Here is a 47994-nt window from a genome sequence, read left to right as displayed (position 1 = left end):
TGCTCGGACTGGGCAAATGCCAGGCAAGAAACTTCACGGCACAGATCGCAAGCGTAACTCTCACCATCATACAATACAATATATTGTGTTATGCAAAGCGTTTTGATTCCTATGAAACTATAGGCGGACTCTTTGGAGAGGTAACAACAGGTACCGCCGAAATGACGATTGTGGACAAGATCTGGAATCTTATAGTTGAGGTAGTCACAGAAATTGCGGAGTAGGTTTCTGCGGACTATATGGAGTTAATGCATGCAGCCATTTCTGGGAACTCACATCTCCATCACATGTTCGTGCATGAATATGCGAAATTAGAAATACAAAAATTCACTTGCGAAAGTTGAGTTATTTCCATTAGGGCGTTAGAAGATAGGATAAGATATGAATTAAGTATTTTTAGTACGTATGTGCACAATTGGCCGTTGTGGGAATGCCGGTTAGTTCGTACCTTTGCAGCGGAAACCCACCCGAAGGCGGTCCACTGTTCTGCACGAAAATTCGTCCCTCAACGAGCGCTCATTTCTGAGGTGTCCTTACGAAAGCTAACAGCCCGTTTTCCTGAATCGGCGGATGTGGCAATGCTGCACGAATCTGGCTATATGACGTGCCTGCACGATTCTGATGTCCCTGTACGATCCCTCATTGCCCATCTGTCGAGGGCTTCCTTCTTCATATAGCGTTTGCCGTCGGATCATGATGAATCATGTCCCTACATATTCCCCATCTTCCTTGCGTGGCCGCAATAGGACGACACCTACAAAGGATCAATGTCCGTGAAAATCCGTGTCATCCGTTGCCCAAAAAATAATATCGTCCGATGCCCCGTGAACGCGCAGCCGGTTTTTATTTTGTTTTTTTGGTTTTCGTTAAAAAACAAGCCGCCACGGTGCAAACAATGATGTTTTTGTTTGCCCGTGGCGGTTTCGGAACATCAAGGATTATCGTATGAAGAGGAGCTCACGGTATTTCGGGAGCGTCCAGAGTTCATCGCTGACGATCATTTCGAGGTGGTCCACCTGATAGCGGATCTCCTCCATCTTTGTGGCGACGGTGTCGTGGTAGGCCACGGCCTTTGCGCGGGCATCGGCAATCTTGTTGGCGACCTTACGGGCGTTGACGAGTTCCTCGACACCCGTCTCGATCTTCTGCGTGCGCTCGGCGATCTCACGGATGAGCTTCTGGTTGCGGGACGTCAGTTCCTTACCCTCCTCACGGCCGAAGATGTCGATCATGGCCTCCACGTTCTTCGCCAACTGGCTCTGATAGTGTGTGGCAACAGGGATGATATGGTTCATGCTCAGATCTCCCATCACACGGGCCTCGATCTGGATTTTCTTCGTATACGTCTCCCATTTCACCTCGTTGCGGGCGGCGAGCTCGTTCTCCTTCATCACGCCCTCGCTCTCGAACATCTTGATACTGTCCTTGTCGAGATAACGGTCGAAGCAGACGGGGCAGCTGGCCTCACAGTCGAGGCCGCGGCGGGCCGCCTCTGCCTTCCACTCATCACTGTAGCCGTTGCCGTCGAAATGGATCGGCGCGGAGGTCTTGATATCCTCACGGATGATGTCGAGGATAGCACTGTTCTTCTCCTCACCCTTGGCGATAAGGGCGTCAACACGCTGTTTGAAGCTCGTCAGGGCCTCGGCGACGGCGGTGTTGAGCACGATCATGGCACTGGCGCAGTTGGCCTCAGAGCCGACGGCGCGGAACTCAAAGCGGTTGCCCGTGAAGGCGAAGGGGGACGTGCGGTTACGGTCGGTATTATCGATCATCAGTTCGGGGATCTCGGGGATATCGAGTTCCATGCCCTTCTTACCCTCGAGCTTGAAGAGGTCTTTCTTGTCGGCTTTCTCGATATGGTCGAGGAGATCGCTGAGCTGTTTGCCGAGGAAGGAGGAGATGATGGCGGGGGGAGCCTCGTTGGCACCGAGACGGTGGTCGTTGGTGGCACTCATCACGGAGGCTTTCAGCAGTCCGTTGTGCTTATAGACGGCCATGAGCGTCTCGACGATGAAGACGACGAAGCGGAGGTTGTCCTGCGGCGTCTTGCCACTCTTATAGAGGAGGATACCGTTGTCGGTACTCAGGCTCCAGTTGTTGTGCTTACCGGAGCCGTTGATGCCGTCGAAGGGCTTCTCATGGAGGAGGACGCGGAAGCCGTGCTTATGGGCGACTTTCTTCATCAGGCTCATCAGCAGCATGTTATGGTCTACGGCGAGGTTGCACTCCTCAAAGATCGGGGCAAGTTCGAACTGGCCCGGTGCCACCTCGTTGTGGCGCGTCTTACAAGGGATGCCGAGCTCGAGGGCCTGGATCTCGAGATCCTTCATGAAGGCCTGGACACGCTCGGGGATGGTACCGAAGTAGTGGTCGTCCATCTGCTGGTTCTTCGCGCTGCTGTGGCCCATGAGGGTACGGCCGGTGAGCACGAGGTCGGGGCGTGCGAAATAGAGGTCCTCATCGACGAGGAAATATTCCTGTTCCCAGCCGAGGTTGGCATGGACGCTCTGTACCTCGGGGTTGAAATAATGGCAGACATCGGTGGCGGCGACATTCACGGCATGGAGGGCACGGAGCAGCGGTGCCTTGTAGTCGAGGGCCTCACCGGTATAGGAGATGAAAATCGTGGGGATGCAGAGCGTGTCATCCATGATGAACACGGGGGAGGTGGGATCCCAGGCACTGTAGCCGCGGGCCTCGAAGGTGTTACGGATACCTCCGGAGGGGAAGGAGGAGGCGTCAGGCTCCTGCTGCATGAGGAGTTTTCCGCTGAATTCCTCGATCATGCCACCCTTGCCGTCATGCTCGACGAAGGCGTCGTGCTTCTCTGCCGTGCCTTCGGTCAGCGGCTGGAACCAGTGGGTATAGTGGGTCACGCCGTGTTCCATGGCCCACTGTTTCATGCCGTCGGCGACGGCATTGGCGATGGAACGGTCGAGACGGGCTCCGTGGTCGATGACCTCGATGAGCTGCTCATAGACATCGGCGGGAAGATACTTGTACATCTTCCGGCGGTTGAACACATACTTGGCGAAATACTCCGAAGGACGCTCCACGGGGGCGATCACTTCGAGGGGACGCTTCCTGGAAGCGGCCACAACACCATCAAATCTTAAGTTTCCCATAACGATTTCTTTTATCGGTTGTATTCTGCTTGCAAAAGTACAACAAAAAATGGAAATACGTTACAAATAGTTGATTTTTTTATCAAGATAAGATGATATTTGTTTCTTCCCTCATGTAGGGACATAATTTATTATGTTCCACCCCCCGCGATTCAACAAAAACCGTTGCGGTGTGGTCTGATAAAAACATGAAAAACAAAAATAAAACCGTAGCTATCGTTTTTTTGAAGAAAACCTTTTCGGGATATTTTTTTTGAAGAAAACAGAAAAAACAAGATAAAAACCGGCTGCGCATTCACGTGGCATCAGACGATATTGTTTCTTGGCAACGGAAGACACGGATTATCACGGACATTGATCCACCGTTAGGACGGCCACGAGGGCCGCCCTAACGGTGGGAAAAATGGTTTTATCTCATTTCATAATTAGATGCTTTTGAGCTAATTTTACGAGCTTGTATCTGATTGCCATTCGGATGAAATCTTCAGACTCACTCGCATCCAAGTTCTCTATGTTCAACCCACCAATGATTGGGGTTGATTGGTAGGTTATAGTGATACCGGCATGAGAAAGGATGGTTTCCGAACTTTTGTCTAATACGTCATATACTGTATCTGCATATGATAAAGAACGTATTTCTCCTACATTTAATAAGGCATAACCTACAGCAGTCCTATTTTTCCTATTAGGAATACGGCACATTTCCTCTTGCCAAGAAGAAATAGAAGTTCGTAAAACCGACAGATAGTCCTCATGGATTTGAATTCTAAGTTCAAAAGCCGCAGGTAAGAGTTTACCTTTATAGATCATTTTGGGAGAGAAAATGATCCTTGCAACATTCTCTTGATTGCCGATATACATTCTATTTCCGATTGATTTGTCTAATAATCTTCAGTAATGCCGGGACAGTGAATTTGATATGGTTTTGGCCGAGGATTTGTCCGTGATCATCATGGAAATATGAAAATTCCTTTTCAGCAAGATTGATCTGAGCATCTTTCTTCTCATTTTCAATCATGAGAGTTCCGTTAACCTCCGGAAAGATATTCCAGTCCGACAAGTCTTCCTCCGCACTCTTTCCAAGGAGTTGTATAAAGTTCTTTGATACCTTTTGAGACAGTGGACATGCTTCTGCATTGTCCCAACCCTTCTTGTAGCTCTGGAAAGTTGAGAGATCTTTTAAGAGTCTGACTGCCGTAGGAGATATGGCAGGAGATTGTTTTTTGGTCAATATGGCATCCTTGACCCCCTTTAAAGACAGAATCACCTTCTTTAAGCTTGGGACAAGTGCCTTATTATCTATTTGTATTACAAGTTCCGTCATATTTCGTTTTTACTGCAAATATACGTTTTCTTTTTCAAGATAACAAATTTTCCTTGGAATTTTTTTCTTGGTTTTCTTTTTCAAAGAGAGTATAAAAAAGACAGAGTAACAGATATAGCATATATGTGTATGATCTGTTACTCTGTCTTTCATTGACATATCATATTCTGTCTTTTTACCAGAACTTATTCTGTTCGGGGTTATATTCGAAACCGGCCGTGGCGAGCTTGTCCTCGAGCTGCTTGCGGTCTACCTGCATGTCATCGCAGAGTTCATCCAAATTCTTGTAATCGTCGCGCAACAGCATGTTGACGGCGCTGAAGAGGATCATCGGATCCTTGGGGAGTTTTTCCATAATTGCAATCTTTTTACTTGTCGGCTGCAAAGTTACGAAATTTCCACGAATCAATATAATAATAGGTGGAATTTAACAATCCGGCGGAGCATGATGAATCATGTCCCTACGGTGGGGAAAATACAAATAGGTGAAAATAGTGTTAGTATTCAGCAAAAAAAAGTCAATTGAATTGATTTAAATCAACTAATTTTGCAACCAAATAATACAACTAATAATTATCTATAAAACTAAAACTGTATGAATAAGTTATTTACACTAGCAGTCAGTGCACTGATGGTCATGAGCGCAATGACGGCCAACGCAAAGGAAGAGGTGACCCTGGGCGCTTGGTCTCCTTGGGACGCAACGACGTGTGCTGTCAGTGGCAATACCATCACGGCTTCTGCCGCCTGGGCCGGTGCCGGCAACAGGCTGGCCAATGGCGCGGAGGGTGTCGACTGGAGCGATGGCGACTATCTTGAGCTTGATCTCTCCAATGTGACCGGATCTTTCAACATCTCTGTGGATTATACCGATGGAAAGTTGGGTACGGACGGTAATCCGGTGAAAATTGACGGACAGTCTTCCAACGGCGCTTGTGGAGAGGGTGACGAGGTCGCCTTCGTCAAACTGAACCCGGATTATTATGACCAGGTGATCAACCTCTGGGTGCAGGCCCAGGCAGCCAACACCTCCATGACCGTCGACAAGGCCTATCTCGTTACCGAAGAGGAATACCAGGCCTATATCGCCAACAAGGCCGCCGGCGAACAGACCGCTTGGGAGGGTAGTCTGGATTTCGGTACAAGCTGGGGCGCCTCCACGCAGGTCGCCGCATCGAAATTTGCTACGGCACAGAGTGGTGCTGAGTTCACCTTCTATTATACGTGTAATGCCGATGCCGGTTATTCCCAGATTAAGATCATGGATTCCAGCTGGAACGCACTGAGCAGTGTCAAGGGCGTCAATCAGTGGGGCTGTGTGGATATCGCCGGCACGACCTCTTTCCATACCGTGCTGAGTGATGCCGACCTGGCTTCCGTACAGGCTGGCGGCATGGTCCTCTCCGGCTTCAATGCCACCCTGACGAAGATTACCGTGAAGAACGGCAGTACCACGGCCATACGCTCTATGAAGGCTGACCGGACGGCTAAGGGCGCCATGTATAATCTCGCCGGACAGCGCGTAGGCAAGGACTATAAGGGTATTGTCATCGTCAATGGCAAGAAACTGATGCGATAAATCACAATCAACAATAAACCAATCAATTTCAACAGACAAATGAAAAAGTTGACCACTTTATTCCTGCTGTTGTTCGCGACACTCACCATCACGGCGCAGACGACCCTCAAGGGTACCGTCGTCGATGGTGATGCCGGCAATGAGCCCATCATTGGAGCAACAGTACAGATACCCGGAGCAGGAACGGGATCGGTGACAGACCTCGATGGTAACTTCACCGTCAGCCTCCCTGCCGGGAAAACAAAAATCGTAGTCTCTTATGTAGGCTATAAGACGCAGACCATCGATGTACGGGGACGTTCGCAGATTAAGATCGTTATGCATACCGATGCCAAGACGATGGATGAAGTCGTCGTCGTCGGTTATGGTACGATGAAGAAGCGTGACCTCTCCGGCGCTATGGCACAGTTGAAAGGTGACGACCTGATGAAAGGCGGCGCCATTGACCTCGCCCATGGCATGCAGGGAAAGGTGGCCGGCGTCAACATCCAGCAGAGTGATGGTGCTCCGGGTGGCGGTATGAGTATCGTCGTCCGTGGTACCAACTCTTTCTCTACCTCCTCTCAGCCTCTGTACATCGTTGACGGCGTACCTTTCGAGACGGGCTCTACCCCGTCGAATGGTGGTACGACGAACGAGCAGACGAGTAACCCGCTGTCCATGATCAACCCGCATGACATCGAGAACATCGAAGTCCTCAAGGATGCTTCCGCTACGGCTATCTATGGTTCCCGTGGTGCCAACGGTGTCGTCATCATCACAACGAAGAAGGGTAAGACGGGCAAGCCGACCGTGAACCTCACGGCAACGATGGGCTTCTCGAAGATCGCGAAGAAAATCGACATGCTCGACCCCGTCACCTATGCTTATTATCAGAATGAGGAGTATGACAACGACCGCAAATACAGTGGTTCAAAGGTCACTACCGTGCCCTATCCAGGCACATGGGGCTATCAGTATTATAATGATGGCCATATCAACTACAACTCCGGTAAGTATACCGGTTCTCCTGAAGACTATGCTCATCCCGGTTGGTACTATGATGAGTATGGCAACGCCACCGAGCTCGGTGTCGCCGACTGGCAGGACGAGATCTTCCAGACCGCTTTCCAGCAGGACTACAACCTGAGTGTCAGCGGTGGTGACGACAAAGGCTACTATTCTTATTCCGGCAACTATACCAAGCAGGACGGTACCATCAAGAACTCCGGTTATGAGCGCTACTCCCTCCGTGCCAATATCTCCCGCCATATCTATAACTGGTTGGAGATCGGAACGAACCAGAGTTTCACCAACTCCACGACGAACTTTGCCAACACGCTGAGCTACAACACCGGTGTCGTACGCTCCGCGCTTATCTTCCCGCCGACCTATGGCCCGAACATGGATACCACGCAGGCCGACGATCTCAACTGGCTGGCTGCCAATCCTGCCGCTTATGTCAACAGCGCCAAGGATGAGCTCAACGCCATCAACTATTTCAGCAGCTCCTTCATGGAGGTCAAGCTCACCCCGTGGCTGAAGTTCCGTCAGAACCTCGGTCTGAGCTACAACGACTCCCACCGTGCTTCCTACTACGACCGCCACACCCAGGAGGGTAAGGCACCCGTCAACGGTAAGGCTTCTCATGCCTCCAATATCTGGAAGAGCCTCACGGCAGAGTCCCTCCTCACCTTCGACAAGAAATTCGGCCAGGCTCACGCCGTCAATGCCGTCCTCGGTTTCACCATTGAGGACTCCCACTGGATCAACAACAGTGAGACGGCCCAGAACTTCCCCGATGACCTGACGAAAGACAACGATATGAGCCGTGCCCTCGACAAGGCCGTCCTGGCCAGCGACAAGGGAACACAGCGCCTCGCCTCTTTCCTCGGACGTGTCAACTACACGCTCCTCGACAAATACCTCTTCACCGCCAGCCTCCGTTCGGATGGCTCCTCGAAGTTCACCGACAAGAACAAGTGGGCAACCTTCCTCTCCGGTGCCTTCGCCTGGCGTGCCAGTGAGGAGAAGTTCATCAAGGATCTCAATATCTTCAGCAACCTGAAGTTCCGTATGAGTTATGGTGAGACAGGTAACCAGGGTATCGGCAGCTACCGTACGCTGCCCCAGATGTCCGTGGCCAACTATCCGTTCAACGGCTCCATCAACTCCGGTGTCGCCATGGTCAACTGGCGTGGCCCCGTCGATGAGAATATCAAATGGGAGACCACGGCACAGTGGAATGCCGGTATCGACTTCGGCTGGTGGGACAACCGCCTGACGCTCACCGTCGACTACTATCACAAGAAGACCCGCGACCTGTTGCAGGAGGTGAAGATCGCCTCTTCCAACGGTTTCAGCAACAAGCTCACCAACAGTGGTAACGTCACCAATGAAGGTGTCGAGATCTCCCTTGGCGCGAATATCATCAATCAGAAAGACTGGAAGTGGAACCTCAATGGTAACATCTCCTGGAACAAGAATACCATCGGCGGTCTCAACGGCGACCAGTATGCCAACACGCTGTGGTATGGTGCCGACAATGTCTTCATCCAGCGCAACGGCTGCCCGATCGGCGCCATCTACGGTTATGTCGAGGATGGCTTCTACGATAACGAGGCAGAGGTTCGTGCTGATCCGCAGTATACCTACGCCACCGACGCTGTCGTGAAGTCTAAAATCGGTGAGATCAAGTATGCCGACCTCAACCACGATGGTAAGATCACCGAGGCCGACCGTACGATCATCGGTGATACGAACCCCGACTACACCTGGGGTCTGACGAACAATATCTCCTGGAAGAACCTCACGCTGAGCTTCCTCCTCCAAGGCTCACAGGGCAATGATGTCTTCAACGGTAACCTCATGGACATCAAGCTCGGTAATATCGGTAACATCACGCGTGATGCCTATGACCACCGCTGGACAGAGGACAACTACATGAATGCCCAGTGGCCGAAGGCTGCTTCCGGCTATGAGCGTAACTTCCTCGTCAGCAACCGCTATGTGGAGGATGGCAGCTATATCAAACTGAAGAATATCAGTCTGACCTACGACTGGAACCATCCGTTCCATATCTCCGGTCTCGACAAGCTGCAGTTCACCTTCACGGCCACGAATGTCTTCACCATTACCAACTACAGCTGGTATGATCCCGATGTCAACGCCTTCGGCTCTGACTCCAGCCGCCGTGGCGTCGATATCTACTCCTATCCTTCCAGCCGCACCTTCACGCTGAGCATCAATGCCATCTTCTAAGGTGTGGGGAAATAAGTTATCTATCAAACAGAAAAGACAATGAAATTCTATCATTATATCATTCCGGTACTCATCGCCGCAGGCACGCTCACGACGACCTCCTGCAACGACTGGCTTGAGGAGAAGCCGGAGAGTATGATCCAGCCGAAGAACGTGCCCGACACGGAGGATGGTGCCAACCAGCTCGTCACGGGTGTCTATAGTAACTGGCTCGACGATATGTTCCGCTGGAGTGAGTTCCCGCGTGTCCTCGAGCTCGACGCCGATTATATCTCCGGTCCCGACTGGCTCTTCGGTAATATGGGTTCCGGCAACTTCCAGGCTGAGCAGGCCCTCGACAAAATGTGGAAGGGCCCTTATAACCTCATCAACGACGCCAACCTCGCCGTACGTACCATCCAGGGCATGAGCATCGACGAGGCAGCGAAGAACAATGCCATCGGCGAGTGCTATTTCCAGGAGGCTTTTGCTTACTTCCTCCTCGTCCGCGCCTATGGCCCGATCCCTTATATGGCTACTGATGTCAGTGCCAGTGGTGAGTTCCATCACGCCCGCCGTCCTGTCGCCGAGATCTACGACCATATCATCGACCTGCTGACCAAAGCCTCGGAGATGATGTACAAGCGCAGTGACAAGAACTACAAGGCCGGACATGTCAGTGCCGGCTCCGCCGCCGGTCTGCTGGCCAAGGTCTATGCCACGATGGCCTCCGCTGCCATGCCGGCAGGAACGGAGATCACCGTCCGCACCGGTGAGCCTTACCGTACGGCTACTGATGTCAACGGCAATGAGGTGAAGCTCTACCGCACAGCCTCTGCTGAGGTATTCAAGAAGCAGGCGGTCGCCGGTTATGAGAACATGGACTCCAAGGCACTCTATGAGAAGGCTGCCGAATGGGCCAAGAAGGTCATCGACGGTGAGTATGGCGCTTATGAGCTCTCTTCCTATGCCAACCTCTGGAGCCGCCAGCACCGCACGGACTCCGAGATGATGTGGGGCGTGGAGTCCACGTCGGGTGATGCCACCTATCAGACCGCAGTTCACACCTACTATTCCGGCTACAAGAAGGCACAGGGCAGTCAGTTCCTGAATTCCGGTGGTTGGATCGGATGCAGCAACAACTGGTATCAGCTCTTCGACGACCAGGATCTGCGTATCGTCAAGGGTGTACGCCATGTATGGCGCTACTACTATCAGGAGGACTACAATGGTGCCTTCTACTATCCGCAGTCGTGGAGCGGCAAGGTGACCGGTAAGGATGCCCTCGGCAACGACTATCCCGGCGGACAGGACAAGGTCTATAAGGATATGGGTTACAACTTCCAGTATAACACCTCTTCCGAGTGCCTCGCCTTCACGACGAAATATGATGATGTCAGCAATGATGCCATCACCAATCCCGACAGCTACTGGCCGTTCCTGCGTTATGCTGACGTGCTGCTGATCTACGCTGAGGCAGAGAACGAGCTCGGCAACCAGAGTGAGGCTATGACCTATCTCAATATGGTCCGCAAGCGCAGCAATGCCACCCTGATGACCACACCGGCCAGCCAGACGAGCATGCGCAGCATCATCCTCGAGGAGCGTGCCAAGGAGTTCGCCTGTGAGGGTGACCGTCGCTGGGACCTCATCCGCTGGGGTATCTATCTCCAGGCCATGAATGCCATCGGCGGACGTGACGACTCGAATATCAACAAGAGCCGTACGGAGCGTAACCTCCTCTATCCGATTCCGGTGGATGAGATCAATACCAATGACTCCATCAACAGCAACAACCCCGGTTGGAACTAAGTATATTCTGATTCTCCCTCTCCCCGGAGAGGGGAATCTCAACGATCAAACTATTCATCATCATGATTAAGAATAAACTGAAATATATGGCGCTCGCTGCCGCCCTCGTCCTCACGGCCAGCTGCAGCGATGTCGTCGACTACAGTCTCCCCGACCGTTACAGCAACAACGGCGCACCGGAGATCAGCGGCATCTATGACATCAGTGATTCCGGTTATGTGAATCCCCTGAATAAGGGTGTCCTCAACGAGATGATCCGTATCAAAGGAGCTAATCTCGCCAATGCCAAGCATGTCACCTTCAATGGTCTTGAGGTGAAGCCTTCACAGATCTATGCCGAGAGTGGTGTCAGCTATCTCCGTATACCCCGTGCGATCCCCGAGAAGGTCACCGATACCCTCGTCTATGAGACCAATGAAGGTGTGGCCAAATACTATTTCCCCGTGGATATCCCCGAGCTGAAGCTCGACGGCCTGGCTAATGAGTTCGCCTATCCCGGCAGTCGTGTACAGTTGGAGGGTGACTATTTCGACCTCTTCGGCTTCAATGACACCACAGCCACAAGTACGGCTTCCATCGTGATCCGTAACGCAGAGGCCGGCTATGAGAAGACGATCCACTGCGACAGCTGTTCGGAGGCCTACACGAGTATCACGATTCCGAAAGACTGTCCCGACAACTCCCTCATCACCTTCTCTTGGCAGATGATGGGTCAGACAAAGACGAAGACCATCGCCTACCGTATGACGAAAGACCTGCTCTTCGACTTCTCCGGCGATGTGGGCTGGTGGAACGACTGGGGTAAGGGCCTCGTACAGGATGGCTCCGACAAGACGGGACCGCAGTCCCTCGGCTATAAGTTCCTGCGGATCACCGGTACTTATGATGCCTGGAGCTGGAACTCCACGGGATTTGGCTGCAACTGGTCGAACGATGATGCTGCCGCACATCCCGAGAACTATGTCCTGAAGTTCGAGATCTGGTCCAACACAAAGCACCCGTTCTATGACGAGGGTGACAATGGTCCCCTCGGCGCCAATAAGAATGGTGGTTATCTGATCACGTTCAACGGTGCTTCCAGCCGTCATCAGTTCGATCCCTACGGACAGTATAATATTCGCAATACCAATGGCGAGTGGCGTACGGTCAGTATCCCGCTGAAGGATGTTCTCAATGGTTTCACACCGAGCGGATGGGTGGCTCTGGAGCTCGTCTTGCAGCCGAATACCTCTGATGCCTGGGATGTGGACCATGCCTTCGGACAGTTCCGTGTAGAGCCCGCTAATTATTAATTCTCAACAGTAATGACAATGAAAAAGATCATGATAGCATCCCTGGCGCTGGCGGCCCTCTCCCTCGCTGCCTGCTCCAGTGATGACAACGACTACCGGGAAGCCCGCCATTTCGATGACACGATAGTGCCGTCTGTCGTGTCGGTATCCCCGGAGGACAACAGCACCGATATCGACACCATCGAGAATGTCGTCATCACCTACAGTAAGCCGGTGACCCTGACGCCCCATCGTACCGTGCGTATCTATACCAACGACAGTACCTATTATTATGCTGCCGACAGTACGGTGACCTGTGAGGGCAACCAGGTCACGATCAATGTGAACGCTCAGCCGGCACAGTATTATAAGATCGAGGTGATGAAGCCGACGGTCCGTGACAGCAGTTACAACTTCGCCGAGGACTACTCCTTCTCTTTCCAGACGAAGGTATACAACATGTTTGACGCGACGAAGTTCAATATCACGCCTGACCTCGTCAACGCCAATGCCACGGCAGAGACGAAGGCCCTCTACAGCTACCTCGTCAGCCAGTTCGGCAAGACGGTCCTCTCCGCGGCTACGGCTAACAATGCCGGTATGAACCACGACATGGCCGACTATATCTACCAGGCCAGTGGCAAGTATCCTGCCATCAACACCTACGACTTCATCCAGTTTATCCACAGCAAGCCGCTGAATCCAACCAATTGGATGGACTATACGAACACGCAGGAGGAAGAGGACTGGCACAACGCCGGTGGTATCGTCTCCTTCATGTGGCACTGGGTCGTTCCGAAGACGAAGGCACAGGAGAGTGATTACGATAAGGGCTATACCTTCAAGGCTGACGAGACCGACTGGGATGCCAAGCAGGCAACCCGTACGGGTACGTGGCAGCATACCCATGCCATGCGTGACATTGATATCATCGCCGACTATCTCCTCGCCCTGCAGCAGAAGGGTATCGCCGTTATCTGGCGTCCGCTTCATGAGGCTTCCGGTAACATCTACAACTACGACAATGGTCAGCCCTGGTTCTGGTGGGGCAAAGGTGGTGCCGCCAACTTCAAGAAACTCTGGAGAATGGTCTTCAATGAGTTCAAGGCCAAGGGCGTGAACAACGTCATCTGGGTATGGACTTCTGAGGGCAATGATAAGAACTTCTATCCCGGTGATAACTATGTGGATATCATCGCCTATGACTATTACGAGAATAACAAGAGCCTCTATCATTCCTCTGCCGCCGATAAGTTCGAGGCATTACGCGAGATGACGGGAGGAAAGAAGATCATCACCATGGCAGAGTGCGGTGCCATGCCGTCTGTCAAGAGTATGATGGAGAAGGGCACTGTATGGAGCTGGGTCATGCCTTGGTATGGTGACTATACCACGGGTGGAGATATCAACTCCAAGGAGTTCTTCAACAGTTGGATGAACTCCAAGTTTGTTGTCACTCGTGATCAAGTGAACTATTAATTTTTGCTCATCGATTTACCCCAAAGGCCGTAAGTAGTGATACTTGCGGCCTTTTTTTGTCCCTTAGATGCTTTTTCTCAACTTTTTTGCTTAACTTTGCGGCAAAATAGCTAACATATACCTATGGAACGAAAAGTATTACACGAGATCCCTCCTGTGCAGGATGGTGTCTTTCTCTATATTGCTGACCGTCATAAGTCTGCTTTCGATTATCCTATTCACAATCATGAGATCTTCGAACTCAACTTCGTGGAGAATGCCAAAGGCGTGAATCGCATTGTCGGAGACAGTACGGAGACCATCGGCGATTATGACCTCGTACTCATCACCGCCCCTAACCTCGAACATTGTTGGGAGCAGGGCGATTGTACGTCGAAGGATATCCGTGAGATCACCATTCAGTTCTATCTCAACTTCAATTCCAATGACGGGCTCCTTCAGAGCCATTCTTTCGAGACGATCCGGAAAATGTTCGACCGGGCACGCTGTGGTCTCGCCTTTCCTCTTCATGCTATCATGAAAGTTTATAACAAACTTGATACGATCTCACAGATAGAGGACCGGTTCTATGCCGCCCAGCAGTTCTTCGACATTCTCTATGTGCTCTCCCGTTGTGACGGAGCCCGTGAGCTGTCATCTTCTTCTTTCGCCCGTACCGTCGCAGAGAGTGACAGCCGCAGGATCTTGAAGGTCAAACAGTATATTGATGAGCATTATGCTGACGATATCCGTTTGGAGCAACTTGCTGAAATGGTGAACATGACACCAACGGCTTTCAGCCGCTATTTCAAGAAGCGTACGGCAAAGACCTTGCGGGAGTACATCATTGATATTCGTCTCGGCTTCGCTATCCGTAAACTCGTCGACTCCACGGATGCCGTCAGTGAGATTTGCTATGACTGTGGCTTTAACACCCTGAGCAATTTCAACCGTCTCTTCAAGGAGCGGAAAGGCTGCAATCCTACGGAATTCCGGGATAAATTCCAAAAGCGCCGTGTTATTTTTTAAGATATAGCTTATCTTTATAGAATTAAGGTAATCTTTAGCAAAAAAAAGTCAGTATCTCTTGCGGTTTTCATGTAACTTTGCAAACAATAAAACCAAAACCGCAAGATATACTGACTAATGAATTCAATAAGGACCATACTCACTTCGTCCCTCTTGCTCCTTACGGCGACCACCGTGAGCGCATGGTCGGGGCAGATCAAAGTGTCGACGCCACATATGGCGATGTATCTTCATGCCCATGAGGGTGAGGATCTCCGCCTCGATTATATGGGTGCCACTAGTGCCTCCTCTCTGGAGTTGGAGGAGAGTGGTGATGCTCTGCAGGCTGCTGCCATACCCGCTTTCGGCACTGCAGACATGACATGGTTGCCGGCACTGCAGGTAGAGCATGCCAACGGCGACCTGAATCTTGAGCTCGTCGTCGACAAGGTCAGTACGTCTTCCGACGCAAACAGCAAGACGACTATTATTACGATGAAGGACAAACTTCAGCCCTTCACACTCCGAATCTTCTATAAAGCTTTTCAGAACGCAGATGTCATCGAGACATGGACCGAGATCTCCCATCATGAGAAGGGAGCCGTCCGTCTGCGCCGCTATGACTCCGGTCATATCGTTATTCCACAAGGCGACGTATGGCTGACCCATCTCCATGGCACTTGGTCGGCAGAGATGATGCCCGTCAACGAGCGCCTCGCCCCGGGTATCACGGAGATCAAGAATACCGATGGTACCCGTAATGCCCATCTCGATGCTCCCGAGATCATGCTCTCCCTTGACGGCGAGCCCAACGAACATACCGGTCGTGCCATCGGCGCTGCCCTCTGCTGGGGTGGCAACTACGATATCCGTGTCTCCACCATGGAGAATAAAATGCATCATCTCTATGCCGGCATCGATCCACAGTCCTCACAGTATGTCCTCGATCCCGGAAAGACTTTTACGACACCACCATTGGCATTGACCTATTCTGAAGAAGGAATGGGCGGTGTGAGTCGTAACTTCCACCGGTGGGCGCGTCATGACGGGATGGTTCATGATGGTACGGGCGTGCGCCCGATTCTCCTGAACTCTTGGGAGGGTATCTATTTCGACATCACTGAGGAACGGATTCTGAAGATGATGGACGATATCAAGTCCATGGGCGGTGAGCTCTTCGTGATGGATGACGGCTGGTTCGGCCGGAAATATGAGCGCAACACCGATAATGCTGCCCTCGGTGACTGGGTCGTCGATACGAAGAAACTGCCGCACGGCCTGAAGGCTCTCACCGACGGTGCCCGTGAGCGTGGCATCAAGTTCGGCATCTGGCTCGAGCCGGAGATGACGAACACGAAGAGTGAGCTCTTCGAGCAACATCCCGACTGGGCCTTGCAGGTCAAGGGACGGGAACTGAAGAAAGGCCGTGGAGGCACGCAGCTCGTCCTTGACCTCACGAATCCGAAAGTACAAGACTTTGTATACCGCACCATCGACAACCTCCTTACGGCAAATCCCGATATCGCCTATATCAAGTGGGACGCCAATGCGCCGATACAGAACTATGGATCCACCTATGAGCCTGCCGACCGCCAGGACAATATCTATGTAGACTATCATCTTGGTCTGCAGAAAGTACTGCAGCGCATCCGTAAGAAATATCCTAAGCTGATCATGCAGGACTGTGCCAGTGGTGGCGGCCGTGCCAACTACGGTATCCTGCCTTATTTCGACGAGATGTGGGTCAGTGACAACAACGACCCGCTCCAGCGTGTCTTCATCCAGTGGGGCACAAGCTATTTCTTCCCGGCCAATGTGATGGCACAGCATATCGCTACTTCACCTTATTATAATACAGGGCGTGTCACGCCGATCAAGTTCCGCTGTGATGTGGCGATGAGCGGCCGCCTCGGTATGGAGCTGCAGCCGAGCAAGATGACGGAGGAAGAACGGCGCCAGGCCACCACGGCCATCAACGACTATAAGGCGCTCAGACAGACCGTTCAGCAGGGTAACCGCTATCGTCTCGTCGATCCCTATACTCATCCGGTAGCCGTTCTGATGGATGTCGATGACTCCCGGAGTCATGCCGTCCTCTTTGCCTATCGCGTGCGCTATCTCTATAATGATGTCGTTCCGCGTGTCCGTCTTCAGGGCCTTGACCCTGCTGCCTCCTATACGCTTCATGAGCGTGACGTGAAGGATGGCGAGAAATCCTGCAGCCTTGACGGCAAGACCTTCTCCGGCCGCTTCCTCATGGACGTGGGCCTCGACATCCCTCTTCAGAAGGATTACGCTTCCCGCGTCTTCGAGCTCACCCGCTGAGAACAATCGTTTGGCTCTTCTCCTTTCCCTGCGTGGCCGCAACAGGGCGGCCACCTACTATTGCGAGCTATAGAAGTCTATTGTGAGCTATCGCTATCTATTGTGATCAATAAAAAACTAAAGAAATAACAAGTTATGACCGATTTTGAATTACGTGTAAACCGCCTCCGCAACCATCATGAGGCTCTCCTCCGTTGCCCTAACATCCCCGAGGAATTTGGCAACGGTATCTATACCCGTTACCAGTATCCTATCCTCACCGCCGAGCATACGCCCCTGGAATGGCGCTATGACTTCGACGAGAAGGATAATCCCTATCTCATGCAGCGCATCATGATGAATGCCACGTTGAACAGTGGCGCCATCAAATGGCATGACAAATATGTCCTCGTCGTCCGTGTCGAGGGTGCTGACCGCAAGAGCTTCTTCGCTGTTGCCGAGTCGCCCAATGGTATCGACAACTTCCGTTTCTGGCCCGAGCCCATCACCATGCCCGAGGATACCATCCCCGCCACGAATATCTACGATATGCGCCTCACGGCCCATGAGGATGGTTGGATCTACGGCATCTTCTGTGCTGAGCGTCATGATGACAGTCAGCCCGGCGATCTCTCCGCAGCAACGGCCACAGCCGCTATCGCCCGTACGAAAGATCTCATCCATTGGGACCGTCTGCCCGACCTGAAGAGCAAGAGCCAGCAGCGTAACGTCGTCCTCCATCCGGAGTTCGTCGATGGTAAGTATGCCCTCTATACCCGTCCGCAGGATGGCTTCATCGATGCCGGCAGTGGTGGTGGCATCGGCTGGGCTCTCGTCGATGATATCACGCATGCTGAGGTAAAAGAGGAGAAGATCATCAACCTCCGCCATTATCACACCATCATGGAGGTGAAGAACGGCGAAGGTCCTCATCCGATCAAGACCCCGAAAGGCTGGCTGCATCTCGCCCACGGCGTACGCGGCTGTGCCAGTGGTCTGCGCTATGTATTATATATGTATATGACGGCCCTCGACGATCCTACCCGTGTCATCGCCCAGCCCGGCGGTTACTTCCTCGTTCCTCAGGGTGGCGAGTATATCGGTGATGTGATGAATGTCGTCTTCGCCAATGGCTGGATCGCTGATCCCGATGGTAAGGTATTCATCTATTATGCTTCTTCCGATACACGCATGCATGTCGCTACGAGTACGATTGATAAGCTCGTGGACTACTGCATGAACACGCCGGCCGACGGGTATGCCACCGGTAAGAGCGTGGAGACGATCAACAAGCTCATTGAGAAAAACCGTAAGACGCTGAATAAGTAATTGACCATGTGGGTGCGTGGCTGCAACAGGATGGCTGCGCACCCATATTAGAATAGGATATAACATGTCAAAAATCAAATTATCTGAGAAGATTGGCTATGCTCTGGGTGATGCCGCCGCCGGTGGTATCACATGGAAGATCATGTCCATCGCCTTTCCGTTGTTCTTTACCAATGTCTTCGGACTGACCTTCTACGATGCCGCCGTGCTGATGCTCGTGGCACGTCTCATTGACGTATTCATCGATCCCATTATCGGTGTCATCGCTGACCGTACGCAGAGCCGCTGGGGAACCTACCGGCCGTGGGTGATCTTCGGCTCCATCCCTCTGGGTGTCATCTTCGCCTTACTCCTCTATACCCCTGATCTCGGGCCGGTGGCGAAGCGTGTCTATGCCTATTTCTTCTATATCCTGATGATGCTCGTCTACTCCCTCGTCAATGTGCCTTTCGGTTCCCTCCTGGGCGTGATGACGGATGATGACAATGAGAAGAACCAGTTTTCTGCCTTCCGTATGGTAGGTGCCTATGCCATGGGGTTCATCACCCTGCTGTCCTTCCCTTATCTGCAGAAATTCGTCGGTGGCAGTGACCAACATCAGTATGCCGTCCTCGGTGTCTTCTTCGGCGCCCTCGCCACAGCGGGAACGCTCGCTTGCGGATTGTTGACGAAAGAACGTCTGAAACCCGTCCGTGCGGAGAAGTTCTCGGGCATGCAGTTTGTCGACCTCGTGAAGAACAAGCCGTGGATCATGATGACCCTTACGGCGGTGTGTACGAACTTCTTCAATGGTTTCCGTTATGCTGTCGCCGGATATATGTTCTCCTATTGTATGGGTGGAGATATCACGGTAGGCAAGCTCATCATCAACTATACGGTCTTTATGGCCTTCGGTGAGGTGACGTGTATGCTCTTCGGTGGTCTGTCGCCGATCTGTACGAAATGGCTCGGCTCGAAGCGTAAGACCTTTATCTTTGCCGCCTTCATCTGCTTCGTCACCTCTATTCTCTTCTTCTTCATTCCGATGAAGCCGGCATATATCTGGGTGATGATCGGTGTGACGATCCTGACGTCTGCTGGTGTGGGTATCTATTCGCCGCTGTTGTGGTCCATGTATGCTGATGTCGCCGATTATGCTACGAAGAAGAATGGTACGTCCTCTACAGGTCTGATCTTCTCCTCCGGCACAATGGCACAGAAGTTCGGTACCGCCATCTCCGGTTCCCTCATCGCCATGTTCCTCGGTCTTGCCGGCGCTCACATGATCACCGATCAGTTTGGTAACCCGACGATAGATCCGGCATCCATTACCAGTTCTGTGCTGACGATGGTATGGGCACTGTTCTCCCTCTTCCCGGCTTTCTTCGCCCTGATCATGATGTTGTTGTGCTATCTTTATCCGATTAAGAAATAATGGTGGAACATGATGAATCATGTCCCTACAAAATAATAAAAACCTATGAGCAATCTCCAACAAATGAAAGCAGAAGTGAAGGATGTGTTGGAAAACAACATCCTTCGCTATTGGATCGACAAAGTCACCGACCATGAGAATGGTGGCTTCTATGGTCGTGTTGACGGCCATGATCAGGTCCATCCCTCGGCAGAGAAGGGAGCTATCCTCAACGCCCGTATTCTCTGGGCCTTCTCCGCCGCTTATCGTGTCCTCCGCAAGGCAGAGTATCTGGAGGCTGCCACCCGCGCCCGTGACTATATCCTTGACCATTTCATAGACAAAGAAGAGGGCGGTGTGTACTGGAGCCTCGACTACAAGGGTAATCCTTTGGATACGAAGAAGCAGACGTATGCCATCGGTTTTACTATCTACGGTCTCTCCGAATATGCGCGGGCCACAGTCGACAAGCATGCTCTTCATGCTGCCATCGGTCTCTATCATGACATTGAGGACCATGCTTTCGATGCCGGGCATAACGGTTATATTGAGGCCCTTACACGTGACTGGCAGCCCATTGCCGACATGCGCCTGAGTGATAAGGATGAAAATGGCTCCCGAACGATGAATACGCATCTGCATATCATCGAGCCTTATACGAACCTCTATCGCGTTTGGCCTAATGAGGAGCTGAAGGCCGATATCCTCAACCTCCTTGATATCTTCACCGGTCCGCTTCATAATCCGAAGACGAATCATCTTGATCTATTCTTCAATGACAATTGGCAGGGCAAACGGAATATTCAGAGTTATGGTCATGACATTGAGGCCGTATGGCTCCTCCATGAGGCAGCCCTCGTCCTCGGCGACAAGGACGTGCTTCATGACATTGAGGAGTTTATCCGACCCCTCGCCGCTGCCGCCGATGAGGGGCTGCAGCCTGATGGCAGCATGATCTACGAGCGGTGGACGGATACAGAGCGCGTGGATCGCCAGCGCCAGTGGTGGGTGCAGTGTGAGAGTGTCATCGGACATCTCGATCTCTATCAGTATTTCGGCGATGAACAGGCTCTGGAGCGTTCCCTGCGTTGTTGGGAATATACGAAAGAGCATCTCATCGACCATCAGAACGGGGAGTGGCACTGGGCAGTCCTCGGTGATGGATCGCTGAATCTTGAGGACGACAAGGCCGGCTTCTGGAAATGTCCGTATCACAACAGCCGCATGTGCCTGGAAGTGATGGAACGATAAAAATCTAAATCAATGCAGAAAATTACTTTACTTTTGGCTGCCCTGACTTTAGGGACAGCCGCACAGGCGAAGATCGTATTGCCCGATCTCGTCAGTGACAATATGGTGTTGCAACAGCAGACGGACGCCCGCCTGTGGGGTAAGGCGACACCGAAGGCAACGATAGAGGTCTCTGACTCCTGGAGTGGTGGCAAGGCGCAGGTCACGGTCGCCAAGGACTCCACATGGCTTTTGACGGTGAAGACACCGAAGGGTACTTTTGATCCGCAGACCCTCACCGTCACCGAAAAGGATGCCGAGGGTACTGTCACGGATACGAAGACGCTCAGCAACGTCCTCATCGGTGAGGTGTGGTATGCCGGCGGACAGAGTAATATGGAGATGCCACTGAATGGCTTCTGGAACTGCCCCATCAAGGACTCCAACGAGGAGATCGCTACCTCTGGCGAATGGGCCGGAAAAATCCGTATGGCTACGGTGCCGAAGACGGGTAACACGCAGCCGCAGGAATGGGTCTCCGGTTGTCAGTGGAAAGTACCCAGTCCTGCCACGGCAGGCAATATGAGTGCTACGGCATGGTATTTCGCGCAGATGATGGAACGCGTGCTGCAGGTGCCCGTTGGTATTCTCACCGTCGCCTGGGGTGGCAGTAGTGTCGAAGGCTGGACACCGCGTGAGATTCTGAATACTTACAAGGAGATTGACTTGAAGAAAGAGCTCAAGCGTGGCTGGAACGGCAGATGGTGGGAGTGGTATACGCCGCTCATCATGTACAATGGCATGCTTCATCCCGTCCGTCATTACACGATCCGTGGCTTCATCTGGTATCAGGGTGAGGCCAATGTCGGCAAGCCCGACTATGTGTCGCGCATGAAGACAATGATCAACGTGTTCCGTAAGGAGTTTGGCAGTACTGCCGCCGAACTGCCGTTCTATCTCACGGAGATTGCCCCGTGGGCCGGTTATGGCGACAGTGACAGTGCACCGCTGCTCCGTGATGGCCAGCATCAGGTAGGCCGAGAGGTGGAGAACAGTGGTTGTATCTGTACCAATGACCTTGTGGAACCTTATGAATATAACCAGATCCATCCGCATGAGAAACGGCAGGTGGGTTATCGGCTGGCTTACATGGCGCTGAACAAGACGTATGGATTCAAGGATATCAAGACGGACTATCCGGAGTATGACCACAGTGTCGTACGTCACGATAGTATCCAGGTGTTCTTCAAGAATAGTGAGGATGGTCTTACGCCCCTCAATGATATCAAGGGCTTTGAGATCGCCGGTGCTGACGGTAAGTTCTATCCTGCTACAGCTACGGTAGACCAAAATACGCGCACAGTCTTCGTCACTGCCAAAGCAGTGAAAGCCCCTGTGCAGGTACGCTACGGCTATAAGGCTTTCCTCCCCGGAAATCTCAAGGGCAGCCGTAATCTCCCCGTTATTCCCTTCGCGGCAAAAAGCCACTGATATTTACTCCAACTCCTCCCCAGAGGGGGCTTACGATGGCCCCTCCTGGAGAGGAGTTGGCGTTTGAACGGCGTGCCGTTGTGTGCTTGCGCTTTGCAAGCGCAAGGGAGTGAATTATATTTCTTTTCCTTTTGAGAAGAGATCATAGACGAGGGCCTCGAGCTCGGGGAGCGTCATCTGCTCCACGACCTTCTCGATCTTCGTGATGAGTTCTGTCCTCCGGTATTCCTGGTCATTCTCCAGACGGGAGGTAAATCGGTTTGTTGACATACACTTATTTCTTTCGTCCGAAGTCGGCGGGAATCTCGCCCCATTTCTTCGTCTCCCATTTCAGAATCGGTGTGGTGACGGTATGCGTGCGCAGCCAGTTCTCGGCCCTTGCGATGATATTGTAGAGCTCTGCCGTACGCGGAGACCGTTCGAGCTTCGTCTTACACTGTTTCTTCTTCACCCATAGGGCGGCGTTGACACTGTCGGAATAGATCACCTTGTCGGTGATGCCTCGCTGCTGCATGAGAGCGAGGGCATGAACGATGGCGAGAAATTCCCCGATATTGTTCGTGCCGAAGACAGGTCCGAAATGAAACACGCGCTCTCCCGTTGCCAAGTCCACGCATTGGTATTCCATCTGTCCCGGATTGCCCGAGCAACCGGCATCGACGGCCCATGCGTTGGCGTTTACTTCTATAGGCAAAGGGAGAACGGTATCATGTCTGTAATCGGGTGGGTTCTGGAGGTCTAATTGCATCATTTTGATCCTTCGTAGGGGCGGCTTACATTCTCTCCGGCACTTCGATGCCCAGGAGCTCCATGCCGTTCTTGATCGTCTTGGCGACATTACGGGCCAGGACGAGGCGGAAGGACTTCTCGGCATCCGTGTCGGCATTGAGGATGCTGTAGTCGTGATAGAACTGGTTGAAGAGTTTCGTCAGCTCATAACAGTAGTTGGCGATCCCGGCAGGGTTGTAATTCTGTCCGGCATCGGCGACGGCAAATTTGAACTCATCCATCTTCTGAATCAGTTCCACCTCTTTCTCGTTGGGCTGGTAGCCGTCGGCAGCCTTTAGGCTCTCTGCACCCTTCGCCGGTTCATTGTCAATACCGCTCTTGCGCATGATGGAACGGATACGGGCATAGGTATACTGGATGAAAGGACCTGTGTTACCATTGAAGTCGATAGACTCTGCCGGGTTGAAGAGCATGTTCTTACGGGCGTCAACCTTCAGAATGAAATATTTTAGGGCACCGAGACCGACGATACGGGCAATCTCAGCCTTCTCGTCCTCACTCATATCCTTGAACTTCCCAAGCTCGTCACTCGTCTTACGGGCATCACTGATCATCTGAGCGATGAGGTCATCGGCATCGACGACGGTACCTTCACGACTCTTCATCTTTCCATTTGGCAGCTCGACCATACCATAGGAGAAATGTACGAGGTCTTTGCCCCATTTGAAGCCGAGGCGGTCGAGGAGGATGGAGAGTACCTGGAAGTGGTAGTTCTGTTCATTACCGACTACATAGATCATCTTGTCGATAGGATAGTCGTTGAAACGCATCTCCGCCGTACCGATATCCTGCGTCATATAAACAGAGGTACCGTCAGCACGCAACAGCAGTTTCTGATCGAGGCCCTCCTTCGTAAGGTCTGCCCATACGCTGCCGTCGTCCTTACGGAAGAAGAGGCCCTTCTTCAGACCCTCTTCCACCTTCCGCTTTCCTTCGAGGTAGGTGTTGCTCTCATAGTAGATTTTGTCGAAGCTGACGCCGAGGGCCTTATAGGTCTCATCGAAACCCTTATACACCCAGGAGTTCATCTTCTTCCACAGGGCGCGGACCTCGGGATCGTTATGCTCCCATTTCACGAGCATGGCGTGGGCTTCCTTGATCAGCGGCGCCTCATTCTTGGCCTTCTCCTCGGCATCCTTCTCCTCCATGCCCTCTGCGATATATTTAGCCTCGAGTTCCTTGCACTCTTCCTTGTAGTGCTTGTCGAAAGCCACGTAGAAGTCACCGATGAGATGGTCACCCTTCTTGTGGGCTGTCTCCGGTGTCACGCCGTTGCCCCATTTCAGCCAGGCGAGCATCGACTTGCAGATATGGATGCCACGGTCGTTGACAATATTCGTCTTGATGACCTTGTTGCCGTTGGCCTCCATGATCTTCGACAATGACCAGCCGAGGAGGTTGTTACGGACATGACCGAGGTGCAGCGGCTTGTTCGTGTTCGGAGAAGAATATTCGATCATCACAAGGGGAGAATCCTTCGTAGCGGCCTTCTCACCGTAACGGGGATCATCATCGATGGCACTGAGCAGATCCTTCCAGGCCTCGGGAGCGATGACGAGATTCAGGAATCCCTTCACCACATTATAGGAGGCAACAGCCGGGCAGTGCTCCTGGAGATAATGGCCGATGGCCTCGGCCGTCTCCTCGGGCTTCTGATGGGAGAGGCGGAGAAAGGGGAAGACAACGAGGGTCAGGTTACCCTCAAACGTACTCTTGGTCTTTTGGAGCTGCACCTGTTTGGCGGGTACCTCCTGGCCATACAACTCCTTGATGGCAGCGATGACACTACTGCCGATCTGATCTTCTATTTGCATAATTATTTCGTTTTTATTTTCTTCCTTGGACTTTTGTTTGCAAAGGTACAAAAAATATTTGGTACACATAAAAATAAGTTGTATCTTTGCAGCAAAAACTATCATTTAACGCGAAAAGAATGAACGATTTAAAGAAAGCTTTCGCCTCCAAGCTGTTAGGCATCAAGGCCATCAAACTGCAACCCAACGACCCCTTCACATGGGCCAGTGGCTGGAAGTCTCCTATCTATACGGATAACCGCATTGCGTTGTCCTATCCTGACGTACGCTCCTATGTGAAGCTGGAGCTCTGTCATGCCATCCTCGAGAACTTCCCCGAGGCAACGGCTGTCGCCGGTGTCGCCACGGGAGCCATCGCCCAGGGTGCCCTCGTTGCCGATGAACTGCAGCTCCCTTATGCCTATGTTCGTCCGAAGCCGAAGGATCATGGCACGAAGAACCAGATAGAGGGTCGTCTGCCCGAAGGCAGTAAGGTCGTTGTTGTCGAGGACTTGATCTCTACGGGTAGCAGTTCCCTGAAGGCTGTTGCCGCTCTCCGTGCCGCCGGTTTTGAGGTTGTCGGTATGGTGGCCAGCTACACCTATGGCTTCCCCGTTGCTGAACAGGCCTTCGAGGAGGCCGGCGTGAAGCTCATCACCCTCGGTGATTATGCCCATACCATTGAGATTGCCGCCGAGACGGGCTATGTCTCCAAGGATGACCTCGAGGTCCTCCATGAGTGGCGCAAGAACCCCGGTGAGTGGAAAAAGTAGGGACATGATTTATCATGTTCCGTCCTAACTGGGAAAAATATTATCATTATGACAACATTTGAAAGTCCGATCAAGGTCATTGCGGCACCGCAGGAACGCGTCTATGCCATGCTCTCTGATCTGAGTAATATCGAGAAGGTACGCGACCGTATCCCCGAGGATAAGGCGAAGGGGCTGTCTTTCGATGCCGACTCGATGTCTATCGATAGTCCTGCCGGTGCCATCACGCTGCGTATCGTCAACCGCGAGGCTCCGAAGATGATCAAGTTTGAGACGGCGCAGAGCCCGCTGCCCTTCAATTTCTGGATCCAGCTCCTCCCCGTGACTACGGAGAGCTGTAAGATGAAGCTCACCATCAAGGCCGAGCTGAATCCGTTTATCAAGGGCATGGTCTCGAAGCCGCTCCAGGAGGCCCTCGACAAGATCGCTGAGGCCATCGCCGGCATTCCCTTCTGACATTTGCTGCCCCTTTTCAATCCATCAAAAGAAATACACTATGGCACATAAACTGTGGGAAAAGAATTTTGAAGTCAACAAGGAGATAGAGCGGTTCACCGTCGGCCGTGACCGTGAGCTCGACCTCTATCTCGCCAAATATGATGTCCTCGGCTCCATGGCTCATATCACCATGCTCGAGTCCATCGGCTTGCTCAAGAAGGATGAACTTGAAGTTCTATTGGTAGAACTGAAAAAGATCTACCAGCTAGCCGAGGACGGGAAGTTCGTCATCGAAGACGGTGTGGAGGATGTCCACTCTCAGGTGGAGCTGATGCTCACCGACAAGCTTGGCGATATCGGCAAGAAGATCCACTCCGGCCGCTCCCGTAACGATCAGGTACTTCTCGACCTGAAACTCTTCACGCGCCATGAGCTCCACGAGGTGGTCGACCATGTGAAGATCCTCTTCGATGAGCTCATCCAGAAGAGTAACCAGTATAAGGATGTCCTCATGCCCGGCTATACCCATCTGCAGATCGCCATGCCCTCGAGCTTCGGCCTGTGGTTCGGCGCCTATGCCGAGAGCCTTGTTGATGACATGTTCTTCCTCGAGGCTGCCTGGCGCATGACCAACCGTAACCCGCTGGGCTCTGCCGCCGGCTATGGCTCCTCGTTCCCCCTGAACCGTCAGATGACGACGGACCTCCTCGGCTTCGACTCCATGGATTATAATGTAGTGTATGCCCAGATGGGCCGTGGCAAGATGGAGCGTAATGTCGCCTTCGCCCTCGCCACCGTCGCCGGCACACTGGCCAAACTGGCCATGGATGCCTGCATGTTCAACTGTCAGAATTTCGGCTTCGTCCATCTGCCGAAGGAGTGTACCACAGGGTCGAGTATCATGCCGCATAAGAAGAACCCAGATGTCTTCGAGCTCATCCGCGCGAAGAGTAACAAGATCCAGAGTTTGCCGCAACAGGTCATGATGATCATGAACAACCTCCCCTGTGGCTATTTCCGTGACCTGCAGATTATCAAGGAAGTTTTCCTTCCGGCTTTTGGTGAACTGGAGGACTGTTTGCAGATGACGGCCTATATCATCAATAAGATGGAGGTCAACGAGCATATCCTTGATAACCCGATGTATGATCCGATCTTCTCTGTAGAGGAGGTTAACCGCCTTGCTGCCGCCGGTATGCCGTTCCGTGATGCTTATAAGAAGGTGGGGTTGGAGATCGAGGCCGGTACCTTCACGCCTGACAAGAATATCCACCACACCCATGCGGGCAGTATCGGTAATCTCTGCAATGACAAGATCTCCGCCCTCATGGACGAGAATATCTCCCGTTTCCATTTCGAGAAGGTCGCCAGTGCTGTGGAGAAGTTACTGGGGTAAGTTGGGCTTGCCGTCATGTGCTTGTGCTTTGCAAGCACAAGGAAGCGCAAAATGCTAGGCGCAACAATATAAACGATTGCGAATGATCAAACAGAAAATATCCTCCCTCCTTCATGCTCTTTCTAAGTCCTCCCTTTTAGGGAGGGCTGGGAGAGGCCTAGGGGTTGTGATGGTTTTAGTCCTTCTTTCTTCTTGTGGCCAGGATCCCATCAGCCGCTATTACCCCACGCGCCTATATGTCGACCTAAGCACACATATAGGAACACTCCTGGAGACGGCCGTCAGCTCACCGGGAACAGTGGTGAAGGTCAGTCTGAAGAGCTACAATGGAGCCGTACAGGTCGTCACTACCTCCTCTACAGGGAAATCGGAGACCATCACGCTCTCCGATTTGGAGAAGCGCTATACCGTCGGTAGTTCAAATATATTCTATCTGGGAGCGAACAACGGATTGTTCCTCTGTTATTCCTCTTGGTCCCAACAGCCGATGGCGTGGGACGCGCAATGCCCCAACTGCGTGAACACGAATATCAACAGTCCGTTGGTCTGGTCGACGAGCTCGTCCAATGAGGTCGTCTGCCCGAAGTGCCACCGTACGTATAATCTGTGGACGGGAGCCATCACGAGTGGCGCCGACGGTGAGGCCCTCATGCGCTATATCGTCAGCTATGCCGCCGGAAGAACATTAACCATAGGAAATTAATTGGGCCTGCCGTTGTGTGCTTTTGCTTTGCAAGCACAAGAAAGACTACGAATTATGAAGGACGAATATTATATGTATCGATGCCTGCAACTTGCCAAGAATGGCCTGTTGCGGGCGAAACCGAACCCGTCGGTGGGTGCCGTCATCGTCAGTGCTGACGACCGCATCATCGGCGAGGGTTATACCTCTGCTTACGGCGGTCCCCATGCCGAGGTCAACGCCTTCCGTTCCGTGAAACCGGAAGATGAGCCGTTGCTCCCCGGTGCCACCATCTATGTTAGTCTCGAGCCTTGCAGTCACTGGGGCAAGACGCCGCCATGCTGTGACCTCATCATCCGCAAGGGCGTGCGCCGTGTCGTTTGCGGCTGCGTCGATCCTTTCGCGAAGGTGCAGGGCAGAGGTATTCGGAAGATCCGTGAGGCGGGGATAGAGGTGACCGTTGGTGTCCTCGAGAAAGAATGCATCGAGAGTAACATTCAGTTTATGACCGTCAATGAGAAGAACCGCCCGTATATCCTGCTGAAATGGGCACAGACGGCCAACGGCTTCATCGATGATCATTTCCGGCCGACGATGATCTCCACGCCTTGGACTCAGATGCTCTCCCATCGCCTCCGTGCTGAGTATGATTCCATCCTCGTCGGTCATACTACCTGGGATCGTGACCAGCCGAAGTTGAACGTCCGCGAATGGGTAGGCAAAGATCCGAAGCGTTTCATGATTTCCCATGATCATCCTATTCCATGGGACGAGATGGGCCAATCCTTGATCGTCGAAGGTGGCGCGAAGACACTGCAGAGTTTTCTCGATGCCGACTTATGGGATGAGATCCGCATGGAGATCGCCCTCGACAAGACCGTTACCGATGGAACGCATGCCCCGCAGGTTCCCGCCACGGCCGTCATCGTCCGCCGTGAGTTGTTCGATCAGCAACTGATCCTCCATTTCCGCCGGTAGGGACATGCTTGATCATATTTTGTCTGGTGTTTCGGAACATAATAAATGATGTCCCTACAACATCCCCACCAGTTCTTTCATCCCCTCGCTGGCTCCCTTTGCGATATGCGTGATCTGATGTGTGCCGGCACTGGCAGCGACGGCATTGGGATCAATGAGGTAGATTGGTGTGCCGGGCTCCGTGTAATGGATCAGACCGGCGGCGGGATAGACATTCAGACTTGTACCGATGATGACGAAGATGTCCGCCTTCCCCACCTCGACGGCAGCGGGCTCGATCATCGGCACACTCTCACCGAAGAAGACGATGAAGGGGCGCAGCAGTGAACCGTCACCGGCCTTCGTGCCGGGAACGACATCACTGTGCTCGGGCGTCAGCTCCTGGATATATTTCGGGTTGTACGGGTCATCACTCGAACAGACCTTCGTGAGCTCACCATGGAGATGGATCACATTTGTCGAACCAGCCTTCTCATGGAGGTTGTCGACATTCTGCGTGATGACAACGACATCATAGTCCTTCTCCAGTTCCGCGATGAGCCGGTGACCCTCGTTAGGCTCCGCCTTCCACAGTTTCTTGCGAAGCATATTGTAGAAATTCGTCACAAGGGTCGGGTCTGCCTCCCAGCCCTCATGCGAGGCCACCTGTTCTACGGGATAGTTCTCCCACAGCCCATCATTCCCCCGGAAGGTCTTGAAACCACTTTCTACCGACATGCCGGCGCCGGTGAGAAACACGATTTTCTTTTTCATAAGCGACAAATGTATTAAACTTTCCACAAAGATAGTAATTTTTTCTGAAAGAAGTACCGAAAACCAATAAAATTCATTACCTTTGCGTTCGTTTTCAAATAATTATACAATTCTCTTAACAGAAAGAAAAAACGAATATGAATCAAGTAAGTTACGCCCTCGGCCTGAGCATTGGCCGCCAGCTCCATGACATGGGAGCGCAAGACCTCAATATCGACGACTTCGCTGCCGCCATCAAGGATGTCCTCGCAGATCGTGAACCGCAGATCACCGATGCTGAGGCTCAGCAGCTCGTGCAGCAGTTCTTCGAGCAGAAGAATGCCGAGATGACTGCGAAGCTGAAGGCTGAGGGACAGCAGTTCCTCGAGGAGAACGGCAAGAAACCCGGTGTCATCACCACCGCCAGTGGTCTGCAGTACCAGGTGCTCCGTGAGGGCAATGGCCAGCGTCCGAAGGCTACCGATGAGGTGGAGTGCCATTATGAGGGTACGCTCATCAACGGACAGAAGTTCGACTCCTCCTACGACCGCGGCCAGACGGCCACCTTCCCTCTGAACCAGGTCATCGCCGGTTGGACGGAAGGTCTGCAGCTCATGCAGGAAGGTGCGAAATACCGCTTCTTCATCCCTTACCAGCTCGGCTATGGTGAGCGTGGCGCCGGCCAGTCCATCCCGCCCTTCGCCACCCTTATCTTCGATGTTGAGCTCATCAAAGTAAAATAAAGCCTCACCCCCGACCCCTCCCCCAAAGGGAGGGGAGGTTCAAAGCCGCCTCCTATGGCGTGCCGTTGGGTGCTTGCGCTTTGCAAGCGCAAGGAAGCGCAGATGTAGTTGAAAAGAAAACTAACAACGAAAAAACAATAATGAAGAAAATTTTTGTAGCAGCATTTGCTGTTGTGCTCGCAGCCCTCACATTCACGAGCTGCGGCAATTCCACGCCGAAGGCGGATCTGAAGAATGATGTCGACACGATGTCCTATGCCCTCGGTCTCTCTCAGACGCAGGGTCTGAAGGACTTCCTTGTTCAGCGTATGGGTGTCGATACCGCTTATATGGATGAGTTCGTCAAGGGTCTGCAGGATGGTGCCAATGCCGGTGACGACAAGAAGAAAGCCGCCTACTATGCCGGTGTGCAGATCGGTCAGCAGATCAGTAACCAGATGATCAAGGGTATCAACCACGAGGTCTTCGGTGATGATTCTACGAAGACGATCTCCCTGAAGAACTTCATGGCAGGTTTCATCGCTGGTACCACGGGCAAGAAGGCTAAGTGGACGGTAGAGCAGGCTGGTCAGATCGCACAGGCCAAGATGATGGCTGTCAAGGCTCAGGCCATGTCGAAGGTCTATGGTCCCTGGAAAAAGAAGAATGATCAGTGGATGGCTTCCAACAAGCATAAGGCCGGCGTGAAGACCCTTCCCTCCGGCGTTCAGTACCGTGTCATTACAGAGGGTCATGGCCCGATGGCCAAGGATACCTCTCTGGTGAAGGTCAACTATGAGGGTAAGACGATTGACGGAAAGGTCTTCGACTCTTCCTTCAAGCGTGGTGAGCCCGTAGAGCTCCGCGCTAACCAGGTCATCCGCGGATGGACAGAGGCGCTGATGCATATGCCCCAGGGTTCTACCTGGGAGGTCTATATCCCCGCCAATCTCGGTTATGGTGAGCGTGAGCAGGGCCCCATCAAGCCCTTCTCCGCTCTGATCTTCAAGATTCAGTTGATTGAGGTAAAATAAAATGAAAAAAATCTTTCTTTTCTCCGTTCTCGCCCTCGCCGCCCTCTCTATGACGGCAGCGCCGAAGAACGATAAGAAAAAACAGGTGAAGAAGCTAGTTACCACGGCCCTCACTACGCCGATGGACACCCTCTCCTTCGCCGCCGGCTATGCCGCCACCGACGGACTGATGCCGTTTGTCAAACAGAGTTATAAGGTTGATTCCGCCCATGTCGCCGACTTCATCGATGGTTTCAATGAGGTCATCAACGAGACGGAAGATCCGAAGATGAATGCCCGCATCGCCGGACATGTCATCGCCCAGATGGTCGCCGACCGTATCTTCCCGGGCGTCAAGGAGCAGTTGCAGAACAACGGTGCTGTCTCCCGTAGCCATTTCATCAAGGGCTTCCAGGCTGCCCTGGCTAAGGACACGACTCTCTTCAATGTGAAGAAAGCCCGTCAGTATCAGGAGGATGCCCAGGCTGCCGTTGGTAAGAAATGGCTTGCTGAGAATGCCAAGAAACCCGGTGTGAAAGTCCTCCCCGATGGTCTGCAGTATAAGGTCCTCGTAGAGGGCAATGGTCCCGTGCCGAAGGCCACCGATGAGGTGGAGGTCGTCTATGAGGGTAAGACCATCGACGGCAAGGTTTTCGACTCCACGGAGAAACATGGTGCCAAGAGCGACAAGTTCCGCGCCAACGGTCTCATCAAGGGCTGGACAGAGGCGCTGACGATGATGCCCGTAGGCAGTAAGTGGGAACTCTATATCCCTTACGACCTTGCCTATGGCTCCCGTCGTGCCGGTGAGATTGCGCCGTACAGCACCCTGATCTTCACCCTTGAACTGAAGAGCATCGTAGCTCCGGAGGAGAAGCCCGCAACAGCACCCGTTCCTCAGGCTAAAAGTAAAAAAGTAAAGAAGTAAAAAATTAAAAAAGTAAAGAAGAAGGGACATGATTAATCATGTTCCTTCTTTTTTTGTCTATTTTTGTTGCTCGTTTCATTTATTTTGTGTATTTTTGTCATCGAAAAGAAGCAAAATGTAAATCACATGGATAAAATCGACAACTTAGACAGAAAGATCCTCAGTATTCTTTCCCTCAATGCCCGTATTCCTTTCAAGGATGTGGCAGCAGAATGTGGCGTCTCCCGTGCCGCCATCCACCAGCGTGTTCAACACCTCATCAAGAACGGCGTGATCACCGGTTCCGGCTTCGATGTCAATCCGAAGGCCCTGGGCTACACCACCTGTACCTATGTGGGTATCAATCTTGAGCGTGGCAGCATGTACAAGAAGGTCGTGGAGCGCCTTGCCAATATCCCCGAGATCGTGGAGTGTCATTTCACTACCGGCTCTTATACCATGCTCCTGAAACTCTATGCCAAGGACAATGAGCAGCTCATGGACCTGTTGAACAACCAGCTCCAGACCATCCCCGGTGTCGTCAGCACCGAGACCCTCATCTCCCTCGAGCAGAGTATCAAGCGCGAAATTCCCGTAAAGGTAGAATAGTAGGTGGCCGCCATGTTGCGGCCACGCGCCAAAGGAATTTGTGTTATTCGCTTTATGGAATCATTCTCATTACAACAACATTTAGAAAAGATCTACAGCCGGTATCCGGAGAACACGCCGCAGCCGCTCATCGGTATCACGGCCAACTATCACGATCCCGACGATACCGTGCGTGCCGTCTATAGCCGACAGGTCATCAAGGCCGGCGGTGTCCCCGTTATCCTCCCCGCGGTGACCGATGTCAACACCCTCGTGGGGACCCTCGACCACCTCGATGCCGTGATCTTCACCGGCGGTGCCGACCATAATCCCCTGTGGTATGGTCAGGAGCCCGTTCCCGGCCTCCATCATATCAACCGGCAACGGGACCTCGCCGAGCTTCTTCTCTGTCGTCTCGCCTACGACCGTCAGCTGCCGATCCTCGGCACCTGTCGTGGTCTGCAGACCCTCGTCATCGCCCTCGGCGGTACGATCACGCAGGATATCCATACTGCCGTGAAGCATTCTCAGGATGCCGACAACGGAGAACCGACGCATAGCGTGTCGATCATTGAGGGGAGTATTCTCCATCAGGTCTATGGCTCCCATACCTTCGTCAACTCGTTCCACCACCAGGCCGTCAGTGACCCGGGACGCCTGCTCCGTGTCACGGCCACAGCCCCCGATGAAGTCATCGAGGCCGTGGAGAGTACGGAACAGAAACCCATCGTCGGCGTACAGTGGCATCCCGAATGGCTCGGCGACGACGGTCAGCCGTTATTCCGCTGGCTCGTCGGTGAGGCCCGCCTGTTCCATCACTGCAAGCGTCTGCATCAGTCCATCCTCACCCTCGACAGTCACTGTGATACGCCGATGTTCTTCCCCCAGGGCGTCGACTTCGGTCATCGGGACAGCCGTATCCTCTACGACCTCGAGAAGATGACGGAGGGTCGTACGCAAGCTGTGACGATGGTCAGCTACCTCCCGCAGCCCTCCTTCGGCGAGACTTTCTCCTCGAAGATCGATCTTGCCGGCATTGCTGCCCATAACCCCGTGCTGGCTTCCCGTTATGGCTTCAGCAAGCCGCCCTACAGCATTTCGCCGACGGACTATGCCGATCTCATCTTCGACAAGATCGAACAGATCGTCAATGCCAACAGTCAGTATCTCTCCATCGCCCGTACGCCCTCTGACCTTTATGAGGACAAGCGCCACGGCCGGAAGAGTATCATGCTCGGCATCGAGAATGGGCTCGCTTTGAATCATGACATCAAGAACGTGAAGCATTTCGCCCAACGTGGTATCGTCTATATCACCCTCTGTCATAATGGTGACAATGACCTCTGTGACTCCGCGCGCGGCTGTAACACCCATAACGGCGTCAGTGCCTTCGGTCGTGAGGCCATCGCCGAAATGAACCGTCAGGGTATCATGGTTGACCTCAGTCATGCCGGTGAGAAGAGTTTCTACGACGCCCTCGAGCTCAGTAAGACGCCCATCGTCTGCAGTCATTCCAATTGCCGTGCCCTCTGTGACGTGCCCAGGAACCTTACCGATGACCAGATGCGGGCTCTCGCCCAGCGTGGCGGCGTCATGCAGATCACCCTTTATCACGGTTTCCTGCGCAAGGAAGGAGAGGCGACGATTGCCGATGCTATGCGCCATCTCGACCATGCCGTGGAAGTCATGGGTATCGACCATGTCGGCCTTGGCACCGATTTCGACGGTGACGGCGGTGTCACGGGAATCAAAGATGCCAGTGAACTGATCAATTTCACACGCCATCTCCTGATGCGGAAATACAGTGACAGTGATATCGAAAAGATCTGGGGACAGAACTGGCTCCGGGTCATGACTATCGCGCAAACACACAAGCAATGAAAAGAAAAAAAATTTTTATCGTGACTATATTTGCTGCAGCCGCCATCGGCTGTGCCCTTTATTTCTCCGGTGTCCTCACGCCGAAGACTACCGATACTGACGAGGCCGACGAGGTCGTTGCCGTGAAGCCCGTCGGACCGGCGTTCAATGCCGACAGCGCCTATGCCTATGCCGCCCGACAGTGTGACTTCGGACCGCGTGTGATGAACTCCGACGCCCACGACCGCTGTGCCACCTGGATCGTCAGTAAGTTCAGGAGTCTCGGTTGTACCGTCGAGGAGCAGAAAACGACTGTCACCGGATATGACGGCACGGCGCTGAGGTGCAACAATATCATCGCCCATGTCAACCCGCAGGCCACAACACGCATCCTCCTCTGTGCCCATTATGACTCCCGTCCCTGGGCCGACAACGATCCCGACAGCCTGAACTGGCATAAGCCCGTCATGGCCGCCAATGATGGTGCCAGTGGCATCGCTGTGATGCTCGAGATCGCACGACTGCTGAAGGCAAAGCCACTGCCGAATATCGGTGTTGACCTTGTCTGTTTCGATGCTGAGGACTGGGGAACGCCGCAGTGGGCCGGTGTCGCCGACAAGGAAGACACCTGGGCCCTTGGCGCTCAGTACTGGGCCGCCCATGTCCCCGAGGGGTACGGACCACGTTATGGCATTCTCCTCGATATGGTCGGCGGTGAGGGATCGCGGTTCTACCAGGAAGTGATGTCGAAACAGTATGCCCCCGCCATTGTCAAGAAGGTGTGGCGCGCTGCAGCACAGTGCGGCATGTCGACTTTCTTCCCGAAGGATGAGGGAGGGGCCATCACCGATGATCATATCCCCGTCAACCAGATCGCGCATATCCCCACCATCGATATTATTCCTTATTTCCCTGACTGCCAGCAGTCGAGCTTCGGACCGACCTGGCATACTGTCTCCGATACGATGGACCATATCGACAAACAGGTCCTCAAGGCCGTCGGACAGACCATCGTACAGGTGCTGTACAGTGAGAAATAGGAGCCCTCTCCCAACCCTCCCCGAAGGGGAGGGCTTTTGTATGGAAGGGTGTTTATTCTTGAATAGTGTATGAGCGGCCATTTTTTATAACATGTCAGAAAAAAGGTAGATCCAACGTCTACTCCCTTAATTTTGACACCCATTTTTCTCTGTCTTAATTTTCGATTCTAGAAAGAAAAAGCGGTAAATATCAACGGAGCAAGTCGAAATAACGAGTTTTCCCAGCTATCTATCGTGCAGAATTTTCTAAACATCGTGTTTACAAAATTCTGCTCGGTGTTTATGGCGCGCAAATGCCGTGTTTCCGATTCCCAAATCGCACCACAAAACGTATAATTATTAAGAATATTGGCCTGTTTTGCATAAATACACGAATAAGTATGCAGGATAAAATGGTGTTTTTTATACTCATTTTTGTATTTGCTTGATAACCAATAGATTGTAAAAACTCCTCATGTTCAGCATATTTACCGCCAATCATTCAGATGATTAATAATATCCCCATTCTTACCATGTACAAATGTGCAAAAAAGAGGTAGGGATAGCACGGTCGTGCGGAACATGATGAATCTTTTCCCTACAGACGGAGACGGATTTCCAATTCCAGGGCAGATTGGCAACTGCCGTTGATTTGCTGGTTGCCCGTGGAGATCTTGCTGCGGTCGAAATATTTGAGAAGACTGAAGCGCAGGGAAGCTTGCAGACAATCTACGGGATGGGCTTGAAGGAGCATGATGGTACGAAGGCCACGGCCGCTGAAACAGGGATAAGAGAGCATGCCGAGCAGTTGAGGTTCTGCTCCATAGACACGGCTATTATAGTCATCGGTAGCGAAATAGCCTATCTGACTCCGTATCTTTATCCAGTGATACTGCCATCCGGCCAGTTGAGAGATCATCCAACCGGTGCTATTGCTTGTGAAGTGGTCATATACGCCATCGGCCTGTGTACGCAGATACCATGCCCCGGAGGTCCATGCCGCCATCAGTCTCAAGCGTTGAACGGTAGCATAATCGGTATGCTTGTCGCCATTTTTTAATATCCTTTCTCTTGCCTTGTCCTGCAGCCGGTAACGAAGCGAGAAAGTCCAGGCGCGGAGATTGTAGATGGCGTTCAATTGGTGATCCCAAGCATGCGTCTGCTTGCTGAGATGATAGCGATACCACGGGAAGTAAGCATAGTCACTGTAGTAGTTGAGGGAAAGGTGGGAGAGGGGTGTCCAAGTAGCACCGACATAGAAACCACTCTCATTCTGTACCTTCCGTCCCTCCGCGAAACTATTGCCGAAGAGACTATAGAACTGATAACTATAGAATCGCTGGAGAGTGATGACACTGAGCGTAGATGTGAGCATATAACTGATGCTGTTGATGGTGGCGATCTGATGGCAGTCGCCTGTGGCGGTCTCACCTTGCATATTCAGGCGCCGGCTGAGGTAGCCATAGTCGACACTCATGTTCCAGAATCGGCGGCCCGTAGGATTGTAACGGCGATAGTCATGGCCAAAGTTCTGGATGAAGGGCTTGTCGTAGGATACGTAATATCCAGTGATGCCGGCATGCCAGCCTTGATGGAAGAAGTTCAGATTTCCACCGGCGAGGAATTCCGAGCAGTTATTCTTTTTCTCTAGTTCCGTAGTTGTGCGGTGATAGCCTGTACGGACGATGGTTTTGATACTGTCGTTCTTTAGTGTGGCATCGCGGTATCGCCAGGAGACAAAAGTACTGAGGGTCAGATGGAATGGCAGTTGGATACTCGCTGCCGCTCCTTGCAGATAACTGGCCTCATAACGCGAAGAGTGGGCGCGGATCGTATTGCTATTCCGTCCAAGGGTGGTGAGGGTGGCCGTCTTGCCGAGGGAGAAATCATTATTCAAGATGAGTCCCATACCGAAATGAAGGCGGTACCGTCCTATGGTGATGTTTTTGATCTTTCCGATATCACGTAACTGGAAATAAAAGGTATAATAGTCATACCCTTTCCCATTCTTGTTCTTAAAGAAAGGTTCACCGGCATCCTGTGAGCCGAGAAATCCGAACTTCACTTGGTTACCATAATGATACTGGTAACTGAGCCAATGTTTATAACGGTATCCAAGATAATCACCGTCATCCCCCTTTCTTTTATAGAAGGGGATATGGGTATATGCTGCGATCTCTTGTTTGCCATAGTGCCATAAGTCCTTCCAATGGAGCGATTTGTCGGTTTCATCTTTTCCCGGATAGACGAAATAGCGGAGGAGTCTGATCTGGTAATAATCGAGGGAGGGGATCATCTTCAGCTCACTGAGGGATTTCATGCTACCATAGTGATAGAGATATTCCTCAATGTCCATGATTTGCTGACTGGTGAGGAAGGGAAGTTGCTGGAGATCTTCGCGGCTGGCATGGTTGATGTCTATAGGATTTTGGGCCAACTCCTCAAGGACGTCGGCATAATCTTCCCAATGGGTAGACTCGAAATCTTCCTCATCACTGAGCGCTTCTAAATCGGCGCTCCAGGGATGTGTCGATTGGGCCATGCCGAGACAAGGGATACAGAGGAATAATAGACTGAAGAGAAATCGCATCATATTTTACTTTTAGCCAGTTATCAGGTTCTTGATTACTTCATGGCAAAGATAGGAAAAAGATGAATAGATTGCAAATTTTTAACAGTCTTTTATCGCTTAGCGGTGCTCTCCGGCCATACCGATGACGAGGACGCTGATCTTGATATCACCGGCGGTCACGAGAATACTTCCACAGGAGCGAATCGTAGCACCGGTAGTACAGACATCATCGATGAGCAGGATATGCTTGCCGTGGATCGCGGCGGCATCGACAAGCTCGTACTGCCCTTCCACATTCTCCCGTCGGCTCATACGGTCGAGGGTGGTTTGAGAACGTTTGAACGTCTGCCTTCTGACCACTTGATCATTAACGGGAATACCTGTAATCATACTGACACCACGGGCGATACGCTCGCTCTGGTTGTATCCGCGTTGCCGTAATCGTTTCTTCGCGATGGGGATGGGGATGATGACGTCGATACCCTCGAAGAATCCCGAAGACTGTAGCCGGTGAGCAGCGATGAGGCCCAGGGCTTCTGCCGCCTCCGGTCTAAAGAAATATTTTGCTTGTAGGATAGGATAGGTGTTTGTAGATCTTGCCTTATAGTGCCACAGTGCCACGGCGCGCTCAATGGGCAGGAGGTGCCAGAAGCGTTTGGCGAGGTCGTTGTCGTAGGGATGCTGAGGATGGTCGGTCCAGGGCATGTGTAGCAGGCAGGCGGCGCAGATGAGCTGTTCGGTAGGGGCGAGACGACGGCCGCAGACGGCGCAGGGACGTGGGGCGATGAGGTCGAGAAGACGGCGTAGAATCATAGGCTGAGGGCCTCCTGTGCCTGGTCATAGGAGAAGCCTCTGGTCATGGCGAAGCGGATGAGCTTCATCTTCCGCTCGTAGTCGTCTTTGGCATTGACGGTCTTTGCTTTCTGCCGCAGCAACGGCACGAGAATCTCCTGCCACTGCTCCTCGGTGACTTCCCGGAAGAGAGGATCGGAGATGGAACGGGGGATGCCTTTGAGATAGAGTGCCTGTTCGATCTTCCGCTGTCCCCATCCGTTGTTCAGACGCTTGTCTTCGATAAAGGCACGGCAGAAGCGGGTGTCGTCGACATACTGTTCCTCGTGAAGATAGTTGAGGATCCGTGTGACGGCATCATCGGGGATGTTCCATCGCCGCAGCTTGTCCTCCATCTCACGGGAGGAATGCTCGGCGGCGGCACAGAGTTTGGTGAGGGCCGCAAGGGCCTGTGATTCTGTTTTATTCATAGGCATACACCACCCCCTCCCGAAGGGAGGGGCTTGCTGTGAGGCAGCGGGGAATTTATGGTTGTTTTATGGTTGGGAGAGGCCGGCATATATATACCTGTCCTTGCCATTATCGTCCTTCAGAAGGACGGAATGGAAACCTTCCTGTTCCATCATTCGGAGGAGACCGATGGCAAAACGAGGGTTGATCTCAAATCGTAGTTCTCCATTTGGCTTTAGGGCCTTGCGGGCATAACGGGTGATGGCTCGGTAGAAGAGGAGAGGATCATCATCGGGGACGAAGAGGGCGCGGGCGGGCTCGTGGTCGAGGACAATGGGTGACATGTCCTTCGCCTCTTCTGCGGCGATATACGGTGGATTGCTGACGATGAGGTCCCAGCAGGTATGGTCGTCAGGGGGCGACAGGGCATCCTGTAGCCTGAAATCGACGGTGGCGCCAAGGGTCCGTGCGTTCTCACGGGCAACGGCAAGGGTAGCGGGGGCGATATCCCATGCCGTGACGCGGGCGTCGGGATGGTTAAGGGCCAGCGTGATGGCAAGGCAGCCTGTGCCTGTGCCGATATCTAAAAAACTTGCTGGCCTCTCCCCTGTTCCCTCAATGGTCTTTACACCCCCTTCGGTTCCCCCGTTTCCGGGGGACAGAAACCCGAAGGGTGAGGGGAGAGGGTGGGGTGAGGCTTCCCCTAATCTTTCTGTTTCCGGCCTTGGTATGAGGGTGTCAGGGGTGACCTTGAAACGACGGCCACAGAAAGTGGCATAGCCGAGGACTTGTTGCACGGGGACGCCCTGACGCAACTGCTCCATCTGCGCGTTGAGGCGCTGACGATCCTTGGCGGAGAGACGGTCGACGGCACCGCAGACGATGTCCGTGAGCGTCAGCCCATAGTCTTCTTCCAAGAGATAGCGGACGACGGCACGGGCATCGTTGAGGGAGCGGCCTACCCCAGTTCCTTCCGGAGGAAGGGACTTACAAAGAGACTGGACGAGAGCGTTGTACGTGTTGTTTGCCATTTTATTCTTTTACGATCTTCCCATGTCTGAGGACGATCTTGTCAGGGATGGTGGTGAGACCGAGCTGACGGAGGACGGGAGTCTCGAACATGCGACCGTCACAGACCGTAGGGAAGGGAATCGTGTCCCGCTTCAGAATCTGCCGCGCCTGACTGACATCACCGTCGACACAGATGCCCAATACGGCCATCTGAGGGTTGCCGCGCTGTTGGTAATGGAGGCTGCGCTGGAGATCCTGACTGTCGAAATTCCACGAGGACCATACGTAAATGACGGCCTGGGTAGCCTTTGCTAGTGTCGCCGACGAGACGGTTCTGCCATCGAGGGTCTTCACCGTGAAGGACGGGAGGGAGGCTCCCACGGCTGTCGCCATCAGCGGCTGTAACTGTTGCCTTAGACGGGAGAGATAGACATCTTTGCCCTGTTTGGCAGTCATCACCTCCAGTAGGGCAGCAGCCTCACGGTAGTCGGGCTGTGGCGTGGCGATGAAATATTTCCTCACAAGCCAAAGGCCGACACGGCTCTCGGGATGGTCATGGATGAACTGCTTAGAGAGACGGCGGATCTCCGGCGGCGATGCTGTCGCGGTCTGTTGCCGGAATGCCGACATCAGTTCATTGTCATCTGTTCCCGTGACCTTCATCTCCTTCAGGTGGGAGGCGTCAGCTTCTACTTCGATGCTGGCACCGGAGGTGACGAAGACGGGATGCTCGGAGAAGTTCGGGAAGACGAGGACAAGGATGCCGTCCTCCTCTATGGGCTTGTTGTACTCGAAGCGGCCGCCCTGGATCTGGATGGTGTCCATCCCTTCAATGGCGCCGTCGGGGGAATAGACGAGGAGCTGGCCTTGGTTGATATGCAGAAGATGACCGGTGAGTCTGAACTTTCCTTTCCCAGGTCCGCAACTGACGAGACAAACGGCCGTCAGGAGGAAAAGGAGAATAAGTTGTGAGAATTGGTTTCGCTTCATGATGATGAAGATTTCATTTTGTGCCGCGAGCGGGACTCGAACCCGCACAGCCATTACTGGCCAAGGGATTTTAAGTCCCTCGTGTCTACCATTCCACCATCACGGCAATCCGGTTGCAAAGGTAAGACAAAAATATGATATCCCATAGAGATTTAATTTTCTTTAACGCCATAACGTAACAATTGTGACCATTCCGTACTGGAAATACGCCGTAACTTTGCACCGTCAAACGAATTATTAACGAACGTCGGTACATGATTCATCATGTTTCGACAATAACGAACAAGATTATAGCTTTATGGAAAATCAGATGTTTTGCTTTCAGTGTCAGGAGACCGCAAAGGGTACAGGATGTACCGTTCGCGGCGTGTGTGGTAAACTGCCGGAGACGTCCCGTTGGATGGACCTCCTGCTGAGTGTCGTCCGTGGTGTCGGTACCATCGGTCATTATCTCAACGACCACAATGTAGAGTATAACCTCGAGGAAGCCGGTGACTTCATCGTCGACGCTCTCTTCGCCACCATTACCAATGCCAACTTCGACGACCAGGCCTTATTAAGTAAGGTAGACCGTGGCATCGAGCTGAAGAAGGCGTTGCTGAAGACAGCCTTCGAGCATGACGTCGTTCTCCCCGCTTACCAGGAGGTGAAATGGGGTGGTGAGAAAGCCGAGTATGTCGACGAGGGTAACCGTGAGACCGTGCTCCGCAATACCGATCCCGACCAGCGCAGTCTGAAGGAGCTCACCGTCCTTGGCCTGAAGGGTATGGCTGCCTACTATGAGCATGCCGCTCGCCTGGGTAAGCGTAACGAGGAGATCATCCGCTTCATGATGAAGGCACTGGCTACGATCTCCAACCCCGAGGCTGACCAGCAGACACTCCTCGCCACCGTCCTCGAGACAGGTAAGTATGGTGTCGACGTGATGGCCCTCCTTGACGCCGCCAACACGGGCGCCTATGGAAACCCCGAGATCACGAAGGTGAACATCGGCGTCGGCAAGCGCCCGGGTATCCTCATCAGTGGTCATGACCTCCACGACCTCGAGGACCTGCTGAAGCAGACAGAGGGTACGGGCGTCGATGTCTATACCCATGGTGAGATGCTGTCGGCACACTACTATCCGCAGCTGAAGAAATACAAGCATCTGGTGGGTAACTACGGTAACGCCTGGTGGAAGCAGCGTGAGGAGTTTGAGACTTTCAACGGTCCTATCGTCTTCACAACCAACTGTATCGTGCCGCCGACACCGAAGGCAACCTACAAGGACCGCGTCTTCACGACGAACTCCACGGGATTCCCCGGATGGAAGCACATCGAGGAGAAGAATGGTCACAAGGACTTCTCAGAGGTCATCGAGATGGCTAAGCACTGCCAGGCTCCTACGGAGATCGAGCATGGTGAGATCATCGGCGGCTTCGCCCACGCACAGGTCTTCGCCCTCGCCGACAAGATTGTTGAGGCCGTGAAGAGTGGCGCTATCAAGAAGTTCGTCGTCATGGGTGGTTGCGACGGCCGAATGAAGAGCCGTAACTACTATGCCGACTTTGCCAAGGCATTGCCGAAGGATGTCGTCATCCTCACCAGTGGCTGCGCAAAGTACAAATACAACAAACTCGGCCTCGGTGACATCAACGGCATCCCTCGTGTCCTTGATGCCGGTCAGTGCAACGACTCCTACAGCTGGGCTGTCGTGGCCCTGAAACTGAAGGAGATCTTCGGTGCCAATGATATCAACGACCTGCCGATCTTTTTCAACATCGCCTGGTATGAGCAGAAAGCCGTCATTGTCCTCCTGGCCCTCCTGAGCCTCGGCGTGAAGAATATCCATATCGGTCCTACGCTCCCCGCCTTCGTCTCTGAGGGTGTGCTGAAGGTCCTCGTGGATAACTTCGGCCTCGGTACCATCTCTACCGTCGAGGAGGATATCGAGAAATATATCTAACTAGCATAATTCACAGATTCCTTTGTAGGTGGCCGCCATGTTGCGGCCACGCAAGGAAGATGGGGAATATGTAGGGATATGATTCATCATATTCCGCAATGTAGGGATTTTTCGTAATATTTGTTAAATATATAGGACTTTATTTGGAGAGTCAGTGTAAAAGTTGTACTTTTGCACTCGCTTTCCAATTCGTCGGCATAGCTCAGTTGGTTAGAGTATCACCTTGACATGGTGGGGGTCCTTGGTCCGAATCCAAGTGTCGACACATGATCCAATTGTCTTTTGGGCAGTTGGATTTTTTATTTATTCCCATGGCTTTCTTCTAAAAAAAATCATTAACTTTGCATCGAGAAAAAAATTAATCAATATGGAATCGATTACGGAACTCTATCGCATCGGGCGTGGACCGTCGTCCTCGCATACGATGGGCCCGCAGAAAGCGGCACAGATCTTCGCCAAGCGGCATCCCCACGCACGACGCTTTGAGGTGACGCTCTATGGCTCCCTGGCAGCAACGGGAAAAGGACACATGACGGACCAGGCGATCCTTGATGTCCTGCAGCCCGTGGCACTGACGAAGATCCTCTGGCGCCCGAAGATCTTCTTGCCTTTCCATCCCAACGGTATGAAGTTCGTGGCTTTCGATGACCACGACGACCCCGTAGACGACTGGACGGTATACAGCATCGGCGGTGGGGCCCTCTCGGAGGGGAAAGACCATGATGACTTCTTCAAGAAAGCTGACGTCTACAAGATGCACAGTCTCACGGAGATCCAGAAATGGTGTGAGGAGACGGGACGCGACTACTGGGAATATGTGGAACAGTGTGAAGGAAAGGAGATCTGGGACTTCCTCGATAAGGTATGGATCTATATGAAGGATGCCGTGAAGCGCGGGATCTCCCATGAGGGACGGCTGCCGGGGCCGCTGAACCTGCGGCGTAAAGCTCCGTCCTATTTCGTCAAGGCCGAAGGTTTCCGGAAGGAGCTGCAAGGCCGTGCTCTCGTCTTCGCCTATGCCCTCGCCGTGAGTGAGGAGAATGCCAGTGGCGGTACGATCGTTACAGCGCCGACCTGTGGCGCTTGCGGCGTCATCCCCGGCGTGCTCTATCATCTGCAGAGCCGGTTCGACTTCAATGAAACGAAGATCCTCCATGCCCTCGCCACGGCGGCCCTCTTCGGGAATGTCGTGAAGACGAACGCGTCGATCTCCGGCGCAGAGGTGGGCTGTCAGGGAGAGGTCGGCGTGGCCTGCGCCATGGCTGCCGCTGCCTCCTGTCAGCTTTTCGGGGGTACGCCGGCGCAGATCGAATATGCCGCGGAGATGGGGCTGGAACATCACCTCGGTATGACCTGTGATCCCGTTTGCGGCCTCGTGCAGATCCCGTGTATCGAGCGCAATGCCTTCGCTGCCGCACGTGCCCTGGATGCTGAGCTCTATGCCATGCTCGGTGACGGCCGCCACCAAGTGAGCTTCGACCGTGTCGTGAAGGTGATGCAGCAAACGGGCCATGATCTCCCGTCGCTCTACAAGGAGACCTCGGAGGGCGGACTCGCAGCTACGTAGCCAAGGCTAATGGAGAATGGATAATGGATAATGGACAATGGGTCCATAAACAAAATTTAAAGAGAAATATTTGCGGGATTGGAAATAAAGTCCTATCTTTGCAAACGAAGAAATAAAAAAAATATTGCAGAACAGAATTTGAGGGTTCCGGCATCTTCAGGACAGATGATGCCGGAATCCTTAGTTTTTTGTTGTCTGCGTAGCTAAACAATAGTATAAATTAAAAGAAAACATTATGGCTTACATGTCACAAGAAGGCTACGACAAGCTCGTGGCTGAACTGAAACATTTGGAATCTGTAGAGCGCCCGAAGGCCTCCGCTGCCATCGCTGAGGCTGTAGATAAGGGTGATCTGAGTGAGAATTCTGAGTATGATGCTGCGAAGGAGTTTCAGCAGCACCTCGAGGCAAAGATCAATGACCTGAAGATGACGATCATGAACGCCAAGATCGTCGATACCAGTCGGCTCAGCGCTGATGCCGTTCAGATCCTCTCTACCGTGGAACTGACGAATATGGCTACGAAGAAGAAGATGAAGTATACCATCGTCTCAGAGAAAGAGGCTAATCTCCGCGAGGGTAAGATCTCCATCAAGACGCCTATCGCCCAGGGGCTGCTCAATAAGAAAGTCGGTGATGTCGCTGAGGTGAAGGTTCCGCGTGGCACCATGAAACTGCGCATCGACAAGATCTCCGTTGGCGCATAGGGACATGATGATCATGTTCCGCCCAAAATGAACAATTAATGATTTGTTTATGGATATATTCAGTAAGATTGCTGCCGGTGAGATCCCCAGCTACAAGTGTGCGGAAGACGACAACTTCTATGCCTTCCTTGATATCAATCCCGTTGCCAAGGGTCACACCCTCGTGATCCCTCGCAAGGAAGTAGACTATATCTTCGACATGAGTGACGAGGACCTCGCTGCCTTCGAGCTCTTCGCCAAGAAAGTCGCCAAGGCCTTGAAGACCGCTTTCCCCTGCAAGAAGGTCGCACAGGTCGTCCTCGGCCTTGACGTCCCCCATGCTCATATCCATCTCATCCCGATGAACAGTGAGGCCGACGTCGACTTCAAGAAGCATGTCAAGTTTACGGACGATGAGATGAAGTCCATCGCCGATAAGATCTTTGCTGCTTTCTCCAAGGAATAAGATTCGAAGGGAAACGGATTAGAAATAATAAAGCCAAGGTATTGCCATCAATATCTTGGCTTTCTGACATAGAGGGCGTAAAAAACTTATCCCTAGCCAAACAGAACTGAATAAGCTCTTGGATTTTTGTTCTCAGCCGAAGACTATGCCTGAAATTCTAAACTAAAGTTTCCCACTTGCCATTTTATAGGCTTTTTCAAATGATTGTATCTTGTAATTTACAGATAAGCAATTCATTAACATTTTGCAAACGTAAGTTAATGCTCTATATCAATAGTCTGCTACAGCATCTAATGGTGACAAAGCAAGTAGGATTGCTTCAAGCTCACCAACAGTCTGTGTACCTTCCATCAAATTCTCCATGGTATCAGCCACATTGATGCAGAGTTTTACTGCCAACACGTTAAGAAGATTCTTGATGATCTCCAGTGTACGGCGCCATTTTCTCTCGTCTTGTTGAAATCGTGGTGGGGAACCCCACCCCTACATTGGCGGTCGTGTCGCGTGTTGCATTGGCGGTCTATTATGTCTCCTTTTCATGCTTATGTGATGACCTTTGCACACGACTTGTACATCTTGTTGACGGTGGCTTTCATGCTTATGTGATGTCTTTTGCACATCGTCATGCTTTCTGCTTTATCTTTTTGACTGTCAACAGCAAACTTAGACAACTTCGCTTACGGAAAAATAAGCAATTATACCGCCAAATGTGTAATCGTTTGCATCTTTTTACTAAAAAAATTATGTTATTTTGTGTAATTACAAGAATTTTTTATAACTTTGTAGCCAATTATACTCTTAGAAATGCTACGGGTCTATCCACCCGACGACATATTGCGACCAATAATTATAAAAACGGCAACGCAACCACTAAGGCGTAGAGACTATTTAGAAAATTTAATCTACTTAACAATGAAGATAAATATAATTCAACGGTGAATTCAACTAGCAAGTGCAAATTTAAGAAATATTTTTGACAAAGGCTTCATCAGGCGAGAGAAATTTCAATTTAGCTCTTGGTCTTGTGTTAATTTGCCGTTGTATTTCCTTGATTTTTTGTTGGCTGACATTGTCAAAATCGGTCCCCTTGGGGATATACTGTCTGATGAGTCCGTTTGTGTTTTCAATGAGTCCCTTTTGCCATGGAGCATGAGGATCAGCGAAGTATACCTTGGCACCAAGTTTCTTGGTAATATACTCATGACAGAAGAACTCTGAGCCATTATCAGTGGTAATGGTTTTGATCAAATATTTATAGGGTTCAAGCAGGTGTACAATAA

40 protein-coding genes, 2 tRNA genes and 1 pseudogene are annotated in these 47994 nt (G+C 52.3%); 28 read left to right on the top strand and 15 right to left on the bottom strand.

What is annotated here, in order from left to right; translation table 11 throughout:
* Nucleotides 1-224 (top strand): annotated as a pseudogene (locus G604_RS15580) (IS4 family transposase); the annotation flags it as partial.
* A 714-nt stretch (nucleotides 225-938) separates the two neighbouring features.
* Here the strand turns inward: G604_RS15580 and G604_RS0111080 are convergent.
* From G604_RS0111080 to G604_RS0111065, 4 genes are all read right to left on the bottom strand, one after another.
* On the bottom strand, nucleotides 939-3128 hold the full coding sequence (locus tag G604_RS0111080) for a glutamine synthetase III (RefSeq protein WP_028910622.1): 2190 nt from the start codon (nucleotides 3126-3128) through the stop codon (nucleotides 939-941).
* A gap of 414 nt (nucleotides 3129-3542) precedes the next feature.
* Entirely contained in the window at nucleotides 3543-3989 is a 447-nt protein-coding gene (locus G604_RS0111075; protein ID WP_028910621.1) for a hypothetical protein, read from the bottom strand.
* Between the two features lies 1 nt (nucleotide 3990).
* Nucleotides 3991-4452 carry a hypothetical protein gene (locus G604_RS0111070; RefSeq protein ID WP_028910620.1) on the bottom strand — a complete coding sequence of 154 codons (462 nt, stop codon included), beginning with the start codon at nucleotides 4450-4452 and terminating at the stop codon, nucleotides 3991-3993.
* Nucleotides 4453-4627: 175 nt separating this feature from the next.
* Nucleotides 4628-4807, bottom strand: a complete 180-nt coding sequence (locus tag G604_RS0111065; RefSeq protein WP_028910619.1) for a DUF4250 domain-containing protein — start codon at nucleotides 4805-4807, stop codon at nucleotides 4628-4630.
* A gap of 240 nt (nucleotides 4808-5047) precedes the next feature.
* Here G604_RS0111065 and G604_RS0111060 point away from each other — a divergent pair, with 240 nt between their 5' ends.
* The 11 genes from G604_RS0111060 to G604_RS0111010 all read left to right on the top strand — a co-directional run bounded on the left by G604_RS0111060 (nucleotide 5048) and on the right by G604_RS0111010 (nucleotide 22546).
* Nucleotides 5048-6031 carry a hypothetical protein gene (locus G604_RS0111060; RefSeq protein WP_155941934.1) on the top strand — a complete coding sequence of 328 codons (984 nt, stop codon included), beginning with the start codon at nucleotides 5048-5050 and terminating at the stop codon, nucleotides 6029-6031.
* A gap of 39 nt (nucleotides 6032-6070) precedes the next feature.
* On the top strand, nucleotides 6071-9271 hold the full coding sequence (locus G604_RS0111055) for a SusC/RagA family TonB-linked outer membrane protein (protein WP_028910617.1): 3201 nt from the start codon (nucleotides 6071-6073) through the stop codon (nucleotides 9269-9271).
* A gap of 39 nt (nucleotides 9272-9310) precedes the next feature.
* On the top strand, nucleotides 9311-11062 hold the full coding sequence (locus tag G604_RS0111050) for a RagB/SusD family nutrient uptake outer membrane protein (RefSeq protein ID WP_028910616.1): 1752 nt from the start codon (nucleotides 9311-9313) through the stop codon (nucleotides 11060-11062).
* Between the two features lie 62 nt (nucleotides 11063-11124).
* A complete protein-coding gene (locus G604_RS0111045) occupies nucleotides 11125-12354 on the top strand; it encodes a glycan-binding surface protein (protein WP_028910615.1) in 1230 nt (409 codons plus the stop codon).
* Nucleotides 12355-12372: 18 nt separating this feature from the next.
* Nucleotides 12373-13812: a glycosyl hydrolase gene (locus G604_RS14845; protein WP_196801126.1), complete on the top strand. Its 1440-nt coding sequence runs from the start codon at nucleotides 12373-12375 to the stop codon at nucleotides 13810-13812.
* Between the two features lie 123 nt (nucleotides 13813-13935).
* Nucleotides 13936-14820 (top strand): helix-turn-helix domain-containing protein, encoded by an 885-nt coding sequence (locus G604_RS0111035; RefSeq protein WP_028910614.1) that lies wholly within the window; start codon nucleotides 13936-13938, stop codon nucleotides 14818-14820.
* 117 nt (nucleotides 14821-14937) lie between these two features.
* The gene (locus tag G604_RS0111030; protein WP_028910613.1) at nucleotides 14938-17124 is read left to right on the top strand and encodes an alpha-galactosidase; all 2187 of its coding nucleotides are present in this window, start codon (nucleotides 14938-14940) and stop codon (nucleotides 17122-17124) included.
* A 135-nt stretch (nucleotides 17125-17259) separates the two neighbouring features.
* Nucleotides 17260-18432: a glycosidase gene (locus G604_RS0111025; RefSeq protein ID WP_028910612.1), complete on the top strand. Its 1173-nt coding sequence runs from the start codon at nucleotides 17260-17262 to the stop codon at nucleotides 18430-18432.
* 64 nt (nucleotides 18433-18496) lie between these two features.
* Entirely contained in the window at nucleotides 18497-19846 is a 1350-nt protein-coding gene (locus tag G604_RS0111020; RefSeq protein WP_036905491.1) for an MFS transporter, read from the top strand.
* 45 nt (nucleotides 19847-19891) lie between these two features.
* Nucleotides 19892-21076 (top strand): AGE family epimerase/isomerase, encoded by a 1185-nt coding sequence (locus G604_RS0111015; RefSeq protein WP_028910610.1) that lies wholly within the window; start codon nucleotides 19892-19894, stop codon nucleotides 21074-21076.
* 12 nt (nucleotides 21077-21088) lie between these two features.
* Complete coding sequence (locus tag G604_RS0111010) at nucleotides 21089-22546, top strand: sialate O-acetylesterase (RefSeq protein ID WP_028910609.1); 1458 nt, start codon at nucleotides 21089-21091, stop codon at nucleotides 22544-22546.
* Between the two features lie 114 nt (nucleotides 22547-22660).
* Here the strand turns inward: G604_RS0111010 and G604_RS15410 are convergent, their stop codons facing one another.
* Genes G604_RS15410 through argS form a run of 3 tightly spaced genes read right to left on the bottom strand, consistent with a single transcriptional unit; the run spans nucleotide 22661 to nucleotide 25149 of the window.
* Complete coding sequence (locus G604_RS15410) at nucleotides 22661-22816, bottom strand: hypothetical protein (RefSeq protein WP_196801125.1); 156 nt, start codon at nucleotides 22814-22816, stop codon at nucleotides 22661-22663.
* Nucleotides 22817-22820: 4 nt separating this feature from the next.
* Complete coding sequence (locus G604_RS0111000) at nucleotides 22821-23294, bottom strand: RNase H family protein (protein ID WP_036905506.1); 474 nt, start codon at nucleotides 23292-23294, stop codon at nucleotides 22821-22823.
* 25 nt (nucleotides 23295-23319) lie between these two features.
* A complete protein-coding gene (argS, locus tag G604_RS0110995) occupies nucleotides 23320-25149 on the bottom strand; it encodes an arginine--tRNA ligase (protein ID WP_028910607.1) in 1830 nt (609 codons plus the stop codon).
* Nucleotides 25150-25268: 119 nt separating this feature from the next.
* On the opposite strand from argS, the gene pyrE reads away from it, so the two are divergent.
* The 5 genes from pyrE (at nucleotide 25269) to ribD (ending at nucleotide 29395) form a co-directional block, all read left to right on the top strand.
* On the top strand, nucleotides 25269-25901 hold the full coding sequence (pyrE, locus tag G604_RS0110990) for an orotate phosphoribosyltransferase (RefSeq protein WP_028910606.1): 633 nt from the start codon (nucleotides 25269-25271) through the stop codon (nucleotides 25899-25901).
* A gap of 48 nt (nucleotides 25902-25949) precedes the next feature.
* Nucleotides 25950-26357, top strand: a complete 408-nt coding sequence (locus G604_RS0110985; protein ID WP_028910605.1) for a polyketide cyclase — start codon at nucleotides 25950-25952, stop codon at nucleotides 26355-26357.
* A gap of 40 nt (nucleotides 26358-26397) precedes the next feature.
* Nucleotides 26398-27735 carry an argininosuccinate lyase gene (argH, locus tag G604_RS0110980; protein WP_028910604.1) on the top strand — a complete coding sequence of 446 codons (1338 nt, stop codon included), beginning with the start codon at nucleotides 26398-26400 and terminating at the stop codon, nucleotides 27733-27735.
* A 166-nt stretch (nucleotides 27736-27901) separates the two neighbouring features.
* Nucleotides 27902-28438, top strand: a complete 537-nt coding sequence (locus G604_RS14280) for a hypothetical protein (protein WP_155941933.1) — start codon at nucleotides 27902-27904, stop codon at nucleotides 28436-28438.
* A 54-nt stretch (nucleotides 28439-28492) separates the two neighbouring features.
* Nucleotides 28493-29395: a bifunctional diaminohydroxyphosphoribosylaminopyrimidine deaminase/5-amino-6-(5-phosphoribosylamino)uracil reductase RibD gene (gene ribD / locus G604_RS0110970; RefSeq protein ID WP_036905484.1), complete on the top strand. Its 903-nt coding sequence runs from the start codon at nucleotides 28493-28495 to the stop codon at nucleotides 29393-29395.
* Nucleotides 29396-29449: 54 nt separating this feature from the next.
* Here ribD and G604_RS0110965 read toward each other — a convergent pair whose 3' ends face one another.
* Entirely contained in the window at nucleotides 29450-30148 is a 699-nt protein-coding gene (locus tag G604_RS0110965) for an SIR2 family NAD-dependent protein deacylase (RefSeq protein WP_028910602.1), read from the bottom strand.
* A 137-nt stretch (nucleotides 30149-30285) separates the two neighbouring features.
* Between G604_RS0110965 and G604_RS0110960 the strand changes: the two genes are divergently transcribed.
* The 6 genes from G604_RS0110960 to G604_RS0110935 all read left to right on the top strand — a co-directional run bounded on the left by G604_RS0110960 (nucleotide 30286) and on the right by G604_RS0110935 (nucleotide 36257).
* Nucleotides 30286-30870, top strand: coding sequence for an FKBP-type peptidyl-prolyl cis-trans isomerase (locus G604_RS0110960; RefSeq protein WP_028910601.1), 585 nt, complete (start codon nucleotides 30286-30288; stop codon nucleotides 30868-30870).
* Between the two features lie 140 nt (nucleotides 30871-31010).
* A complete protein-coding gene (locus tag G604_RS0110955) occupies nucleotides 31011-31883 on the top strand; it encodes an FKBP-type peptidyl-prolyl cis-trans isomerase (RefSeq protein ID WP_028910600.1) in 873 nt (290 codons plus the stop codon).
* 1 nt (nucleotide 31884) lies between these two features.
* A complete protein-coding gene (locus G604_RS14275; protein ID WP_036905481.1) occupies nucleotides 31885-32790 on the top strand; it encodes an FKBP-type peptidyl-prolyl cis-trans isomerase in 906 nt (301 codons plus the stop codon).
* A 126-nt stretch (nucleotides 32791-32916) separates the two neighbouring features.
* A complete protein-coding gene (locus tag G604_RS0110945) occupies nucleotides 32917-33378 on the top strand; it encodes an Lrp/AsnC family transcriptional regulator (protein ID WP_028910599.1) in 462 nt (153 codons plus the stop codon).
* Nucleotides 33379-33432: 54 nt separating this feature from the next.
* The gene (locus G604_RS0110940; protein ID WP_028910598.1) at nucleotides 33433-35238 is read left to right on the top strand and encodes a membrane dipeptidase; all 1806 of its coding nucleotides are present in this window, start codon (nucleotides 33433-33435) and stop codon (nucleotides 35236-35238) included.
* Entirely contained in the window at nucleotides 35235-36257 is a 1023-nt protein-coding gene (locus G604_RS0110935) for a M28 family peptidase (RefSeq protein WP_028910597.1), read from the top strand. The genes G604_RS0110940 and G604_RS0110935 overlap by 4 nt, the downstream gene beginning before the upstream one ends.
* A gap of 577 nt (nucleotides 36258-36834) precedes the next feature.
* On the opposite strand, the gene G604_RS0110930 is transcribed toward G604_RS0110935, so the two are convergent.
* The 6 genes from G604_RS0110930 to G604_RS0110905 form a co-directional block, all read right to left on the bottom strand.
* Entirely contained in the window at nucleotides 36835-38829 is a 1995-nt protein-coding gene (locus tag G604_RS0110930) for a helix-hairpin-helix domain-containing protein (protein WP_028910596.1), read from the bottom strand.
* A gap of 96 nt (nucleotides 38830-38925) precedes the next feature.
* Nucleotides 38926-39621 (bottom strand): ComF family protein, encoded by a 696-nt coding sequence (locus G604_RS0110925; RefSeq protein ID WP_028910595.1) that lies wholly within the window; start codon nucleotides 39619-39621, stop codon nucleotides 38926-38928.
* Nucleotides 39618-40070 (bottom strand): regulatory protein RecX, encoded by a 453-nt coding sequence (locus tag G604_RS14270; protein ID WP_155941932.1) that lies wholly within the window; start codon nucleotides 40068-40070, stop codon nucleotides 39618-39620. The genes G604_RS0110925 and G604_RS14270 overlap by 4 nt, the downstream gene beginning before the upstream one ends.
* 66 nt (nucleotides 40071-40136) lie before the next feature.
* Nucleotides 40137-41081 (bottom strand): N5-glutamine methyltransferase family protein, encoded by a 945-nt coding sequence (locus G604_RS14265; protein WP_051220377.1) that lies wholly within the window; start codon nucleotides 41079-41081, stop codon nucleotides 40137-40139.
* Between the two features lies 1 nt (nucleotide 41082).
* On the bottom strand, nucleotides 41083-42051 hold the full coding sequence (locus G604_RS14260; RefSeq protein WP_036905497.1) for a DUF4369 domain-containing protein: 969 nt from the start codon (nucleotides 42049-42051) through the stop codon (nucleotides 41083-41085).
* A 21-nt stretch (nucleotides 42052-42072) separates the two neighbouring features.
* Nucleotides 42073-42157, bottom strand: a tRNA-Leu gene (locus G604_RS0110905).
* A 192-nt stretch (nucleotides 42158-42349) separates the two neighbouring features.
* On the opposite strand from G604_RS0110905, the gene hcp reads away from it, so the two are divergent.
* The 5 genes from hcp to G604_RS0110880 all read left to right on the top strand — a co-directional run bounded on the left by hcp (nucleotide 42350) and on the right by G604_RS0110880 (nucleotide 46714).
* Nucleotides 42350-43996: a hydroxylamine reductase gene (gene hcp, locus G604_RS0110900; RefSeq protein ID WP_028910594.1), complete on the top strand. Its 1647-nt coding sequence runs from the start codon at nucleotides 42350-42352 to the stop codon at nucleotides 43994-43996.
* 191 nt (nucleotides 43997-44187) lie between these two features.
* A tRNA-Val gene (locus tag G604_RS0110895) sits at nucleotides 44188-44261 on the top strand.
* Nucleotides 44262-44363: 102 nt separating this feature from the next.
* Nucleotides 44364-45563, top strand: coding sequence for an L-serine ammonia-lyase (locus G604_RS0110890; protein ID WP_028910593.1), 1200 nt, complete (start codon nucleotides 44364-44366; stop codon nucleotides 45561-45563).
* A 235-nt stretch (nucleotides 45564-45798) separates the two neighbouring features.
* Nucleotides 45799-46269, top strand: coding sequence for a transcription elongation factor GreA (gene greA / locus G604_RS0110885; RefSeq protein ID WP_028910592.1), 471 nt, complete (start codon nucleotides 45799-45801; stop codon nucleotides 46267-46269).
* A gap of 49 nt (nucleotides 46270-46318) precedes the next feature.
* Nucleotides 46319-46714 (top strand): HIT family protein, encoded by a 396-nt coding sequence (locus G604_RS0110880; protein WP_028910591.1) that lies wholly within the window; start codon nucleotides 46319-46321, stop codon nucleotides 46712-46714.
* A gap of 960 nt (nucleotides 46715-47674) precedes the next feature.
* Here the strand turns inward: G604_RS0110880 and G604_RS0110875 are convergent.
* Nucleotides 47675-47994 (bottom strand): IS30 family transposase (locus G604_RS0110875; protein ID WP_028910590.1); only part of this gene is annotated, 320 nt, incomplete at its 5' end.

Origin of the sequence: Prevotella sp. AGR2160, from assembly GCF_000424185.1 — a bacterium.
In the GTDB taxonomy this organism is placed as follows: Bacteria; Bacteroidota; Bacteroidia; order Bacteroidales; family Bacteroidaceae; genus Prevotella.
Note: the sequence above shows the minus strand (reverse complement) of the source record. Positions and strands in the feature narration are given on the sequence as shown.

What these genes read in the sequence shown, in the direction of transcription:
- G604_RS0110935 (WP_028910597.1), top strand. Translation starts at nt 35,235, where the DNA reads ATGAAAAGAAAAAAAATTTTTATCGTGACTATATTTGCTGCAGCCGCC.
- G604_RS0111065 (WP_028910619.1), bottom strand. Translation starts at nt 4,807, where the DNA reads ATGGAAAAACTCCCCAAGGATCCGATGATCCTCTTCAGCGCCGTCAAC.
- G604_RS0111070 (WP_028910620.1), bottom strand. Translation starts at nt 4,452, where the DNA reads ATGACGGAACTTGTAATACAAATAGATAATAAGGCACTTGTCCCAAGC.
- G604_RS0111010 (WP_028910609.1), top strand. Translation starts at nt 21,089, where the DNA reads ATGCAGAAAATTACTTTACTTTTGGCTGCCCTGACTTTAGGGACAGCC.
- G604_RS0111025 (WP_028910612.1), top strand. Translation starts at nt 17,260, where the DNA reads ATGACCGATTTTGAATTACGTGTAAACCGCCTCCGCAACCATCATGAG.
- G604_RS14275 (WP_036905481.1), top strand. Translation starts at nt 31,885, where the DNA reads ATGAAAAAAATCTTTCTTTTCTCCGTTCTCGCCCTCGCCGCCCTCTCT.
- argH (WP_028910604.1), top strand. Translation starts at nt 26,398, where the DNA reads ATGGCACATAAACTGTGGGAAAAGAATTTTGAAGTCAACAAGGAGATA.
- G604_RS0111000 (WP_036905506.1), bottom strand. Translation starts at nt 23,294, where the DNA reads ATGCAATTAGACCTCCAGAACCCACCCGATTACAGACATGATACCGTT.
- G604_RS0110925 (WP_028910595.1), bottom strand. Translation starts at nt 39,621, where the DNA reads ATGATTCTACGCCGTCTTCTCGACCTCATCGCCCCACGTCCCTGCGCC.
- argS (WP_028910607.1), bottom strand. Translation starts at nt 25,149, where the DNA reads ATGCAAATAGAAGATCAGATCGGCAGTAGTGTCATCGCTGCCATCAAG.
- G604_RS0110960 (WP_028910601.1), top strand. Translation starts at nt 30,286, where the DNA reads ATGAATCAAGTAAGTTACGCCCTCGGCCTGAGCATTGGCCGCCAGCTC.
- G604_RS0110965 (WP_028910602.1), bottom strand. Translation starts at nt 30,148, where the DNA reads ATGAAAAAGAAAATCGTGTTTCTCACCGGCGCCGGCATGTCGGTAGAA.
- hcp (WP_028910594.1), top strand. Translation starts at nt 42,350, where the DNA reads ATGGAAAATCAGATGTTTTGCTTTCAGTGTCAGGAGACCGCAAAGGGT.
- G604_RS0111050 (WP_028910616.1), top strand. Translation starts at nt 9,311, where the DNA reads ATGAAATTCTATCATTATATCATTCCGGTACTCATCGCCGCAGGCACG.
- G604_RS15410 (WP_196801125.1), bottom strand. Translation starts at nt 22,816, where the DNA reads ATGTCAACAAACCGATTTACCTCCCGTCTGGAGAATGACCAGGAATAC.
- ribD (WP_036905484.1), top strand. Translation starts at nt 28,493, where the DNA reads ATGAAGGACGAATATTATATGTATCGATGCCTGCAACTTGCCAAGAAT.
- G604_RS0110940 (WP_028910598.1), top strand. Translation starts at nt 33,433, where the DNA reads ATGGAATCATTCTCATTACAACAACATTTAGAAAAGATCTACAGCCGG.
- G604_RS14260 (WP_036905497.1), bottom strand. Translation starts at nt 42,051, where the DNA reads ATGAAGCGAAACCAATTCTCACAACTTATTCTCCTTTTCCTCCTGACG.
- G604_RS14270 (WP_155941932.1), bottom strand. Translation starts at nt 40,070, where the DNA reads ATGAATAAAACAGAATCACAGGCCCTTGCGGCCCTCACCAAACTCTGT.
- G604_RS0110955 (WP_028910600.1), top strand. Translation starts at nt 31,011, where the DNA reads ATGAAGAAAATTTTTGTAGCAGCATTTGCTGTTGTGCTCGCAGCCCTC.
- G604_RS0111035 (WP_028910614.1), top strand. Translation starts at nt 13,936, where the DNA reads ATGGAACGAAAAGTATTACACGAGATCCCTCCTGTGCAGGATGGTGTC.
- G604_RS0111015 (WP_028910610.1), top strand. Translation starts at nt 19,892, where the DNA reads ATGAGCAATCTCCAACAAATGAAAGCAGAAGTGAAGGATGTGTTGGAA.
- G604_RS0110880 (WP_028910591.1), top strand. Translation starts at nt 46,319, where the DNA reads ATGGATATATTCAGTAAGATTGCTGCCGGTGAGATCCCCAGCTACAAG.
- G604_RS0111060 (WP_155941934.1), top strand. Translation starts at nt 5,048, where the DNA reads ATGAATAAGTTATTTACACTAGCAGTCAGTGCACTGATGGTCATGAGC.
- greA (WP_028910592.1), top strand. Translation starts at nt 45,799, where the DNA reads ATGGCTTACATGTCACAAGAAGGCTACGACAAGCTCGTGGCTGAACTG.
- G604_RS14265 (WP_051220377.1), bottom strand. Translation starts at nt 41,081, where the DNA reads ATGGCAAACAACACGTACAACGCTCTCGTCCAGTCTCTTTGTAAGTCC.
- G604_RS0111045 (WP_028910615.1), top strand. Translation starts at nt 11,125, where the DNA reads ATGATTAAGAATAAACTGAAATATATGGCGCTCGCTGCCGCCCTCGTC.
- G604_RS0110930 (WP_028910596.1), bottom strand. Translation starts at nt 38,829, where the DNA reads ATGATGCGATTTCTCTTCAGTCTATTATTCCTCTGTATCCCTTGTCTC.
- G604_RS0110985 (WP_028910605.1), top strand. Translation starts at nt 25,950, where the DNA reads ATGACAACATTTGAAAGTCCGATCAAGGTCATTGCGGCACCGCAGGAA.
- G604_RS0111075 (WP_028910621.1), bottom strand. Translation starts at nt 3,989, where the DNA reads ATGTATATCGGCAATCAAGAGAATGTTGCAAGGATCATTTTCTCTCCC.
- pyrE (WP_028910606.1), top strand. Translation starts at nt 25,269, where the DNA reads ATGAACGATTTAAAGAAAGCTTTCGCCTCCAAGCTGTTAGGCATCAAG.
- G604_RS0110890 (WP_028910593.1), top strand. Translation starts at nt 44,364, where the DNA reads ATGGAATCGATTACGGAACTCTATCGCATCGGGCGTGGACCGTCGTCC.
- G604_RS0111080 (WP_028910622.1), bottom strand. Translation starts at nt 3,128, where the DNA reads ATGGGAAACTTAAGATTTGATGGTGTTGTGGCCGCTTCCAGGAAGCGT.
- G604_RS0111020 (WP_036905491.1), top strand. Translation starts at nt 18,497, where the DNA reads ATGTCAAAAATCAAATTATCTGAGAAGATTGGCTATGCTCTGGGTGAT.
- G604_RS0111030 (WP_028910613.1), top strand. Translation starts at nt 14,938, where the DNA reads ATGAATTCAATAAGGACCATACTCACTTCGTCCCTCTTGCTCCTTACG.
- G604_RS0111055 (WP_028910617.1), top strand. Translation starts at nt 6,071, where the DNA reads ATGAAAAAGTTGACCACTTTATTCCTGCTGTTGTTCGCGACACTCACC.
- G604_RS0110945 (WP_028910599.1), top strand. Translation starts at nt 32,917, where the DNA reads ATGGATAAAATCGACAACTTAGACAGAAAGATCCTCAGTATTCTTTCC.
- G604_RS14845 (WP_196801126.1), top strand. Translation starts at nt 12,373, where the DNA reads ATGAAAAAGATCATGATAGCATCCCTGGCGCTGGCGGCCCTCTCCCTC.